Below are 57,671 nucleotides of genomic sequence, written 5' to 3'. Positions count from 1 at the left end.
TTGGGCATTTGCAGCAAGGCTTCTTGGGGATCATTGAATACCGCCGTGACGACCAAAAGCTCCTGGAATTGTTGCAGCTTATGTTGCAATAATCCGGAACCACGAATTTCATCATCCAAAATAATTGCCTTGATCATATTTCTGGTGATTGGTTATTAATGAGTCAGCTTCTATAAAGTTATTTGAAATTTTTGAATTAATTAGGATGAATGAGCAAAGAAGGGATTTTAGCTATTGAAAGAGGATAGATAATGAGAAAATAAAAAAACTCCCCGATTTGGGGAGTTTCTAAGTCTTTAGTCTGAATTTCCGAGTTGAACAATTCGATCGAACTCTTCGGCTTTGAGGGGCATCACGGATAGCCTTCCTTGTCTGACCAAGGCTATATCTTGTAACAGTGGGTCTGCCTTGATGGTTTCTAAGGTAACTGGATGTTTGAAAGTTTCCACTGGAGCCAAATCCACCACTACCCAACGTTCATCTTCAGTGGTCGGGTCTTGATAGAACTCCTTCACGACTTTAGCCAATCCTACAACCTCTTTACCTTCATTGCTATGGTAATAAAGGACCAAATCGCCTTTTTTCATAGCTTTCAGGTTGTTACGAGCTTGGTAGTTTCGCACGCCATCCCAAAAAGTCTCCCCATCTTTATTAAATTGTTCCCAACTATATTTAAATGGTTCTGATTTCACCAAAAAGTAATTCATATCTGCATATAGATTAAGCCAACATCACTGCCGGCAGATTCCCAAATCAATTAATTCTGTTGCTCCAAGATTTCCATTTTATCAGCGTAGTGGGCACAGTAGTCCCGTAAATCGCCAATAATTTTTTCAGCCATTGGATCGCCTCCAGAAGACCTCAAGAAAGAGTCGCCTAGTGTTTGCAAAGTTTCGTAGAAGAAACGTTTCATTTCATCATAAGGCATATCTTTTGTCCAAAGGTCAATTCGCAATGAATTTTTATATTGGGCATCCCATAAAGCTAAAAACATAGCTTTCGCCGGTAATTCTTCTGTATTCTGTCCATCGGTCGAACTCCATTGGATGGAATTTGGAACATTTGAATCATCTAACTCGATTTGGAGTTTGATTTCTGCTTTCTTCATATCTAAAACTGTAATTTTATTAACATTGAAACAATACCCACCACTAAGATAAAACCGATCTGCATGATCCATAGGCGTTGGGTATTCTTGGTCCATAAGCGGAACAAGATATCCACAACGATGAGCACAATAGAAAGGATGAGGAGCCAAGCCCATGAAAACAACGGTTTATCTCCTGATCCCATTTCAGAAATTGCCCATACCAGGATACAAGCCAAGGTAATATTCAAAGGGGTTAGCTTCATCTCTTCTTGCTGGGTTTGCTATTTCCTTTTTTTACTGGCTTACCTTTTCCGCGAGCCGTTCTTTTTGAGTTATTCGCCTTGATGGCATACTTTTTCTCGTGGAATGCACCTTTGAAATCAGGGTTATCTTTTTTCTTCTGATTATCAATTTCTCTAGCGATATCCTGTTTTTCGTCGAAAGGTGTCTTTTCTATAACCACATCAGCAGGTAATTCCTTCAAAGGAATGGTCTGCCTGATTAGCTTTTCGATTTTTGCCACATAATATTCTTCTGCAGGATTACAGAAGGTGATCGCATCACCTGTCTGAAAGGCACGTCCGGTCCTCCCGATACGGTGCACATAATCCTCAATGACAATAGGCACATCGAAATTGATCACATGGCTCACTTGAGAAACATCTAATCCGCGGGCAGCCACATCGGTAGCTACCAAGATCCGTACTTCACCTTCTTTGAAGGCATTTATGGAGTTGATGCGGGTATTCTGTCCTTTGTTCGCATGGATAACACGGACCTCTTCTGGACCATATTTGCGTTCAAGGAAAGCATATATACGATCGGCAACCACTTTGGTCTTGGTAAAAACGATGATCCTACTGAATGTTTCATCGTCTTTGAAGAAGTGTTGCAATAAATTGATCTTTGTCTTTAAGTTGGGAACATGGTAAAGCTCCTGGGTCACGGTTTGTGCTGGAGTGGCCTGTTCGGTTACTTCAATTACGGTTGGGAATGCCAAGAAATCACCTGCAATCTTGCGCACGAGTTCACTCATGGTTGCAGAGAAGAGTAGGTTCTGTCTTTTTCTAGGGACAATTTCCAAGACACGGTGGATCTTTCCAATAAAGCCCATGTCCATCATCTTATCGGCTTCATCAAGCACCAAGAACTTAAGGCTCTTGACATTGATATCACCTTCTAAATAGAGGTCTAAGAAACGGCCTGGGGTAGCGACAATGATATCGCAACCTTTAGCAAGGAGTTCCTTTTGGGTTTTAGGTCCCAAACCACCATATAATAAAACGGTTCTTAAGTCTAGGTAAGTGGAGAATTGCTTGATATGCTCTTCGATCTGCATAGCAAGTTCTCTGGTCGGGCTTAAGATCAATGCTCTTGGGTCATTCCCTTGGGCATATTTCAGCTTCATGAGCATGGGCAGCACAAATGCTGCAGTCTTTCCGGTACCAGTCTGCGCAATTCCCATCACGTCCTGCCCTGCAAGAATCGGCGTAATCGCCTTTTCTTGGATTTCAGTCGTGGTTGTATAGCCCGCTTCGGCTATTGCATTTAGGATCTGCTTATTAAATTTAAAGTCTTCAAATGACGTCATCTTGGCAAAGATAGTTAAATCCAAGGACATGCAGTGGCCTGATTTCCTTACAAATCATTTTGATTTGCGCCTAAATTCCAGCAAATTTGTCCTACCACAAAAAAGGTTGATATGAAAAAACTAGTATTACTATGTGTGCTGACGCTCGTTGGCACTTTCTCATTTGCAGATGAGGGCATGTGGTTCTTGATGCACCTAAAGCGTCTGAACGAAGCTGACATGCAAAAAAAAGGCTTAAAACTCACAGCCGAAGAAATTTACAGCATCAATAACTCTAGCTTAAAAGATGCAATCGTGCAATTTAACGGTGGTTGTACCGCAGAGATTGTTTCGGGAAGCGGATTGGTATTCACGAACCACCACTGTGGTTATGGAGCAATCGCGGAATTATCTACTCCAGAACATGATTATTTAACCAATGGATTTTGGGCTAAAAACCACGCCGAAGAGCTGAAGCCTAAATCATTGTACGTTCGTTTCTTTGTCCGCATGGATGATGTTTCAAAACGTATCCTAGGATTGGTAAACGATAAGATGTCGGAAAAAGAACGCGAAAAGGTTATCAATCAAGAAATTGCTAAAATTCAACAAGAAAATAGTGAAAACGGAAAGTATGTAGTTTCTGTTCGTCCATTCTACAATGGAAATGAATATTACTACTTCGTTTACCAAGACTTTACGGATGTGCGTTTGGTAGGAACTCCGCCAAGCAGTATCGGTAAATTCGGCGGTGATACCGATAACTGGGAATGGCCACGCCACACCGGTGACTTCTCTATCTTCCGCGTTTATGCTGATAAAGACGGCAATCCTGCTGAATATTCAAAAGATAACGTTCCTTTGAAGCCTAAAAAGTTCTTACCGGTAAGTATCAAAGGATTCCAAGATGGCGATTTCTCGATGATCTTAGGATACCCAGGCCGTACAAACCGTTGGATGAATGCAGCAGGAATTGACCAAAACGTTAATTATGCATATCCTGCATGGGTTGAAGCTTCTAAAGTAGGTATGGATGCCATGAAAAAATACATGGACAAAGACCAAGCGGTAAAATTAAACTATGCTTCTAAATATTCTGGAGTAGCTAACTACTGGAAAAACAGACAAGGGATGATCGATGCCTTGAAAAAGCATAAGACCGCAGCTGCAAAACGCAAGCAAGAGAAGAAATTCAACAAATGGGCTAACCGTCCTGAAAACAAGGAAGAATACGGAAATGTGATCGCTGTAATCAATGATTTCTATGCAAAGACAAACGATAAGGCGAGACAAGACAATTACCTGATCGGTATGTTACGTTCTTCGACTTTCGCAGCTATCCCTACTTCTTTAGGTAATGGATTGAAACAATATGCGCAGGAAAACGAGGCTAAACGCAAAGAAATGGCTCCTCGTTTGGAAGCATTTATTGCAGACAACTATGAGAAAGCATACATGCCTTTGGAAATCGATGTATTGGCGGATGAATTGAACCTATATGCTGCTAAGGCTGGTGATATCGCTCCTTATGTTCGCGAAATGGCCAACAAAAACAACGGAAACTTCCAAGCTGATATCAAATCTGCATTTGACAACAGTATTTTTGGATCCCAAGCGAAATTGGCTGAATACCTAAAAAACCCTAAAGCTGAGCTGATTGATTCAGATCCTCTTTACAAACTATCTTCATCTTTGATGGATAAATATCGCGAGACCTCTCCTGAGGCTGAAAAGATGAATGATGAGTTCTTGGCTGCCTCTAGAAAGTTCATCGCTGGGGTATTGAAAATGGATCCTAACGGTAAGTATTACCCAGATGCAAACTCAACTTTGCGTTTAACTTACGGAACGATCAGAGCATTGCCTAAGGACAAAAGGAATGATGCCAAAGAAAATTATTACACCACATTGAAAGGTACTATTGCGAAATACCAACCGGGAGATGAGGAGTTCGATTTACCTAAAAAGTTAATGGAACTATATGAAAACAAGGATTTTGGACGTTATGCTGATAAAGCTGGCTATCTACCTGTTAACTTTTTAAGTGATCAAGATATCACTGGAGGTAACTCAGGATCACCAGTTTTAAACGGAAATGGCGAATTAATTGGCTTGGCTTTTGATGGAAACATTGAAGCAATGGCTGGAGACGTGATTTTCGACCCGAAATTGCAACGTACGATTTCGGTTGATATCCGATACGTTCTTTTCATAATTGACAAGTTTGCGGGTGCTCAAAACATCATCGACGAATTGAAAATAGTAGAGTAGATGCCACAAAAAAGGCGTTTATAACACAAAAAAACATTTTAAAATTCGCATTGTTTGCATTCCTTTTGTATATTTATGATATATTAGAGAATTAATTAAGAAAAACTAAAATTATATTAATTAAAAAATGGAAAACTACACTAAATTAAAAGAGCTAGTAGCTTCAATCGAAGCTGACGCAGAAAAATTCTTCAATAACGGAAACTCTGCTGCAGGAACACGCGTTCGTAAAGGGTTACAAGAGATCAAAACTTTAGCTCAAGAAATTCGTAACGAAGTTACTTCTAAGAAAAACGAGAAGAAATAATTCGTTGAATTAAAGCATAAAAATCCCGGTCAGTACTGACCGGGATTTTTTTTTGCAGTTGAACCAGGATTGGGGAGACTTTTGAACCAGGATTAAAGGGATGAGAGGATAGACCAAGATAAAACGATCAACTCTTTCGAGCACAGACTTAGGTCTAAATACTATATACTAAATACTATATACTAATTACTCTCTCAAAGCGAAGAGCCGGATAAATCCGGCTCTTTGCATCATCATTAATTTTGAATTGCTTAATAAATTAAGATCTTATTATGACCCTATAAGAATATGGCAGCCATGATCAGGTTAAACTGTTTGTCGGTCATCCAACGGCCAAAGATCTCTTTCATACGATCTTTGGTTTGTTGTCTGGTCATGGTATCCGCTTTTTTCTTAAAGATATTGGAGTTCACTGTGGTTGCTTGCATTTCCACCTTTGTTGCATAGATATTGAAATGTTGTTCTGGAACCACCAATCCCAAGATCATTCCAGGTAAGCCATGAAGGGTACTCGGTGACCCTGCAGTTGGGATCTGGTCGGTATAGAAGGCAACTACATACACAGAGTCCAATGTGACGCCGTTAGCTCTTCTACAATCGTATCCCGCAATGTTTCTGTACTCATTTGTTATCTTCCACTTAACGTTCGTCAGGGAGTCTTTAATGTTGATCTGTGAGCCTCCCATTTCCATGGTCTGTAAGGATTCATCCTTTGCCAAGTTTTGGTATACTTTAGCTCCGTAATCCAGAAGTCCCATACGCAATAGATTAGCCACCATTTGCGGCTGATCCTTTTCAACAGGCTCAACGGAGAACTCGGAACCGCTAAATGACAGTTTCTTGGTCAATACCGCAGTTTCTGGAGCCTTGGTCATCATTTCCTCAAAATACTTCTTGGAGAAATCTCCGTCTTTTAAGGTTTGGATATGCCTACGCATCAGATTCTTGACGTGAACAGTTTTGTCATAGGTAATGGTTCCTTGTTCAGGGAAGAACGCATATTGTGCATTGGCGAATCCCATGCTCAGGATGGCCAAAAGTATAGTCGATAATATATATTTCATTTTCATAATTACTCAGCTCCTTTCATTGATGTGAATTCCCAAGATAGTTTCAGCATGTAATATCTTGCGATATTGTTAAAGCGTTGTTGGGTGATCGCTTGACCAGATTGGCTTCTGCTAAATCCAACGTTTTGGTTGAATACGTCATTCACATAGAACGATGCAATCAGGCTTTCATTTTTCAGGAATTTCTTAGAGACACCAGGACTGAACTTCAACCTACTGAAATCGGTAGGTAATGATTTAGTCGCTGCCTCATATTCGTAGTTCAACTCACCAGTCAACTGAATTTTCGCAGGTAGGTAGTAAGTAAATCTACCGTAAGAGTCGAATGTGAAACCTTCAGAATTCAACTCAGGGTTCAATGTCGTCTTCAAGACTCTATAGCCTGGATTGAAATTCAGATAAAAATCAAATCCTTTGGTTGTATTTTTTTGGAAACCGATATCCGTTCCGAAGCTGTAGCTGATGTTTTTATTTTCTTCAAAACCCTTTGGATTATTGACATCAGAAAGGTCTTTGATCTTGTTGTAATAGTTATTTAGGTTTGCATTCAATCCTAAGTTCATCTTGATCTGCTGTTTCTTGATTAGATCAAAAAAGTAACCACCATATACATAACCATTGATCATGGCCTTATCGGTATTGACATAATAAAGATCTCTTTTCAGGGAAGGATGGATAACCACGTCGGTCTGGATCGCATTTAATGTCTGCGTCATACCAATTCCAGTGTACATATTCTTTCCTTTTAGCATATCATACCAATAATAGTTCAGGTTGTAGTTGTTTGAAACGGATGGTTTCAACCCTTCATTACCGAAATATTGGTTCATCTGGTCTTCGTTTTGTTTCAAGGGTTGGATTTGGAACAAGGAAGGCAATGAGTTGGACCTATTATACGATAAGTTCAATGATTTCGCCTTGGTAAAGTTATACCTGAAACGAGCTCTAGGATTATAAGTTAGGTAATCTCTGCTCATCTCATTCCCTGCCAAGTTGTTCTTCTGGAACATATCATCATGTCTGATATTATTGGTCAAGTTAAACTCAATTTTATCAGCTTTATAGTTGAATGAAATATTAGCAGCGTTTCTAACCGTATTGAAATTGAAGTCATTACTGAATTCCTCATCGAAATCGGTATAATTTCCAGAAGCATCTTTGTTGTAGGCACTATTGATGGAATGTGCTTTAGAATTGGTGTATTCATACCCAAAGGCCATATTGATCTTCTTAGAGATTGGCTCTGTATATGTTGCAGCAGCCATGATCGAATTCGAGTTGTTGGAATTGTCTTTAAACTGATCCACTACTGTTTCTGTTCCTTCTACTACGTTCTTCAAAGAAGAGTTCAACATCATATCGGATTCTGTCTTACCCAAGTTTCCAGTGAACTTTAAGTTGATGGAACGGCCTTCTTTTGCAAATTTCCTAGTGAAGTTAGCATCGTAGTTGAAGTTGTCATTTGAAGAATTGATATCTTGAGAACGCTCATCTTCCGATTGAAGTTCACCATTTTTAAAGCTCTTACCACTACGCTGTGTATTATTTTCGCTGTTCATTTTTGAAGCAGCCACACGTAATGTCAGGGAAGTCAAGGAGTCGATATTGACATCATATTTTGTGTTCAGACGATGTCCGGTACTTTTTGAGATATCATCGTTATCAGTTTCAGAATTTGAGATACCTTCCGTCAATGGTGTTTGGCTAATGGTGTTGGTATTGACTTCATTTTCCGCCATACCATACTTATAATTAAGGTTCAGCTTATGTTTCTTTTCTTTCCAAGCATCCATAAATGAAACCCCAGCGGTCAAGGCTTTAGGTTGTCCCCTATTGGTATTGTTCAGGAATCCGCCACCACCAGTGATCATAATTCCGCCATCATCCAGGACAGTCATATTTCCATTATCGACACCAAATTTCTCAGCTTCACGCCAGTCTAAATCTGTTGTACCATCATTAGAAGTAATACCGTATGCAGAGATCTTCTGAGAACCTTTGAATTTATTGATGGCTGCTTTTCCAAGGTAATAACCGGAGTTATCATCTAGACCTCCGCCTCCTTCAAGCTTACCGAACATACCGTTCTTGGCATCTTCTTTTAATTTTACGTTGATGGTTTGCACACGCGTTCCGTCATCAACTCCTGTCCGTTCAGCCTCTTCAGATTTTTTCTCAAAGACCTGCACCTTGTCCACCATATCCGAACGGATATTACGGGTTACGAGCTTAGGGTCATCTCCGAAAAACTCTTCACCATCAACAAGGACCTTTTCAACGGTCTTCCCTTGAGCAGTAATCTTACCAGAAGCATCGACAGAGATACCAGGAAGGACCTTTAACAGGTCTTCTACCTTCGCATTTTTCTCGGTGACAAAACTGGATGCATCGTATTCTACGGTATCTCCCTTGATGACTACGGGAATCTTACCGGTAATTAACACTTCTTCAATCAAGTTGGCAGCACTTTGCATAGTGACTTCACCGAGGCTCTTGTTTCCGGTGCCTTTGCTGATCGTTTCAAAGAAGTCACCAAATTTAGGATAACTGATGATGACTATATAATCCGTGGTATCGGGATTATTAAGAGAGAATTTGCCCTCTTGATTTGCTCGCGTGAAATCAACGAGAATGGAATCTTTCGCCTGCAATAGCATGACTGTGGCATTTGTTAGCTTTGTCTTGTCGGTTTCATCAACGACAGTACCCGTGATCTTAGTTTGGGCAAAACTTGCAAGTGAAAATAAACCGAGAAATAGGCTTAAGATTACTTTGGTTAGTGGTTTCATAAAAAAGTTAAAGTTTCAAATCAAATAAAGGCAGCACTAAATTATCACTATTGTGAGAAATAACAGAAAACTAAAAGCTCTTTAACAATCATTTAACACAATGGTTTAAAAAACGAGATTTCATTTATTGAAATTCTTTGTAATCATATGTCGTTGGGAGAAAGAAAAAGTTACAGCTCTTGTAAAATTTATTTCATTACCTTTGTAAAAACACTTTTGAAATGCAAAAAATCAAAGACTATGTAGAAGCAAACAAAGATCGCTTCTTAGAAGAATTATTTGAATTATTGCGCTTTCCATCAGTTAGTGCTGACCCACAGTTCAAGGAAGGTGTAATCAATACCGCACAATTTGTAGCTCAAAAACTTAAGGATGCAGGTGCCGACAATGTTGAGATTTGTCCAACTGCAGGCTATCCTATCGTATATGGGGAGAAGATCATCGACCCAAGTTTACCTACAGTTTTGGTTTATGGACATTATGACGTTCAACCGGCAGATCCCATTGAATTATGGGAAACTCCTCCATTTGAGCCAACTGTTCGCGACGGTAAAATCTATGCTCGTGGTGCTGCTGACGACAAAGGTCAGTTCTACATGCACGTAAAGGCTTTTGAATATATGATGAAAGAAAATGAATTGGCATGTAATGTTAAATTCATGATCGAAGGAGAGGAAGAAGTAGGTTCAGCTAACTTGGGTATCTTTGTCAATGCGAACAAAGAGCGTCTTAAAGCTGATGTAATCGTTATTTCAGATACTTCCATGATCAGCCTAGAAAATCCTTCTTTAGAAACAGGATTGCGTGGTCTTTCTTATGTTGAAGTTGAAGTTACTGGTCCTAACCGTGACCTTCACTCAGGTGTGTATGGTGGTGCAGTAGCCAACCCTGCTACCATCCTTTCAAAAATGATTGCTTCTTTACATGATGAGAATAATCATATCGCGATCCCAGGATTCTACGATGATGTTCTGGAATTGACCGAAGCAGAAAGAAAAGCTTTGAACGAAGCTCCTTTTGATGTTGAAGAATACGAACAAGATCTAGGTGTGAAGGAATTATGGGGTGAAAAAGGATTCACTACGATTGAACGCACTGGAATCCGTCCTACTTTGGAGGTAAACGGTATCTGGGGTGGTTATATTGGAGAAGGTGCAAAAACTGTATTGCCTTCAAAAGCATTCGCAAAGATTTCAATGCGTTTGGTTCCTAATCAAAATTCTGAGCGTATCACTAAATTGTTCAAGGAACATTTTGAAAAGATCGCTCCTAAATCAGTTAAGGTAGAAGTTAAACCTCATCATGGTGGTGAACCAGTAGTTACCCCTACGGACAGCATCGCATATAAGGCTGCTGAAAAAGCATTGGAAGAAACATTTAATAAAAAACCAATCCCTACAAGAGGTGGTGGTTCTATTCCAATCGTTGCTCTATTTGAAAAAGAATTAGGTATCAAAACTGTATTGCTAGGTTTTGGTTTGGATTCAGACAATCTGCACTCTCCAAATGAAAAGTATGGTATTGAAAACTATTTAAAGGGAATCGAAACTATTCCTTTGTTCCATAAATATTATGCTGAACTAAGTAAATAAAATAAAAAGCTTCACGATTGTGAAGCTTTTTATATTTTTATACCATCAGAAAAGATGTTTAAGGAAGATATGTTAATATTTTTAAAGAAAATACATAGGTTATTATATTTCGTATCCGTCCTTTTTTTCTTTTCATTATGTTTTCCAATTTTATATTTCCTTTCTAAAAACCCCGTTAAGCATTACTCTTCTATAGTTTGGTTCAGGAAATGGATTTCCATCCTCAGTGTACATCTAGTCGGTATCAGGTTCAAAATAGACTATGAGGTACCGATTGATTGGAGCAAACCCTATATCATCTGTCCAAACCACACTTCCATATTAGACATTACCGCACTCACTTATCTCTGTCCCCAAGAATTTTCTTTTATTGGTAAAGTAGAATTAATGAAGAATCCCGTTACGCGAATATTCTTTAAATCAATTGACATCCCAGTAAACAGACAAAGTAAGATATCAGCCTTTAAGGCATTTAAAAGAGCAACTGAGCTCTTAAAAGAAGGTAAATCTGTCGTGATTTTTCCGGAGGGAAAGATAGATGAGGAGTTTCCACCGGTACTTCACAAGTTCAAGGCAGGAGCCTTTAAAATGGCGATTGAAAACAACACTCCCATCCTACCGGTAGTGATCCATAATGCTTGGGAAATCTTATGGGATGATGGCGGAAGATTTGGTTCAAAACCAGGGGTAATAAAAATATCGGTACTCAAACCGATTACTTATGACAGTGGTTCAAGTCTAAAATATGACTCAATTGAAATGGAAGTTTATGAAAAAATGAAAAAACTCTGGAATCAGAGCAGCTGATTTTAAGAAATGTTTCATTTTAACACGTTGATTTTCTGCAAAATATACCCGTTAACAAAGAATTAAAGATAATTTCCTTGCATTAGTTAAATTAAATATTATTTTTGCGAAAACGTGAAACTTAATTAAAGAGATATGTATTGGACACTTGAATTAGCTTCTCATTTAGAAGACGCTCCATGGCCAGCGACAAAAGACGAATTAATTGATTATGCGATTCGCTCTGGAGCACCAGTTGAAGTAATTGAGAATCTTCAGGCGTTGGAAGATGATGGTGAACCTTATGAAAACATTGAGGAAATCTGGCCAGATTATCCAACAAAAGATGATTTCTTTTTCAACGAAGACGAATATTAAAATCGGTATAGAAAGCGCCTTGAAGAAAGGCGCTTTTTTAATATCATGGGGTTAATGTGTCGCGGAACATTCGTGAAATTCTAAACAAATTAATCCTTTCTGCATTTTTTATGTCAATAGAACGACAATAAAAACTACTGAATGAAACATTACTTACTTTATTTCTTGCTTTTGCTAAGTCCTTTGTTCACTTCTGCCCAAATTGAGCATGATGATCAAACGGAAGAATATACTTTCAATAGCAGGGATATAGCTACAGATTTTATCTATGACCTGAATGACAATGAAATTGCACTGGATGTAATCCTGAGCAAATGGGTCATTGTGAATGAGCCTTCTGATGAACTTTACGATTATTTAGAGGTAAGCCTGGAGGAAATCAGACTAAACTTAAACAGCAAGAACATCGATCAGATCGAAATCAGGAATTATTCAGAGCTACCACGCAAAGAAGTTCGTGATATCGACCCTGAAGATCTAGATGTAGACAATATGTACTTCGTTTATTATAAGAATAGACTGGTGACAAGCATTTATGTTGAAGGTGATAAAATCGGGTCTTTCACTTTGGTTTCTAAAGGAAACGAAATGGCACATTTTGTTACATATTAACAAAAAATCATTTTTTAAAAGGATTTCTTGCAATTCTCAAAAACATCTTGGATATTTGTTGAACTAACGATGATAACAATACAATTCAATACAGCTTGGTGGTGGCACAACAAATAATGTTGTGGCAGACACCTATTGGTTGAATTAAAGAACTAAATAATAGTGGGCTTGCCTTTTCGGCAAGCCCTTTTTTATTGAAAAAATATGAAAGAAATTTTAGCGCATCTATTTGAATACAAGTCCTTCAGCAGAAAAGAGGCTTATGATATCCTGACAAACATTGCAACAGGAAAATACGACACCCACCAAATTGCAGCCTTTATGACCATCTATGGAATGCGCAGCATCCGCGTGGAGGAGCTGGGCGGTTTCCGTGATGCGATGTACGACCTTTGCAATAAGGTAGACTTCGATGGTTTCGATTTAATCGACATGTGCGGAACTGGTGGCGATGGGAAAAACACCTTCAACATTTCTACTCTCGCTTCTTTCGTGGTAGCTGGAGCAGGTTACCATGTGGCAAAACATGGCAATGTCGGAGTCTCTTCAAGCTGTGGTTCTTCCAATGTAATGGAATACTTGGGCTATACTTTCACCGCTGATAAAGATGTTCTAAAGAAACAATTAGAAACAGCGAACATCTGCTTCCTGCATGCGCCTCTGTTTCATCCAGCCATGAAGACAGTAGCGCCAATCCGCAAAGCTCTAGCGGTGAAGACCTTTTTCAATATGTTGGGACCATTGACCAACCCTGCAAATCCGAAGTTCCAATCGGTTGGAGTATTTAGTCTTGAATTGGCTAGGCTTTATGCTTATCTCTACCAGAATACCGACAAACAATACAGTATTATGCACGCTATGGATGGCTATGATGAAATATCTTTAACGGGCGATTTTAAGGTCATCAATAATCAAGGCGAGAACTATTATACCGTTGATGAACTTGGTTTTACGGCGATTGCTCCAGAAGACCTTGCGGGTGGTGAATCCATCGAAGAGGCTGCCAAGATCTTCAGGCAGATCATCGAAGGAGAAGGCACAGATATCCAAAACAATGTAGTATTGACCAATGCTGCTTTTGGAATAAAGACTTTCCACCCAGAGAAAAGCTTTGCTGATTGTTATTATGAGGCCGAAGAATCACTTTTAGGACATAAAGCTTTGAGGAGCTTTAAAACATTGATAAATGGCTAAGGAATTATTAGTAAAGGTCTGCGGGATGAAGGAAGAGCAAAATATCTTGCAGATCTTGGAGCTCCCTATCCAATATATCGGTCATATTTTCTATCGGAAATCTGCAAGGTACGTTGGCGACCTAGTGAATATTACTATAGCAAATGGCATCAAAAAAGCAGGTGTATTTGTAAATTCGGATTTTGACGAGATCATCAAGGCCGCTGAAAGGTTCAACCTGAACAGCATACAATTACATGGCCATGAACCCCTTGAACTTGCCACAGCATTAAAGGCCAAAGATTTCGAAGTTATCAAAGCTTTCGGAATTGACGAAGATTTTGATTGGAAGCAATTGGAACCCTATATTGGGCATGTGGATTACTTCCTGTTTGACAGCAAGAGCCCCGCATATGGAGGCACTGGTGTCACCTTCAATTGGCAAAAACTAAAAGAATATCCCTTTGAAACACCCTATTTCTTAAGCGGTGGACTTTCATTGGAAAATCTAAAAGAAGCTGTCAACTTTGAAGACAACAAATTGATCGGTCTGGATCTAAATTCTAAATTTGAAATCGAACCTGGACTGAAAGACATAGAAAAATTAAAATTAGCATTGAAAACCATTAGAAATGAGCAAATATCAAGTAAATAATAAAGGATACTATGGACCGTTTGGAGGGGCATATATTCCTGAAATGCTTTATCCAAATGTTGAAGAATTGCAAAATCAGTACTTGCAAATCATGGAAGACCCTTCGTTCAAGGAGGAATTTGAATACTTATTACGTGATTACGTGGGCAGACCTTCTCCCCTATATCATGCTCAGCGTCTTTCGGAAAAATACAATGCCAAGATATTCTTAAAACGCGAAGACCTCAACCATACCGGAGCGCACAAGATCAACAATACCATCGGACAGATCTTACTAGCAGAAAGACTAGGCAAGAAACGCATCATTGCAGAAACAGGCGCTGGGCAGCATGGTGTGGCTACTGCTACGGTCTGTGCATTAAAGGGATTAGAATGTGTGGTTTATATGGGTGAGATCGATATCCAAAGGCAAGCACCAAATGTTGCCCGTATGAAAATGATGGGCGCCAAGGTGGTAGCTGCGACTTCGGGGAGCAAAACCTTGAAAGATGCAACCAATGAAGCGTTAAGAGATTGGATAAACAATCCTGTGGATACACATTATATCATCGGCTCCGTTGTCGGTCCACATCCATATCCGGATATGGTAGCTAGATTCCAATCCATCATCTCTGAGGAAACCAAAAAACAATTGTTGGAAAAAACAGGTAAGGAAACAGCCGATATCGTCATGGCTTGTGTAGGGGGTGGATCCAATGCAGCAGGTATGTTTTATCATTTCTTGGACGATGAAGATGTACAATTGATCGCCGTTGAAGCCGCTGGCCATGGTGTGGACAGTGGAGAATCTGCTGCGACTACAGTATTAGGAAATGAGGGTGTATTACATGGTAGCCGATCCATCCTGATGCAAACCGAAGATGGTCAGGTCATCGAACCATACTCCATCTCAGCGGGCTTGGATTATCCAGGCATTGGACCGCAGCATGCTTGGCTGTTCAAATCGGGTCGTGGTTCCTATGTGAGTGCGACAGATGACGAAGCCATGCAGGCAGGGCTCCTATTAACAAAACTAGAGGGGATAATTCCGGCAATTGAAAGTTCGCATGCCTTAGCACATCTAGAAAAAATGAACTTCAAAGGAGATGAAACAGTTGTCATCTGTCTTTCTGGACGAGGCGACAAGGATTTGGACAATTACATGAAATATTTCGGTTTTTAACATGATACAGATTAATAAACAGGCAAACGGATTGCTATCTATATATTTTACCGCTGGCTACCCATCGATAGACAGCACCCTTGATATCGCAGAAGCACTGGAAAAAGCAGGCGCTGACTTTCTAGAAATTGGCTTCCCCTACTCTGATCCTGTTGCTGATGGTCCTACCATCCAACATAGTTCAGAGGTAGCATTGAAGAATGGCATGACCCTAAAGGTGCTATTCGAACAATTGAAAGATTTACGCAAAAGAGTGAATATCCCAGTTTTTCTCATGGGTTATGTGAATCCAGTCCTTCAATATGGCGTAGAAAACTTCTGCAAGGCTTGCAAGGAGGTCGGAGTTAATGGTACGATCATCCCAGACTTGCCGATGTACGAATATGAAGAATTATACCAAGGAGTATTTGAAGAGAACCAAGTGAGCAATGTCTTTTTGGTAACTCCTCAAACCTCTGAAGACAGGATTAGAAAAATTGATTCCCTATCGACCAGTTTTATCTACCTCCTTTCCTCAAATGCGACAACAGGAACAAAATTGAATGTTCAGGAGCAATCAGAAAGCTATTTTCAACGGATCAAGGATATGGATCTCAAGAACCCAGTAGTGATAGGCTTTGGTATCCATAATAAAGACACCTTCCAAAAGGCCACAAAATATGCTAATGGGGCCATTGTAGGAACTGCTTTTGTGAAATTATTAGCAGAAGAAAACTATTTGGAGAAAATACCGGAATTTATTGCCTCCATCAAAGGATAGAAAAAACCCTGATTCAAATGAGTCAGGGTTTTTTATTTAATTAACTCTTCTCAGAATTTTGTTGAATAGGAAAATTACCAAGATTCCTGCTGATACTAGGCTTACCAAGCCCAAATACAACAGATTTGGATGTGCAGCTAAAGTTTCCATAAGCAAAGGTTTATAAAGTACTAAGTCAATTCGAATATAATTAGTGTGAATTCTTTTGACAAGAAAAAATTACAATTAATTATCCACATATTCAGTGTTAGTTTCCTATATTTGAAACCGACATGAGAAAAATTGTAGCCATATGCTTACTATTGATTTATTCTGTATGTAGTACAGGGGCTACCATCCATATGCACCATTGTGGAAAAAGTACCATGTTTTCCGTTCTTGAAGAAGCAAAAGTATCACATGACAGTTGCCCGATGTGCACTGATCTGCACAAGGATCATGAGCACCCTGATGATTTAGAATCCAACAGTCAATGTGAAGACGACCACACTTGCCAAGACTCAAAAGTAAACCTGGAATTGACCACAGAAAGTGACCAATTGCGCTCAAAAATGCTTTTTGGCACTGCATTCGACTTTTCTCCGGCAATCGTATTGATCCCTTGGATCATCAATAATTGGGTACAAATCATCGAGGAAAAACCTGAGGTACCCACTCCTTTCAAACCCGCTTTATTTGCGGAATCTCATTCTGTATACCTTCTCAATTGCACATTCATCATTTGATTAAATAAAACTTCAAAATCAATCTAGACTTTTTGAGTTTTTTTTTAATCACAATGAACTATGCACTTATTTAGATATTTAATCGTATTTATTTTTATCGCTGTGGGCACAAGTCTGTTTGCCCAAAATAATATTAACACTGAAAAATTTGAAGTTTCTGGCAACTGTGCTATGTGTAAGAAACGCATTGAAACCGCTGGAAAAGATGCTGGTGCTACCTCCATCGAATGGGATAGCAGTACAGGTATGGCCACGGTAACCTTTGATTCCAGCAAAAACTCCTTGGAAAAAATCAAACAAGGAATAGCAGCTGCAGGCCATGATACTAAAGAGTTCCGTGCACCTGATGCAGTATATGAAGAATTACACGAATGCTGTCTGTATCCAAGAATGGATGCAGAAGATGAGCACGATCATGACCATGAACATGCAGAAGAAGGCCATCAACATGAAGAAGGCCAAGAACATGACCATGATGATGATGGTGGTCACAACCATGATCATGACCATGAAGTAACCGGAGTCGTAGTGAACGAAAGTGAAAAGGGGGATTTGACCCCAATTACGGAGGTTACCATTTTCTGGTTGGATAACCCAAGCAAAAAGGTAAAGACCAATGAAAATGGAGTTTTCAAAATCATGCACCAAAAACCTTACAGGAAGTTGGTTATCTCCCATGCCAGTATGCAGGGTGATACCATCGAAGTAAAGAACCTGCATGAGGTCCTTGTTGTTCAAGCCAAGAACAACACCTTACAGGAGATTGTCGTAACGAGAAGACAGAAATCGAATTACATTTCTAAATTGACCCCAAACCGTGTAGAGACCATTACTGCAAAAGAGCTATTCAAGGCTGCATGTTGTGATTTAAGTGAGAGCTTTGAGACCAATGCATCCGTAGATGTAGTGAGCAGTGATGCAGTAACCGGAAGTAAGCAAATTCAGATGCTTGGTCTTGCAGGTATCTACACCCAACTTACCGTAGAAGGATTACCAGGACCTAGGGGCTTTGCCTCACCATTAGGGCTGAATAGTATTGCCGGAACTTGGATCGAAGCCATCAATATCAGTAAAGGGATCGGTTCTGTAGCCAATGGCTTTGAAAACATGGCCGGTCAAATCAACGTTGAACTGAAGAAGCCACATAATAGCGAGAAGCTATTTTTCAATGCTTACGCCAATAATATGGGACGTACGGATATCAATTTAAACCTTTCCCAGCATATCAATGAAAAATGGTCAGTTGGACTATTGCTGCATGACAACTTCATGTACAATAAGAAAATGAACTTCAGTGACAATGGCTTCCGCGATATTCCAGTAGGAAACCTGTTTTCCGGAGTCAACCGTTGGCACTTCGAAAATGGAAAGGGAATCATCGCTCAGTTCGGGGTAAAATTCCTACATGACGATAGGATCGGTGGTCAAATTGAATTCAATGAGAACACTGATAAATTGACGACCAACAAATATGGTCTAGGTTTTAAAAACCAAAGAATTGAAGGTTTTGGTAAGTTGGGTTATGTATTCCCAACCAACAAGCACCGTAGTATCGGGCTTCAATTATCTGCAAGCCAATATAAACAAGAAAGTTTCTTTGGTTTGAATACTTATGACAATGAACAAAACTTCTATTATGCGAACCTTTTGTTCCAGGATATCATCGGCGATGTATCCCACAAATATAAAGTGGGAGCTTCTGTGCAATATGACGAGTATGATGAAGATCTAAAACGAGTGAATTCCAATAACGATTACGCATACAACTTTGGCCGTAAGGAAGCAGTGGCAGGTGCTTTTGCAGAATACACTTACAGTCCTAGCGAAAAGTTTGATGCGGTTTTGGGGATCCGTCAGGATTACAACAATCTATACGGTTGGTTCACTACCCCACGTGCAGTTTTACGTTATGAGCCGATCTTGGGTACCACCTTGCGTTTAAGCTCAGGTCGTGGACAACGTACGGCGAATATCTTTGCTGAAAATCTGGGCATCTTTGCCTCTAGCAGGGCTATCAACGGCCTAGCAAACTTAGCAAATGGTGAAAACGCTTATGGTCTAAAACCCGAAGTATCATGGAATACCGGATTTACCATCGACCAAAGTTTCCAACTGTTCGGAAGAGAATCAGGCTTATCGGTTGAGCTATTCCACAACAACTTCCAAAACCAAGTGGTAGTGGATTTTGAGAACCCTCGTGAAGTATCGTTCTATAACCTGGATGGAAAATCATACTCCAACAGTTTACAGGCTGAATTCAGGTTTATGCCTGCCCCTCACTTTGAGGCTAGAATGGCATACCGTATGCTGGATGTAGAAACAGAATTTAAATCAGGAAAGCTACAAAAACCACTGACAGCTAAACACCGTGGTTTTATGAACTTGGCATACAATACCCATTCAGGTTGGCATTTTGACTACACACTGAATGTAGTGGGCAAGAAAAGGCTACCAAATACAAGCAGTAATCCAGTAGAATACCAGTTGGCAAGTCATTCGGATGCCTATGTAACGATGAATGCGCAGGTTAGCAAAACATTGGGCAAGAACAAAAACTTTGATATTTATATCGGAGGAGAAAACCTAAGCAATTTCTATCAAAAAGATCCAATTCTGGCATTTGACCAACCTTTTGGACAACATTTCGATACCAATATGCTTTGGGGACCGATGACAGGTAGAATGTTCTACACTGGAATCAGATACCATATTAAGTAAAGTAAAATGTAAAAAATAAGGGCGGGAAACATTGTTTTCCGCCCTTTATTTTTATTTGCTAGGATACCTTTAAACAGCAAACATTTCTTTAAGTTCTTTTTGCAATCTCGCAGTAGGCAAGCCAATCACATTTTCATAAGAACCTTCGATTCTCTCGATTCCTATCCTACCTATCCATTCTTGGATACCATAAGATCCGGCCTTGTCCATGGGCTGATATTGTTCAACATAGTAATTGATTTCATCTGTATCCAAGTCATTGAACCAAACCTTGGTTTCCTCAACGAAAGATCTTTTTTGACCTTGATAGGATATTGCAACCGCTGTAAAAACCTGATGCTCCTTTCCACTTAAACCTGCTATCACCAGTTCAGCCTCCTTGGAATCTTTCGGCTTACCGATTACCTCAGCCAAATGGTCCACTACGATGGTATCTGCACAAATAATTAATTTATCTTGGTAGCCAGCTTCATTAAAAGCAGCCAATTTTGCTTCAGCAATATGCCTTACAACTTCAATAGCGCTTAAGTTTTTATCAAAGGACTCATCTGTTTCTCGGACTTCAACCGTAAAATCTAAATCCATAGATTTCAGGAGTTCTTTTCTTCGCGGCGATTTGGATCCCAATATGATGGTGATTGATTTTAATTTTTGTTGGACTATCATTAAACACTCTTTATTTCTGTCTGAACGCCCCAACGACCTTGGAGCTTCAATATTTTTTCCAATACGTCACGAACCACACCTTCTCCACCTCTCTTTGGCGACATATAATGCGAGATAGTCTTGATATCATCCACAGCATCGCTAGGACACACCGCTAAACCAACCACTTGCATCACATCATAATCAGGCATATCATCACCAACATACATCAAATCCTCCAAACGCAATTGATGTTTCTCCATCAATTGGTTCATCACCTCCATTTTGTTCTTCACCCCTAAATGAATTTCCTTGATACCCAAGCCCTCCAATCTCAAGCGGACTCCATTGGAATTACCTCCTGAAATCACCCAAATATCCAAACCCATTTTTACTGCCAATTGCATGGCATATCCATCTTTCACAAAAAATGAACGCAACTGCTCACCTGCCTCTGTCACCAAAAGGCGGCCATCCGTCAGGACCCCATCAACATCCAATACGACTGCTTTGATCGCAGCAAATTTCTTTAACACCATAATGAATAGATATCTTCAAAAGTAAATATTTTTTATAGACCAAAATCTTTAATTGTTAATCCATTTACGCCAAAGTTTTATTTGTTGCAACAGATAAATCATTGAATTGTCAGAAAATGGTTGCAAGGGAAACTTTTTATCGACATTTCTTTGTAAATGTTAATTCTCACCGTACCTTTGTTTCATAATTCGAAGGATAAGTAGAATTAATATTAAAATTGTCTTTTCATAATTTAGGTTTATAATTGGTTAGTATCAAACCCTGGCGCCCATCGTCAGGGTTTTTTCGTATATAATCCTAAATAATTGCACATAAAAAAGCCATGAATCAAGAAGCTGCTAAACTTTCTCTATCATGGCTTTTCTTGTTGAATTAGATAAATTATTTTTTATCTGGTCCCTGCGGCTTAGATATGGAAGTTCTCATATCTGTATCCGCTTGAATATTTTGCATCTTATAATAGTCCATTATACCGAGGTTACCGTTTCTGAAAGCTTCGGCCATAGCCATAGGAACTTGAGATTCCGCTTCGATTACCTTAGCTTTAGCTTCCTGTGCCTTAGCACGCATTTCCTGTTCGGTCGCAACCGCCATGGCTCTACGTTCCTCTGCTCTAGCGTTCGCTACTTTTAGGTCAGCCTCTGCTTGATCCGTCTGAAGTTTCGCTCCAACGTTTTCACCAATATCAATGTCTGCAATATCAATCGATAGGATCTCAAAGGCCGTTCCTGAATCCAATCCTTTAGAAAGAACAGTTTTTGAAATACGATCTGGGTTTTCCAATACTTCCTTATGGTTGGCAGAAGAACCAATAGTTGTTACAATACCTTCACCTACACGTGCAAGAATGGTTTCTTCACCAGCACCACCGACCAATTGATTGATGTTTGCACGAACGGTTACCCTTGCCTTTGCTATCAACTGAATACCATCCTTTGCGACAGCTGCAACGGGTGGCGTATTGATAACCTGCGGGTTTACCGAAAGCTGAACCGCATCAAAGACATCACGTCCAGCAAGGTCAATAGCAGTAGCCAACTTAAAATCCAAGGGAATATTCGCTTTATCCGCAGAAATCAAAGCCTTAATAACTTTATTGACATTACCCCCCGCTAGATAGTGGGTTTCTATCTCATTGGAAGTAATCTTTAAACCTGCCTTGGTCGAAGTAATCATGGCATTGGTCACCAAAGATGGTGGTACCTTACGCAACCTCATCAGCACTAAATTTAACAGGCTGATCTTTACATTCGACAATTGCGCGGTAAACCAAAGATTTACGGGCAACAAATACAGGAGGAAAAAAATAGCGATTACTGAACCAGTAATAATTAGCACTAATTGAATCGGTGAATCCATTAATATGTAGATTAATATTGTTTCTGACTTCTTAAAGATAAAAAAATAATCCGAACATGCTATCCTTACCCTTATTTCGATAAATTTTTAGTCAAAAAACGTTTTAAAAAATTAATAAACAATAAAAAACTATTTTTAAATTTATATGTTACACCAAGCAACGTTGGAGAAAAGGAATGTTATCAACATTTTTTAATGTAAAATTCATTCTTAAAACGCTAATTATTAATTTTTTATACCGATAAATTTAAAATTTAAATCATAAATTTAGATTTTAGTATTTCGACAATTTTTAAAATTGGACCGAGTAAATTATGGAAAAACAATTGATACTAAGTATAAATGGAATATATAGTGCTAATGATTCTTATTTAGTTCATTACCTTTGTCTAAATTTTCTAAATCCTGAATCGATTTAATCACATGGCGCAATTGGGGGTTTCAAGATTTAATTAGAAAAACATTATTTACTTCTCTAAGCTGGATAATGGAATTTATACTTATGAAATTTAAAGTTAATATACTATTCAAACATGAATAAGTTTAGTCAATTAAAGTGGCAATTTATAGTCAGCATTATTGTCGCTAACCTAATCATTATATTCTCCTATTGGTATTTCCTGAACAAACAACGTGAATATTCAGAAACCATCAACCGATATATAGAATTAGCCCAAAAACAGTTCTACAACATTCAAGAATGGGAACTTGATATCCAGAAACTTTCCAAGTACAAGAACCTGGAAAAAAGCGTAGACCCATTGGTTGAGGAACAACTCGAAGATAAGATCCAAAGCCTGATCTTACAGATGGAGCGCCCAAATGAATTGTACCAAACGCCTCCTAAGTCTGTAGAACACATCAAAACTTTAACAGCGACCATCAGTGCAAACGAGCACGATTTCAACACGGAAACAACCGATCAAATCTTTAAGTCGCTCGCAGATGAACAAACCATCATCAACGAGGCTAGGAATACGTTTACCAATGATATTATTGATGCCAGAAAACAACTGACAGATAAAAAATCCAAAGAACTGAACAGCACTAGGGTTTACACTGCCGTTTTCGGAATCCTATCTTTATTGGGGATTTTCTTTGCATTCATTCAAACCCTAAGGATTCTCGAATACCTGCGCAGAAATACCAAAAAAGAAAAGGAACTCAACCACAATTTAACCCTGACTTCCGAAGAACTGGAAAGTGTCAACTGGGTTCTTACCAACTCCTCCAAACTCCATAACACCATCTCTGGTGTATCTACAGAATCTGAAATTGCGAGCACTTCCTTGAATGTCATTTCAGAGGTGACCCATTCATACGCTGGAGCATTTTACGTACGGAAGATCGATTCTTACGAATTCAGGATGCAAAACTGCAAAGGTCTCGACCCAAAGGATAAAATTGAAATGTTCCGTCACGGTGAAGGCATCTTAGGTTCGGTTGTGGAATCTAAAAAACCGCAGGTACTCTCCTCTGTTGATGTCAGCAATAGCAAGATCAAAACTGGCATGATAAAATCTATCGAAGCCGATGTGATTCTATTTCCAGTGGTTTATGAGGATTATTGTATTGCCTTGATTGAAATCATTGGATCCTTCCATGATAATAAAAAAGAAAACATTCTAAGTTATCTGACGAGGACTAGCCGTTCCATAGGATCAGCACTCCATAGTCGTCAGAGCCATGCTTTGGTAGAAGGCCTGCTAGAGGAAACCCAAAGACAAACCGAAGAATTAGAAGCACAACAGGAAGAGTTGAGAATTACCAATGAGGAATTGGTTTACAAGACCAATCTCTTGGAAGCGTCTGAAGAAGAGCTCCGGGTACAACAAGAAGAACTTTCTCAAGCAAACAAGGAATTGAATGAAAAAGCAGCAGAACTTGAGAAACGTAATAATGATCTAAACCATGCCCATACGATCGTTGAACAAAAGATTACGGAAGTAGAACAGGCAAGTAAATATAAATCAGAGTTTATGGCCAATATGAGCCATGAACTGAGGACCCCGCTAAACAGTATCTTGATCCTTGCCAAACTTTTGCAGGACAACAAACATAGCAACTTAAGTGAAGAACAGGTCAAGTATGCCTCTGTAATCCACAATGCGGGTTCAGATCTGTTGCAATTGATCAATGAATTGTTAGACCTGGCTAAGATTGAATCTGGCAAGGTGGAAATCCATAAGGACAATATCAATAGCAAATATTTTGCGGCTAATCTGGAATCCCTATTCAAGGAGGTAGCAAAAGAAAAATCTATCCGATTCAATATCGATATCAAAAAAGCTCCAGAACAATTTATTTCAGATGAATACCGTTTGGAGCAGGTATTGAAAAACTTCCTATCCAATGCTTTCAAGTTCACCGATCAAAATGGCGAGATCAACCTTCAGATCATCAAACAATCTGGAAACTTGCATTTTGCAGTCTCAGATACTGGAAAAGGAATATCGGAAGACAAGCAAGCTTTGATTTTTGAAGCTTTCCGTCAGGAAGACGGCTCAACCAGTCGCAAATACGGAGGAACAGGCTTGGGACTATCCATCTCTAAGGAAATCTCTTCCTTATTGGGTGGAAGGATCACCTTGGAAAGTGAATCTGGTAAAGGAAGTAAGTTTACCTTGATTATTCCATACACTGAATATAAAGAGCCTGCTGCCAACGAGACAGCTGTAAAATTAACCCCTCCAGTCATTAAGGAAACCGCTGCTCCAGCACCAGTTCCTGCGGTCGAATCCGCACCTGCCACTGAAGTCGTAAGAGATAAGAAATCGATCCTAGTAATTGAAGACGATGTGAATTTTGCAGATATCCTCAAAGAATTTGCGCAAGAATTTGGCTTCAATGTATTAAATGCCTATGATGGAGTTGCCGGTATACAATTGGCGAAGGAAAACATCCCAGATGCCATTATCCTGGACGTGATGCTGCCATTGGCCGATGGTTGGGAAGTATTGAAAACCTTAAAGGCAGATGATACCACTAAGCATATCCCAATCCACATGATGTCCGCAGCCAACTTCAACAAAAAAGACTTTTTGGAAAGTGGCGCGATTGGCTTTATGGCAAAACCTGTTACTGAAGAGAGCATTGGGATTGCCTTTGAAAACATTAAACTCAATATCAATAAGGACCTGAAAAAGATCCTATTGATCGAAGACCAGGAATTCCAAAGTGACCTGATCAAAAAAGCATTTGCAGAACAGAACATCAATGTTATCCAAGCTTTCACTGTAGAATCCGGATTGAAAAAATTGGAACAAGAGAAGAACCTGGACTGTATAATATTGGATGTAAAATTGCCTGATGGTAGTGGTCTTGAAATGCTAGATGTCATCAAATCGAATCCAAAATTCGAGAAACTTCCGGTTATCATCAATACGGCATATGATTTGAGCACCGAGCAGACGGAAAGAATCATGCGTCACACACAATCTATGGTTTTGAAATCAAGCAAATCCAACAATAGATTGATCGACGAGGTAAATCTTTTCTTGAACAAGCTTTCTGCTCCGGCATATAACCCGATCAAGCATCCTGAGAAAATTGGTCCTAAAGAAAATTATGGAACAAGTACCCTAGATCATAAAACAGTCTTGATAGCGGATGACGATATGCGAAATGTATTTGCATTGACATCCTCGCTGCAGCAATATAATATGCAGATTGAAATTGCCAATAACGGTTTAGAAGCTCTTAATATCATCAATGATGAGAGCAAGGACGTCGATATTGTGCTAATGGATATTATGATGCCTGAGATGGATGGCTATGAGGCGATCCAAGAAATCAGGAAGAACAAGAAGTTTAAAGAATTACCAATCATTGCTGTAACAGCAAAGGCGATGAAGGGCGATAGGGAAAAATCCATTGAATTGGGGGCGAACGATTATGTTAGTAAGCCAATCGATCTGGATAAATTAGTATCATTAATGCAAGTATGGCTGAGTTAAAAGGTTCCAATGAATTAAGTTTTCAAGAAGTAGAGGAGATTGTCTTTCTATTGAAGAATGTGTCAGATTTTGATCTGTCTGGATATACACGTTCTTCATTGAAACGCAGGATCCAACGTATCATGAACCTTGAGGACATGGACATGGTGGACTTAAAGAATGCTCTGATCAACGTAGAAGGTTTCCAACAATATTTTATCCAGGAAGTTACGGTAAATGTGACCGAAATGTTCCGGGACCCTGGATTCTTCAACAAACTCAACAAGGATATAATCCCCAATTTACAGACTTTCCCAAGGATTAAGATCTGGAGCGCAGGTTGTTCTACCGGTGAGGAGGTTTATTCCCTTGCCATCTTATTAAAGGAAAACAATTTAAGCGACCGTGCCTTTATTTACGGGACCGACATCAACAGCAAAGTTCTTGAAGTAGCTAAAAAGGGAATCTACCCCATCAAGAAATTCAAGGAATATTCCGACAATTTCAATGCATACAATTCTACTGAAAGTCTTTCTAATTATTATACCGCAAGGTATGATGCTGCTATCATCAACCATGATCTGAGGCAAAATATCCTGTTCTCTACCCATAACCTGGCAACAGATCAAGTGTTCAATGAATTCCATTTGATCACCTGCAGAAATGTACTGATCTACTTTGACCTGAAGCTACAGGAACATGTCATCAACTTGTTTTACCAATCTTTGGCGCTCTTTGGCTTTTTATGCCTTGGAACGAAAGAAACCTTGATGAGACATGAGATCATGGATAATTTTAAAGTAATCGACAAGGAGTACAATATCTATCAAAAAATAAAATAGAAATGGAAAACTTGGCAAAACATATCATAGTAATTGGGGGCTCAGCAGGCGCTTATGAACTGATCGTGGAGATCCTCGATCATTTGCCGAGCAAATTCTCCGATGCTATCGTCATTGTATTGCATAGAAATTCGAAATACGAAACTAAAATCGAAACCAGTTTATCAAAAAGATTGAACAGGAATGTTATTTCGGTTCGTGATAAGCTACCTATTTTGCAAAACCATATTTATTTCGCTCCCCCAGGTTACCATACTTTGGTAGAACCTGACCAAATATTTTCCTTGGACATCTCAGACCCCGTACAGTTTTCAAGACCATCGATCGATGTGTTTTTTGATTCAGTAGCGGCTGTTTACCACAAGGATGCGACTGCTTTTCTTCTTTCTGGTGCCAACAACGATGGCTCAACCGGCCTAAAAGCCCTAGTTGACCAAGGTGCAACATGTTTTGTCCAAGACCCCAAAGAAGCTATTATTGACACCATGCCTTTAGCTGGCACACAAGTCTCTAAAAAAGTGCAAGTCATTTCAAATCAACATATCATAGATTATTTCAGTCAATTAAAGTAATGTCACCTATGAAAACGATCAATATTCTGATATTGGATGATAAGGAAGAAAACATCATCAGTCTGCATGCTTTGCTTCAGGAGGTTGACCATATCAACATCGTAAGCTCAACAGACCCGAATGAAGCCTTGAAAATCTGTTGGAAGGATGATATATCAATCGCCCTGGTCGATGTACAAATGCCAGAAATAAATGGATTCGAATTCGTATCCCTTTTAAAATCTAACCCTAAGACTAGCCATATCATGGCTATCATGGTTACTGCAATCTCCAAAGAAGACAAATACTTATTAAAAGGTCTGGAAAGTGGTGCAGTAGATTATTTATATAAGCCACTGAATCCAGAAATTACCATAGCAAAAGTGAGGTCATTTGTTCAACAGATCTTGATCCAACAAGAACTTATTCAAAAGAACAAGGAGTTGGAAGAATCTAAGATTGAACTGCTGAAAACTCGTGAAGAAGCCATCCAAGCAAGGAAATCCAAAGAAATTTTCTTGGCCAATATGAGCCATGAAATCCGAACGCCTATCAATGGGATCATGGGAATCATGCACATGTTCAAGAGCTCCGAACTGACGGTTGAACAAAAAGATTGGTTAAAAAGACTGGACAACGCTTCCCACTCCCTGCTGCTTATCATCAATGACATCCTGGACCTATCCAAAATCGACTCCGGAATGTTGAAGATAGAATTCGAAGATTTCAGCCTGACTAAGATGATCGAAGATATCAATCGGATTTTCAAGATCAAGGCTACCCATAAGAACCTAAAATTCCATATTGAGTTAGATGAAGATGTACCTCAGTATATCCATTACGATTCCTTGAGGCTGCAACAGATCATCAGCAATTTTGTGTCAAATAGCTTAAAATTCACTGAAAAAGGTTCCATCCAGCTGAACGTGAAGGTTGTCGATAAAGATTATGAACGCTTTAGGTTAAGGTTTTCCGTTAAAGACAGTGGGATTGGTATCCGTGAGGATTCCGTGGACAAGATCTTTATGGCTTTTGAACAGGCGGATGACGGCATTACCAAAAAATTCGGTGGTACCGGACTAGGTTTAGCCATTGTAAAACGATTAGCAAAACTATTGAATGGAGATGTTGGCGCTTCAAGTGTTTATGGAGAAGGATCTGAATTCTATTTTGAAGGATGGTTTGAAGAGTCTGCACAGAGTGAAGTCGAAAAGGAAAAAGAAGTTCCGACCTACAACAGTTTCCCTAAGTTTGAGGAGATGAAAGTTTTGGTAGCTGAGGACAATGAACTGAACTCTTTTATGCTCGCCCATATGTTACGTAGTTGGAACTGCGCAGTGGACATTGTCAAGAACGGAAGGCTTGCACTCGAAAGAGTAGAAAACGAACAATATGATTTAATTTTAATGGATACGCACATGCCAATCATGAGCGGATTTGAAGCCATTAAGGAAATCAAGAACCATATTATACCTGAAAAACACGGCATTCCGATCATTACCATTTCCGCTTCGGTATTGGAACATGAACAAGCCGCTGCATTCCAAGCAGGAGCCGACGGGGTTATCGGAAAACCATTCGATCCAATCGAATTATATCAGAAAATAATCCAGGTTACAAACAAAAATAAAAACCCAAAATTGACTTCGTAATGATTTAATCCTCGTTTAAATCAATAATTTATGTTAAATTCGTATAAAATTTATTAAAAATAGCTATGAAGAAATTATTTATTATTCCAGCGCTAGTTTTAGCAATTGGAATTACTTCTTGTGGCAATAACGCTGAGAAGAAAGAAGAAGGCGCTTCAACCGAAACCACTACAACTGAACCTGAAGCTACTGAAACTGCATCTACTGCAACTGTAGAAGGTATTGAGAATGTAACATTGTCAAACCAATGGACAGTTGAAGCTAATGATCAAATGCAATTCAATACTACATTAATTCGTGTTAAAGCTGGTGAACCAGTAGAATTGACTTTGAAAAATGTAGGTTCTATGCCAGTTGAATCAATGGGTCACAACTTGGTTGTTTTGAAACCAGGTGTAGATGTGGCTACTTTCGGTGGTGAAGCTACTGCTGCAGCGGATAACGAGTATATCCCTAAATCAGCTCTTTCTTCAATCGTTGCACACACGAAATTGTTAGGTCCAGGTCAAGAAGACAAAATTACGTTTACATTGGAAAAAGGAGTTTATCCTTACCTATGTAGCTTCCCTGGTCACTTTGGAATTATGCATGGTCAAATCGTTGCTGAATAATCAAAGTAAAAGAATATAAGTAAAAGGCCCCTTATGGGGCCTTTTATGTTTTTAGAAAGTGGAAATGAATAAGTCATCGAATGAATTCTAGGTGTCAAATAACAATTCCAACATCTAATTATTCCAACAACTAATTATCTCAATATCGAATTTTCTTTGTCCAAATTATACTGGTATCTGATAACTTTCTCAGCACCTCACTACCCCATTCCGTAGGGGCTTATTGCATAAGCCCGCCCCATATTTTTCAACAGAAAACCCCTGGAAGGGGTGAAATATTTATAGAAAATTGAATCGTTAAACGCATAACCCCCAGCAGGGGTGAAATATTTTTCTATTATTTTTTTTGTGTCACTCTGAAGTTTTCCCGAAGAGTCTCGGAACTATCCCTCTTCATTTGAAAATTGTTTGTTCATCTTACGATTCAAAATGACACCCATCTCTAAAAAAAAAGAAATAGATTCTTCGCTGCGCTCTGAATCCCTCTCTAGCGCATTTCTAATTCTGAGCGAATAGCGAAGAATCTGTACGCTTTTTCCCCACTTTGATCCTGTCATCCTCCATCTTCGATGGAGGACCTGTACGCCAATACACACACAATTTGTATAATTCCGAGAACCTTCCTGCGTCAGGTTGACACTAAAAATTAACAAAGAAAATTGCTGTCATCTCGACGGTTATCGAGCGAAGCCGAGATGCCGCTCGATGATCCTTTCGGTTCAGGAAAGCATTAATACAATCAATTTTTGTATAGTTTCGAGAACCTTCCTGCGTCAGGTTGACACTAAAAAGTAACAAAGAAAATTGTTGTCATCTCGACGGGTATCGAGCGAAGCCGAGATGTCGCTCAACCATCAGATATGATCTTGGCCCATCCTCCCATCCCCGTCGGCTGAGCTGTTCCCTGAGCGGAGCCGATGGGAGTCGAACCCAATCCTGGTTCCCCTCCTCATCCCCCCTTCTCCCCACACCTCTTTTTCCCCTTTTGTAATCCCTCCGTCTAATTAGAAAATACTCCCTATTTTATCCTATTAATCTTCGCTTAATATGCATTTAAATAGTAAATTTGCCTCGTAAACAAAGAAAAATCTCTATGCAATACGACGTAATCGTAATCGGAAGTGGTCCAGGTGGTTATGTTGCCGCTATCCGTTGTGCTCAATTAGGCTTAAAAACTGCCGTAATTGAAAAATACAGCACATTTGGAGGAACCTGTCTTAATGTTGGATGTATCCCATCCAAAGCATTGTTGGATTCATCAGAACATTACCACAATGCTGCTCACAATTTTGAACAACACGGCATTAGCTTAAGTAACCTGAAAGTCGACATGAAGAAAATGATCGACAGAAAAAACAGTGTTATTGACCAAAATACTGCTGGTATTACCTTCTTATTCAAGAAAAACAAAATTGACAGCTTCCAAGGCGTAGGTTCATTCGTTGACAAAAACACCATTAAAGTGACTGCTGCAGATGGTAAAGTGGAAGAGTTAAGCGCGAAAAACGTGATTATCGCTTCGGGTTCTAAACCTTCAGCATTACCTTTCCTTCCTGTTGACAAAAAACGTATCATTACTTCTACTGAAGCTTTAAACCTTACAGAAGTCCCTAAACACCTGATCGTTATCGGTGGTGGTGTGATCGGATTGGAGTTAGGTTCTGTATATGCCAGATTAGGCGCTAAAGTATCGGTTGTTGAATATGCTAAATCTATCATCCCAACTATGGATGCTGGATTAGGTAAAGAATTACAACGTGTGCTGAAGAAAAACCTAGGCATGGAATTCTTCATGAGCCATAAAGTTACCGGCGCTACTGTAAAAGGTAAAAACGTAACGGTTACAGCTGAAGATTCTAAAGGTCAAGCCGTAGAATTAGAAGGCGATTACTGCATCGTAGCTGTTGGTAGAACAGCTTATACAGAAGGTTTAGGTCTTGAAAACATCGGTATCAAAACTGAGGAAAGAGGAAATAAAGTACCTGTAAACGAGCATTTGGAAACTTCAGTTGCTGGTGTATACGCCATCGGTGATGTGATCAAAGGTGCTATGTTGGCTCACAAGGCTGAAGATGAAGGTATCTATGTTGCTGAGCGTATTGCTGGTCAAAAACCACATATCGACTACAACTTAATCCCTGGCGTTGTTTATACATGGCCTGAGGTTGCGTCTGTAGGTAAAACCGAAGAACAACTTAAGGAAGAAGGCAAGAAATATAAAGCTGGAAGTTTCTCATTCAAAGCTTCTGGACGTGCTAAAGCATCTGGCGACACAGATGGATTTATTAAAGTATTGGCAGATGCTGAAACTGATGAGATCCTAGGTGTCCACATGATCGGACCACGTGCAGCTGATATGATTGCAGAGGCTGTCGTAGCAATGGAATACCGTGCATCTGCAGAGGATATCGGTAGAATTTGCCACGCGCACCCTACCTTCACTGAAGCATTTAAAGAAGCTGCCCTTGCAGCGACTGCAAATAGAGCGATCCACGCTTAACATTAAAGATCTTAGATCGAGAGGCTATCTTTTCAGGTAGCCTCTTTTTTTGTTTTTATTCTACGTGTACTTATTGGTTTTATTCGAGACACATTCCGAATTTTCCGAATATGTCTCGAATGAGACTCGAATAAGTCCCCATTAAACTAGCTCAAAAAAAGAGCATCAAAAGCCAATTTTTGGAGCTCATTTTTTGGCGGATAGCCATGATGACCTAGGCTACATTTTTTTTAAAAATAGGCCGATTTACTGGCCTAGAATCTTTCTAAGAAATACAGAAAACGAATAAAGTATTTTTTCGGATATTTGTAGTATGAACTTTTATACTCGTAAATGGGTCAAACCCGAGGACCTAAACCCTAATGGATCCTTATTCGGAGGAACTCTATTGCGCTGGATCGATGAAGAAGCTGTAATCTACGCCATCGTCCAACTCGGGAATCCACATGTAGTCACTAAATACATTTCTGAAATCAACTTTGTGAGTTCGGCAAAACAAGGCGATATCATTGAACTCGGTATCGAGGCCATCAATTTTGGAAGGACATCACTAACCATGAGGTGCGTAGTCCGTAATAAAATAACAAGGATGGTGATCCTTTCCATTGACAAATTGGTGTTTGTCAATTTGGATCCGGAAGGAACTCCAACCCCACATGGCAAAACGGAAATTACCTATGCCTATATGGGGATAGAGTCTGATATCAAGAAAAGGGATTAAGCAGCTTTTTGAGCTGTAATCTCTCTTTTAAGGTCTTTTTCTACCCAAAAAGAAACAATTGGGATCAAGCTCAGGAAGAAGTATTTGACCACGCGGCCAATCTTCCAGTTATAGGTTTGCCAGCAGGCAATCAATAGGACGACAAAAAGTACGACTAGGAAACCATGAATGGAACCGGCAACACGTACGGCTTCTGGAATTCCTCCAAAATACTTCAATGGCATAGCAACAAAAAACAACAAAACGGTAGAGATTGCCTCCCAAAGGGCAACTTGCTGAAATATTCTTAACATATAAAATACTATTAGTCAGCGCAAAGAAAAGGAAAACCTTTAGGGAAAAGAAATCAAGGAAAAGGATTGACCTCGATATGACATATAGGGCGTAAAAAACAGCTCCAAGCGGAAAAGATATGTCCTGACTAAATAAAAAATGTGTATTTTTGATGAATTGTATTTGCAAACATAACGACAATTAATATTTATGAATTACGACATTATTGTTATCGGTAGTGGTCCAGGTGGATACGTAGCCGCCATCAGAGCAGCTCAATTGGGATTCAAAACTGCCATTATCGAACGTGACGCATTAGGTGGAATTTGCCTTAACTGGGGCTGTATTCCTACCAAAGCACTATTGAAAAGTGCACAAGTATTCGAATATTTAAATCATGCTGCTGATTATGGTATCAAAGTAAATGGCGGTGAAGCCGACTTTGAAGCCATCGTAAAAAGAAGTCGTGGTGTAGCAGATGGCATGAGCAAAGGGATCCAGTTCTTGATGAAAAAGAACAAGATCGACGTGATCATGGGAACTGCAAAAATTAAAAAAGGTGGTAAAATCGAGGTGAAAGCCGCTGATGGTTCGACCAAAGAATATACAGCTAAACACACGATCCTTGCAACTGGTGCTCGCTCCAGAGAATTACCTAACCTACCTCAAGACGGAAAGAAAATTATCGGTTACCGCCAAGCGATGAACTTGCCAAAACAACCTAAATCAATGGTTGTCGTAGGTTCTGGTGCTATCGGTGTCGAATTCGCATACTTCTACAATGCTATCGGTACGAAAGTAACGATCGTTGAATTTATGGACCGTATCGTTCCTGTTGAAGACGAAGAAATCTCTAAACAATTAGAGAAATCATTGAAGAAAGCTGGAATCAATATCCTTACGAAATCTGAAGTTCAATCTGTAGACACTAAAGGTGACCTTTGTAAAGTTTCCATCAAAACTGAAAAAGGTACGGAAACCCTAGAAGCTGAAGTTGTTCTTTCTGCTGTAGGTATTACGCCTAACATCGAGAACCTAGGTCTTGAAGAAGTTGGTGTTAAAACCGACAAAGGACGTGTATTGGTAGATGACTTCTACAAAACTAATATCGATGGCGTTTATGCAATCGGTGATATCGTTAAAGGTCAAGCCCTAGCTCACGTGGCATCTGCTGAGGCTATCACTTGTATTGAGAAGATCAAAGGTTTACACGTTGATCCAATCGATTACAACAATATCCCTGGATGTACTTACTGTTCTCCGGAGGTTGCTTCTGTAGGTTTCACAGAAAAAGCGGCTAAGGATGCTGGCTATGAAATCAAAGTGGGTAAATTCCCATTCTCTGCTTCCGGTAAGGCTTCTGCCGCTGGTGCAAAAGACGGTTTCGTAAAAGTAATCTTCGATGCTAAATATGGTGAATTCTTAGGTGCACACTTAATCGGTGCAAACGTAACGGAAATGATCGCTGAGGTGGTAGTAGCTCGTAAATTAGAGTCAACTGGCCATGAGATCATCAAATCGGTACACCCTCACCCTACCATGAGTGAGGCCATTATGGAAGCTGTAGCGGATGCTTATGGCGAAGTAATCCACTTATAAGATAAAAATATACCAACTCCATTAGGAGTAATAAGAGGCCGGAACAAAATTCTGGCCTCTTTTTTTATTCAAAGCTTATTTAAGACCAATTTGTCCTTTTTTAACTTTTTTCGTAAATTACCTTAATATCCAACAATTGGATCGGGTCATAATTTTTTATTATAATTAGAATGTAAAACTAGCTAAGTTAATATTTTAAATTCCAAGAAATAATTATTAAACCTTACTTTATTTATATCCTTTTTTATAGTTTTGGATAATTAATTCATTTGTTCATGAAAACAATAATAATGGTGTTGGGCGCGCCTAATGACGAGTACGGACACCTATCGGCTGTAGCGCTCGATAGACTATATAGAGCATATGATTTAGCCATCAATAATGAATCTGCTTTAATCTTGTGCACGGGTGGCCAAGGCGACCACTTCAATATCACAGATAAACCACATACGTATTATGCTCAAAATTTCTTGAGCTTGAAAGGCATTAATCCGAACCGTTTCTTGCCAGGAATTCCTTCAAAAAATACAATTGAAGATTTTTCCCTATCAAAAGAGACCTTAGAGGAAATTAATCCAGATTTACTGATCATTATCACCTCAGAATTTCACATGGAAAGAGTGCAGCTCATCTCCGAAACCATCATTCCATCCATCAATAAGTTCTTTGTTTCTGTTTCTTCTTCTCTCTTAGACTCGGAGTTGAGGCCTTTGATGGAGCATGAGAAAATTGCAGTTCAGTTCTTAAAGGAAAATGGGGTAGACTATTAATACCTCATTCCTTTTTCTTCCAGATACTTTCGGCCCAACGGCCCACAAACCAAAAGGAAACCGCCAATAACAAAAAGAAAATCGTTCTATTGATATTATCCCACAAATACTCCACAAATCGGGTATATAGGTTCAGGATAAAGAAGACAAAACCTATATCGCGTGATACATGGTCCTTGGTTTTCATTCCATAAATAGCCAAGCCCAACGAAATGGCTATCCCCAATAAACCCCAGTAGAATATTTCGTATTGACGGATACTGGACCATTTATCGAAATCACTGTAGTTTCCAAAGATGGAAAGCAACCAAAGTGCGATCATTGTATAGAGCAGTCCAACCACAAAAGAGGTGGACTTAAAGACGGCCAAAGGCTTTATTTTAGGTTGAAGCAATACAGCAAAGGCAGTCAGGATAATCCCAAAGATTGTAAAACGTAATGGGTAGTTCATTCCCCAGAACTTAAATCCCCAATTGCTATGGTATGCGGTTTCTGTGGCAAACCAAATCCCAAGAGCCACTAAGGTGAAAACCCAGAGCAACTTGGAGGTTAGCTTTACGGATAGGATTCCGTAAATAATGATGGACATCAGGAATAATAGGGTGAAATGGTTTTCATTACGGTCCAGGACCTGTCCGAGAAATCCTATGCTGGCTGCTGTAGAAAAAGCCCCAGCGAGCATTAAGGTCTCATTTGAAAAGTTCTTTTCAGGATTCCTCGACTTATTCCGAAAACCAAGGATATAGAACAATACCGCGAGACCGGCGAAACCTAGGCAGAAAATGACATTGGGCGTTTCATAAAATTTCTCCACCAAGTCGGAAAGATAACCATCGGAAAACAGGGATACCACCGAAAATATCAATGATGCCAAGGCAATCCAGAAGGCATACCTAGCCAGCATCCCCCATTCAAAGCCTTTATCATCTAAGTTTGCTTTCAACTCCTCAGACTTTTCTTGCGAGATCAATTGCTCCTTCTCCCAATGTCCCAATGCCTGTTCTATGATCTCTCGCTCTGATTTATTTACGTCTAGTTTTTTCAAAATGATAAGCTTTGTAGTTTAAAGGTAATACTTTTCAATAATCCTGCCTAATAGAAGATTAGAGATGGGAGACTTAAAATCCTTAGCTAAAAATCAGTAACTTTGCATTTTGCTAAAAGGAGATATTAATGGCCGTAAAAAAAGCAGTAGACCTTGGGGATCAAAGCGAATTAGAAGTATTTGGTGCCCGCGTACACAACCTTAAAAATATAGACGTATCATTTCCAAGAAACCAACTTGTCGTTATCACGGGATTAAGTGGCAGCGGTAAGTCTTCATTGGCTTTTGACACGATCTATGCCGAAGGTCAGAGACGATATATGGAGACTTTCTCAGCATACAGCCGCCAATTTTTGGGAGGGATGGAAAGACCCGATGTGGACAAAATATCAGGATTGAGCCCAGTAATTTCCATTGAGCAAAAAACCACTTCCAAAAACCCGAGATCAACCGTAGGGACCATAACAGAAATATATGACTTCCTGAGGTTGTTGTATGCAAGGATCGGTGAAGCATACTCTTATGTTACCGGCAAAAAAATGGAACGTATGTCTGATGATGAAATCACGGACCGTATCCTCAATGAATTCAACGGAGAAGGAATCTATGTCCTAGCTCCAGTGGTAAAGGGCCGTAAAGGTCATTATCGTGAACTTTTTGAACAGATCAGAAAACAGGGTTATACCAAAGTTCGCGTGGATGGAGAAATATTGGATATTGCTCCTAAAATGCAGGTAGACCGTTATAAAATCCACGATATTGAAATCGTGGTAGACCGCATCATCGTGGAGAAGGATTCACGAAAAAGGCTCTTCACCTCCATCGGTCAGGCTTTAAAAACGGCAAAGGGGATCATCAAGATTGCCAATAAGGAGAATAAGGAACAATTCTTCAGTCGATATTTAATGGATGCGGAGTCAGGGATTTCCTATGATGAGCCGCAGCCGAATACCTTCTCGTTTAACTCGCCTTATGGCGCTTGTCCAAAATGTGATGGTTTGGGATATATCTATGAAATCGATAAAAAGATCGTCATCCCTGACAGAAGCCAGAGCATCCAAAAAGGTGGGATTATCCCTTTGGGACCGGTTAAGGATTCATGGAATTTTGCGGTGCTGAAAGCAGTGGCCAAGAAATATGATTTCGCATTGACCACGCCAATCGATAAGCTGCCGGAAGAACTGATCGACAACCTTCTTTTTGGTGAAGAGGAACCGATCAACTTAACGGTTTCTTATGGTTCTTATGGAGCAAGGGAATATAAAGTTCAATTCGCCGGCATCTTCAAGATGTTGGAAGAGATGAGCGCAAAATACAGTGATGATACACAAGGTTTGGATGAATTCCGTACTCAGGTAGTTTGTCCAGAGTGCCATGGGGCGCGATTGAAAAAAGAATCCCTCCATATCAGAGTGGCAGATAAGAATATTTCAGAATTAGCAGAAATGGATATTGTCGCCTTGAATGAATGGTTCGATGGCGTTGAAAACAAGCTTTCAGATAGACAGAACATTATTGCCGTCGAGATCATTAAAGAAATCAAGACCCGTATCGGATTCCTTTTGGATGTAGGCTTGAATTACCTGACCTTGAACCGTAGCTCTAAGAGCTTATCCGGTGGAGAGGCACAGCGTATCCGTTTGGCGACCCAAATTGGTTCACAATTGGTGAATGTACTTTATATCTTGGATGAGCCGAGTATTGGGCTGCACCAACGTGACAATGAGCGTTTGATCAATGCCCTAAAAAACCTTCGTGATATCGGGAACTCCATTTTGGTGGTAGAACATGATAAGGACATGATCCTTCATTCGGATTATGTGATCGACATGGGACCAGCAGCCGGTGTTCATGGTGGTAAAGTTGTCGCCCAAGGTACGCCTAAACAATTGATGAAGGAAAACACCTTGACGACCGATTACCTCAATGGAACCCGGGAGATCAAAGTCCCAGAGGAAAGAAGAAAAGGAAATGGCCACACACTAACTTTAAAGGGCGCTACAGGCCATAATTTAAAGAACGTGAGCATTGATATCCCTTTGGGAGAATTGGTGCTTGTAACGGGCGTATCGGGCTCTGGCAAGTCGAGCTTGATTACCAATACCCTTTACCCTATCTTGAACCATCATTTCTTTAGGGCTAAGGCGAAACCGCTGCCTTACGCTAAAATCGAAGGTTTGGAAAATATCGATAAGGTCATTGAAATCGATCAATCTCCTATCGGTAGAACGCCAAGGTCAAACCCTTCTACCTATACTGGTGTATTCTCGGATATCCGTGCTTTATATGTACAATTACCGGAAGCCAAGATCAGGGGTTACAAGCCTGGGCGTTTTTCTTTTAATGTGAAAGGTGGTAGATGTGAGACTTGTCAGGGTGCTGGAATGAAGATCATTGAGATGAACTTTTTGCCCGATGTACAGGTTCCCTGTGAAACCTGTAACGGAAAGCGCTATAACCGAGAGACTTTAGAGGTAAGATACCGTGGAAAGTCTATTTCGGATGTATTGGACATGAGCATCGATGAGGCGGTAACTTTCTTTGAGAATATCCCATCTATCTATAGAAAAATCAAGACCCTACAGGATGTAGGTTTGGGTTATATTACCTTAGGCCAATCGTCAACCACCCTTTCTGGTGGTGAAGCCCAAAGGGTCAAATTAGCAACAGAGCTTTCTAAAAAAGATACTGGAAAGACTTTCTATATCTTGGATGAACCGACAACTGGTCTGCATTTCGAGGATGTCAATGTATTATTGGGGGTAATCAATCGTTTGGTTGACCGCGGAAATACCGTTTTGATTATCGAGCATAACCTCGATGTTATCAAAGCAGCCGATTGGGTTATCGACATGGGTCCTGAAGGTGGTAAAAACGGCGGAAAAGTCCTTTTCCAAGGAACACCGGAAGATTTGATCAAACAGAAAAACTCGGAAACAGGAAGGTTCCTGAAAATTGAAATGAACTACAATAAATAATAAAAGGGAGCTTTCGCTCCCTTTCTTTTTATCGGTATAGTTGATTAAATAACATTTTGAATGTCCCATGGCTCTGAGCCCTGTTGGTAATTTCAGGTCCGATTGCCACTAATTTCCCTTTCCCAATTTTAGATACTAATCCAATATTAACATCCTTTAGATATTGCTGTCCATGTGCCCATCCACTTAATAGGGAATGGTCAGAATTAATGGTTCCTAAGGCATATAGATTTTCTGAATTTTGGAATTTAAAGACAGGGCTATTATTGAACACAATGTTCAGATCTTTATCCAAACCGTAGTTCTCCGGCTTGCTGATATCAGCTTCAGCCTTTAGAATACTCGTCGGAACATAAAACTTCACACTGGACAACTTCACTTTCTTGCCATCTTTACCTATTTCCATCAATGGATTTTCAACCGGAAGATTGAAATGGTAAACTAGCTCAGAGGCTGCACCAATTGTGACGATCTGCCCGCCATTTTCCACGAAGCTTTTCAGAACTGGAATAGACTTGGCAGCTGTTACAGATCCTAACATGTGCTTATATTGATCAGGCACAATGCTTTCATCAACAGAACGTCCTGAAGCATTCGATCCAAAAGCAGGAATACCTTGACCTACAAACAATAACACATCATAATCTTTGATGCTATTATTGTCAATATCTTTTGGATAGAACAATTTGTAATCATATCCATATTGTTCCAACATCCATCTCACCCAACCGGAAGGCATGCTACCGCCATAATGATCAAATAAGCCGATCTTGATGGCTTCAACAGGTTTCAATTGTTTTGGTTTGCTAGCCAACGCTTTACTTTGCAATCCTAAAGTAGTACCAAATTCCTTAACCTTAGCTGCAGCTTTAGCATCTACATAAAAGTCTTTGGAATCAAGGTCACGGTATACTTTCACACCAGCCTTCAACAATTGATTGATTGCCAAATAAGCATCGTTTGCTTTTCCATTGATCAAATATCCTCCTTTAGATGAGGCAATCTCTCTAGCCAATGGATTCAACAGAACTCCAGTTTCTTTTTTCTGAAGTGGTGCATTGAAGTCATCATAAACCTTATCATATTCTACACCCATTTGCATAGCCAATGTCCAACCAGCAGCATCATACGGACGAACCGGCGGCCCACCTTCGTATTCTACATCATGTGGGTGATCTTGAGGCTGGAACATATCCAATACCTGGGGTCTAAAAGCCTGATTGGTTTTGACTACGATAGATCCTTTTGGATAATTCTTTCCGTTGACACTGAAATCAGCATTTGCTTGGTATACATATACTCCTGATTTGATCAAGGTGTTCACAAATTTAACGACTGTTCCAAAATCATCTTGGTCTGCCGACAAGATGAAAGCTCTAGGGTCACGTTTGGATTTATCTGAGAAGATGGCATCATAATAGTTCTTAGGGATGGTTTTTGAACGATAGAAAGTATTGCTTTCTTCTTTCTTCACCTTACCTGCCGCTACATCTGCATCATAGGTTTTCTCAATGGATTCGGCATATTTCGGGTATTTGGTCCAATAATCCTCGTTTCCACGGTCAATGGAGTTTTTACCCATCTTGTACATATTGTACAATAATTTGTCACCATTACGGGCTGCATAATCCAAGATCGCAAAGTTCATCGATACAGAATAGTCAATTGACTTCTTGAAATTCCATTTCTGTGGAGCAACTGGGAATGGCAAGCCATTTCTAGGAACCTGTCTTTCTGCTACCAAAGGGATATCAGATGGTGTAGGATGTCCTGTAATTTCGGTCAAGATACCGATCATGTTATGGAAATAGGGCGCTGTACGCAATCCACCATTCCACCAAGTAGAGAATCCTGATTGATCCATGCGGACATAACCTGGTTTATCTTCTTCATTCAGGCGGTTGATCATGGCAAACCCAACGCCATCGATACCTGTCACCAATAATGGATCGAACACATGGTTAAATGGATCACGATAAGGAGGACCCGCCACAATGGTTCCATCTGGAGAGGTCTGATGGTGGTTATAGACAATCTGTGGTAACCAATCTACATATACGACCTTTGCCAGGTTGCTTGCTTCCTTCATGTTGAACATAAAGAAATCACGGTTATTATCATGCCCTACATATTTTTGGTAAAGTGTAGGGATAGACATATTACGCTTGGCCTTGTCCTCATATTGCATATACCAATCAGCCAATAGATCTTGTCCATCAGGATTGACATGCCACATTAATACCACCACCTTATCCAAGTAATTGTTGATTTCGGCATCATTACGATTGGTCAATTGATAGAAGGTTTCGATCAATTGATGTGAACCGACCATCTCGTTGGAATGCATTCCCCCATCGATCCATACCACCGGCTTACCAGCTAAGGAAAGCTCCTTAGCTTCTTCTACGGTAATTCCTTCGGCACGCCCTAAGGTTTGTGATATCTTGCGGTATTTTTCAATATCTTTTAGGTTTTCTGGAGAGGAGATGATGATCAGGTGCTGTTTTCTGCCCTCTTCTGTTAGTCCCCCATCTTTAATAAGTACTCGGTTGGATTCTTTGGCAACTTTTAGAAAATAGCTCTCCATCTGTTTGTAGTTGGCCAGCATATAGTCATCACCAATATTGAACCCAAAATGTGTTTTCGGATTGGTAACCTGTTGTGCAGTTCCATAGTTGAACTGTCCAATCAATAAGGCTACCAGAATCGATTTTATGGTATTCTTAATCATTTTTTGTTGTTTTTTACATATTTCTCCAACCATTGATGTTGTTCCCAAAAGGTATGGAGCACTCCTTCCCTGCTTCTGTATCCGTGGAATTCTTTAGGCAACATCACCAAACGCACGATTCCTCCGTGCCCTTTGATAGCGGCGTAAAGACGCTCACTCTGGATCGGGAAAGTTCCTGAGTTCTCATCGTCCATGCCATGGGTCATCAATAACGGTCTCTTGATCTGTGGTGCATAAGTAAATGGTGACATCGCATCATAAGTATCCTTTGCTTGCCAATAGGTCCTTGCTTCGCCTTGGAAACCAAATGGAGTCAAGGTTCTATTGTAGGCACCACTTCTTGCAATACCTGCAGCGAATAGATCGGTATGTGCTAAGAGATTGGCCGTCATAAAGGCACCATAAGAGTGCCCACCAACGCCAATCCTGTTTCTATCTGCTACGCCCAAGCCAACAATATGGTCAATCAATGCGCTAGCATTATCCTTGATTTGCTCTACGAACGTATCATTTGGTTCAGAAGTACCTTCTCCAACGATAGGCATATCAGCCTGGTCCACCACTGCGTATCCTTGGGTCACCCAGTAAACCGGAGAACGGAAGGCTAAGCGTGGGAAGCGATTTGGAGAACCTTTAACCTGTCCGGCTGCCTCTTTTGTTTTAAATTCTCGAGGATAGGCCCATACCAACACTGGTAATGGAGCATCGCCTTTTTTGAAATCTGCAGGCACATATAGTGTTCCTGATAGATTCAAGCCATCTTTTCTTGGATAGGACAACAATGTTTTCTGAACATTGGCGATACTTGGGTATGGATCCGAGAAGTTGGTAATCTTGGATTCTTTCTTGTTTTTGATATTTACCGAATACACATTGGGTGCATCCTTTGCTGATTCCCGGGAAACATACAGCACTCCGGTATTGTTAAAGAAGATTGGTTCTTCATAATAACCGCGCTTGGATTTGTACAAGGTGTCCTGTTTGCCATTCTGTACATTCCATTTCATCAAAAATGGTCGGTCACCTTCTGGCGAAGCGCCTAGCCCCTGTGTGAATACAGAGCCTTTTCCATCGGTCAGCAATTGACCTTTTTCATTTTTCACAAAACTTCCTGGATCGGTATAGGTATCCTCTGATTTACGGGTAGAGAGCACTTTGACCACCTGATTGGTCTTTGGGTTGATCAAGGTCATTTTGGTAGAACGGTCTTTGCGCCAGTTTTCTGAAACGATGGCCAAACCATCTCCCCATTGAATATCGCGAACCCGATAGGTACCGGAGAAGATCTTATTTGATGAAGAAAGATCATAAGGAGCTCCTAATTCAAATACTTCATCACGCACCTCGGTTTTCACATTTGGATCACCTTTATCAAATGCCTGCACATAAACCAAGGATGCATCCTTGTCTTTACGCCATTCAAAATTTCGAGGTCCTTCTAATACCGCATCGAAAGAGATCGGCATTTTATCCGCCAATGGAATCGTGTAGATGTCCTTTACCTTAGATCCAGTGGAAGAATAAACTGCTACTTCTGCCGGAAAAAGATAGATCGGCACCAAGTAAGAATACGGCTTAACCACTTTCTCGGTCAGGATATACTTACCATCGGGAGAATAAGAAACTGATTTAAAGATTCCTTTAATGCCGATAGGTTTTGCATTCCCTTGAAGATCGACCTGGATCAGGTCTGAGGTCAGGTAATATTCCATTAAGGTCTCATCGTATCCGTTAGCAAGTAGGTTTTGATAGGTTCTTGAAGGGGTAATTCCGCCAAGGTTTTCTTGAACCACCGGCCCTGTAGGAACTGGATTCTGAACTGGCACATTGCCTCTTGAAGAGTTTACTTGCTGGGCAAGTAAAGCTGTTCCATCGCCATTCCACTGAAAGGTGCTACCGTAAGTGTCATTGACCTTGCTCAATAATTTCTTTGCTGTTTTATTGTTCAGGTCGGCAAGCCATAGTTCAGTATCTTCTAAAGATTTATTCAAAAAGGCAAATACGCCAGGTTTGGAAGACCACTTAACGTCGGAAATCTGCAAATCCTGAGGTAAGCCTTGGATGCTGAATTCAGAGCCATTGCTCAGATCGCGGATCTTAAGACCCTTGAAAGTACCGAGATTCTCCGCAACCGTGGTATTGCTAATGGGATTAATCCGCAGGCCAGCAACCCCTAAGACAGGTTGTGAGGCTTGAATAATGGTCTGAAAGCCTGGAACTTCCAATACCAACATATACCGCCCATCTGGACTGAACTCCTCCATTGGGATCTGTGGTGCATCCACAAGATTCACGATAGATTGAGGTGGTAATTGATACTTGATTGCCTCTTGCGCATAGGTCATCGGAGAACCCGCCAAGAAGGCAATGAAAAGTCCTGCTTTCAAATAATTTCGGTTAGTTTTTCTTGTAAAATTCATCTGCATCTTTATTTAACTGTACCATGCAATCCTTCGGCATGTACACCATGTGCCCTGCCTCGTAATAAGTAAATGATACTTTTGATTTCTGTTCTGGTCTTAAATTCATATGCTTCACAACATATTCAGCAGCATGATAAGGTGTTGCCAAATCATAATAACCACCAATTACCCAAACCTTTAGGTCTGGATTTTTGGACATAGCCTGCCTCAATAGCTCTGACGCATTTAAATATTTATTCTGAACATTATTGTAGTTCCATGGGGATACCCCACCTGAAAAATCATAAGGTAGTTCATTCTTGAATTTAAGCTCGGTCCTAATATAATGATTCATTGCGGAAGAAAAGGTACCTGCAGTGTTTCCTGCTGGATCAAATTCAAAACGATCACCTGAATCATCATAGTCGCGACCTATCGCACGGCTATCAAGTCTACCAACCGTTAAGCCTTCATCCCGTCTCAATTCTTTACAGAACTTATGGATATTGATCCTCAAGTTGGTTTCTTTGATATAGGCTTTGCTCAAGCCGGTATACCTAGCCAATTTGCTGGCTATCTGATCATATTCTTGCTCCGTCAAGTCTGTTCCTTTGTTCAGAGCTAAGAGATATTCGTTGTTTGCAAATTTCTCAACTTCATCCAATGTCGCTCGAAGATTGCCCTGTAAACCAGACTCCAATTGTTTATGGTAAAAGGCAGTTGCCGTATAGGTCGGCAAAAACAGATGATATGGCAGGTCATTGCCTATGTCAAACCTTGCTGTCTGCATATTCAATATAGAACTCAACATAATGACGCCATCAAAATACATGCTGTAACGGTTCTGTAGATACTGAACCAAACCTGCTGCTCTTGGCGTCCCATAACTTTCACCCATGAGATACTTCTTGGAATCCCAGCGTTCATTCTTGGTTACATATAACCTGATAAAATCGGCTACCGACTGTACATCCTCTACAAAACCATGGAATTGCTTAGGGTCTTCTCCCTTTACCGCCCGGCTGTAACCTGTAGAGATCGGATCAATAAATACCAAATCCGTCTTGTCTAGCCAGGTTTCCGGGTTATCTCCGTAGCTATATGGGTAGACTGCATCACCAGCTTCGGTCAAATTTGGTCGTTTTGGCCCCATAAAACCCATATTTACCCATACAGAGGCCGAACCTGGACCTCCATTGAAAGCAAAAGTAACCGGACGGTCTTTCCGGTTAGTTGCCACATAGGCGATAAAGAAGACATTCCCTTTCGGGTTTCCATCTTCATCTTTCAACTGTATATAGCCTGATTGGGCTTTATACTCGATACTGCCAGACCTCAGTTTGGCTACATGTTTGGTTTCTACCACTTCAGGAATGATGGCTGAATTGTTAGATACTACTGACGTATCAGGTTTCAATGTTTCAATGGCCTTGTTTTTACTGTACTGCGGCCCCCTTGGGATAACGGGCGCTAAACTCTGCGCCCATAGATCTCCAAAGATGAACATGAAAGCTATGAAACTAATCGTCTTAATTTTATAATCATTCATACATTATTTATTTTAGTTATTCTCCATTAAATTATTCAATATCAATTCATTACTTGGAATTGGCAGAATATAAGCTGGATCATCGGTCGGTACAGCAGCAATGGCATGCTGTGATTTCGCTGGAATGGTTAATCCAAGGCGCATAAGGTCACCATTACGGATACCTTCGCCCAAGAATTCAATCCTGCGCTCCTCGATGATTCGATTTAAGTAGGCAGTTACATTGGCAAATGAAGCGGCCGTTAAGGACGCTCCTTGATTTGATCTGCCATAAACTGCATTCAGTAAGGCTAAGGAACGTGCATCCACGCTATTTGATGTTCTTGCTAAAGCCTCAGAAAGGTTCAACAATACTTCAGAATAACGGATCACTGGAACATAATCGATATATGGCGAGGCTTGGTTAAACTTGGTTAACCATGCTTTTCCGGTCTTTGTCCCTATTTTGGTCAGTTTTCTCCTGGCATCGGTTTCTAACCATAAAGCTGAGGAGTAGATACCTTCAACTTTATTCAATGAATACTCACCTGCACCATTACTGGTTGATGTTCCGCCATCACCTGTACCTGGTAAATAATACCTAGACAAGGCGCTTCCTGGCGCATCATTATTGGTGAATGGCATAGAGAAAATAGATTCATTGGAGGTGTATGGCGATTTAAAGAGATCTTCGAAATTACCTTCCAATTTATTTCCTACCCCTGTTGTTGCGCTGAAAGGTGCTGCTGCGGGAACAAGTTTATTGGCTTCAGTGATTACCTTTGCATAATCTCTCATGCTGAGGTAAACTCTAGTCTTTAATGCAATGGCAGTGTTTTTATGGGCTCTTGTGGTATTCAAGAAAGCCGAGGAATAATTCCCTGGTAGGTTTTGTTCCGCAAAATCCAAATCAGCCAATACCTGTTTGTAAGTTTCAGCTACAGTGCTCCGCTCTAAATCGTAGTTTCCGGGACCTGTATTGCCTTTCAAACGTAACGGCAAGCCTGGTTTGCTTCCATTACCATCCCAATAGGGCCTTGCATAAAACTGCAATAGATAATAATAGGTCATCCCACGGATCAATCGTGCTTCAGCACGGTAGCTATTGGCTGTAGCTGCATCTAAGACGGCATCACCCCCATTATCTAAGCCATCCAAGAATACGTTCAACTTGTTTATCGAAGCATAGGTCGCCACCCATATATCGTTGACATCTGAGGTGGTGGTCTGTGGCAGCATGGAATACATGGTAGCTCCTGTAGCAGCGTTCATATTGCTACAGTGAAATTCCCCGGTTCTGACATCTGAAATCAGCGTGTACCAACTTCCTAAATAATTAGATGCCTTCATGCTGGCATATAAGCCATTGACTTGGCTCAGGATACGTTCTGGGGTACTAAATGCGGTCACATCGGTGATCAATGTTTTGGGTTGTGGATTCAACCATTCTTCCTTTCTACAACTGCTAAATAATAAGGTCAGTCCAGTTGCACATAATATGATAGATTTACTTGATTTCATTGTAATAAGTTTTTAATTGTCCTTAAAATCCAACGTTTAATCCAAATGTGAAGGTCCTTGCATTTGGTGCTTGGTTCTTATCAATACCTTGTCTGATAGCATTGTTACCATTGGTCGTAACGTCTGGATCATATCCAGTGTACTTGGTCCACAAGGCTAGGTTTTGGCCACTGACATACACACGAATGTTATTCAGCTTCATTTTGCTCACCAAAGTGTTTGGTATCGTGTAGGAAAGCATCACATTCTTTAAGCGCAAGTAATCTGTCGAAGAAATATTATGTATTAAAGGCAATGTATTACCATTGGAAACATTATCGTTATTGACTACCCTAGGGATATCAGTTTGGTCGCCTGGGTTCTGCCATCTGCGCATCAAATCAACTGAATTGTTCCAGAACCTTAAATCACGCATAGTTCCTTGGTTACCATTCATCATATAACCTCCCAGTTGGTAGGTCAATAATACGGTCAGGTCAAGGCCTTTGTAGTTAAAGCTGTTGGTCCAACCTCCAAATACTTTAGGAGCAGTTGGTTTATATGGCTTCGCATCATCAGAAGGTGTAATCGCTCTGGCTCTTGTGCCATCCTCATATTCCCACTGATATTTTACGGCATTGATACCAGACACATTCTGCTGGTAGAACACCTTCTTACCGTCTCCATCTATGAAGATCCTTCTTCCTGTTGCCGGATCAACGCCAGCCGTTTCAATGGCATAAAGCATACCTGCAGCTTGTCCAGGCAAGGTAATGGTCATACCATCCAATGAACCCGAAATAATGCTAGGGACACCGTTGGCTAAAGTCAATACTTCATTGTGATTGGTAGTTAAGTTAAATGAGCTATTCCATCTGAAATCTTCCTTACGAACTGGAGCTCCTCCAATTGTAAATTCAAAACCTCTATTGTACATCTCACCAACGTTCTGTAAGATACTGTTTGAAGTACCATTAGGGATACCAACCGAGGGAGGAAGTGGCACCGCAAAGATTAAACCGTCGATAGAGTTCTTATAATATCCGATCTCTCCAGTGATTGCTGAATTGAAAAGAGCAATATCTAACCCTATATCAAATTTCTTACTGGTCTCCCATTTTAGGTCTGGGTTACCCGTTACCGAATAAGTTAAACCAGGTTGTCCTCCATATAAGGTTGCTGAGTAAGTGTTGATTGCTCCAAAATCTCCAAGTCCTCCAACATTACCAACTTTACCATAACTGCTCCTCAATTTAAAGGCATTGATCTTTTGTCCTAATGAGCTACCTGACCAAAAAGCTTCTTTTGCAATGTCCCAACCGCCGGAAACTCCCCAGAAGGTACCTTTCTTATTGTTCAGCCCTAGAGCGGAATATTCATCCTGCCTTAAGTTTGCTGTAAAGAAGTATTTCTTTTGATAGTCATACTGCAAACGAGAAAATAGAGAGAACAAATAGTTGTTGATCTCTTGGTTGTCGGTTCTATAGTCAAAAACGTTCTGCCACCCACCCTGAATATTGGTATAGTATGGATCCGTCTGACCAGTCCGCTGCAAACCGAACATAGAACCAGTGGTTCTTTGCTGTTCTTGACCTAACAACAAATTGAAGCTATGCTTATCATAGTTGCGATCGAAAGTCAAGGTATTAGTCCATACCCAACGCTGGCGTTTCGAACTTACACTGCTTGCCGAACCATTACTTGCCAAGCCCTCACCGGAAAGTGGTGAATAGTAATTATTATAGTCTACATTTCTATAATCGATACCATATACTGATTTATAGGTAATCCATTTCAATGGCTTAATCTGTACATAAGCATTGGATTGCACATTATTTCCAGTATTGTTGGAATAATTGTTTAGCAATGAAATCACGGGGTTATAGAAACCTAGGCGAGATTGATTCAAATGTCCGGTATTGTCCATTAATCCCAAGAAACCATTTGATGTCACGTTAAAAGTACCATCATTGTTATAAGGACCGATAATCGGAGCTGATATCAAGGCTAGACGTGCCATCGCTCCTGAAGAAGACGATGATTGGAAACCTCCCTGACCACCTGCACCGGTAGACATCGCCGCTAAGTTGTTCTCATTGACATAGTTCAACTTGACCCCTAGCTTTAACCAATCGGTAGTCGTATTATCAATATTGAACATCGCTGATTTCCTGTTGAAACCATTTTTCTGGAAGATACCTTCTTGGTCGGTATAGGCCGCTGAACCAAAATAATTGGTCTTTTCGGTCGCTCCAGAAATATTGATATTATGTGAGTGGGAAGTTCCCGTTTGGTAGATGTAATCATACCAACGGGTATCAATGGTATTTCCATTGGCATCCTTACTCAAGCCATAAAAGTTTTTGGTTTCATTAAAAGTTCCATCGTTCCGTAAGGCTTCGTTCTTGATTTCCACATACTGTGCGGCATTTAACAACTCTGGCAAGCGGTTAGCTGTAGTATAACCTAACCAACCCTCATAGTTAACCTTGGCTGCGCCTCTTTTCCCTTTTTTAGTCGTGATAAACACTACCCCATTAGCTGCACGCGAACCGTAAATACTGGTTGCCGCAGCGTCTTTTGCGATATCAATACTCTCAATATCAGCGGGGTTGATAGCAGATAATGGATTGGAAGCCGCATAGCTAGGTCCCGAATCATCATTATCATTGAAGGCAGGAACACCATCAATCACAACCAGAGGATAGGTACTCAATGATAAAGAGTTTGTTCCCCTGATCTTAAATACGGGAGCTTGGTTTAGAACACCTGAACTGGTATTCACCTGAACCCCTGAAGACCTTCCTGCTAAGGAAGCATCAAAACTCTGAACTGGCAAGTTGCCTACATCATCCCCTTTTACTGATGTTAAACTTCCAGTAGTCTCTTTACGGCTTTGCGTTCCATAACCAATTACAACCACCTCATCCAATTCCTCATTGGATTCTGTCATCGTCAAATTGATTGGATTGGAATTCAAAACCAAGTGTTCAATGGGGCTGTAACCCATTGAAGTCAATACTAAAACACTGTTTCTTGGAACTCGGAAAGTGAAATTTCCATTGGCATCAGTAGAAGTACTGACACTCCTCCCCTTGATGGTAATGGAGACCCCTGCGATAGGAGTGCCATTTTTGTCAACAATTTTCCCCTTAATTTCAATTTCTTCTTGAAAAGAAATTATGTCCTTATTAATGCTCGCGAATGTTTGATTTGGATACGCTAATAACGACAGGCATGTAAAGCCCAGTAATGTCCATTTGCTGGTTAATGGCAATGGTTTTGTCCATGTTTTTGGACAATTGGATTGTTTCATAAGTGAAATAATTTAGGTGCTAATTTTCATGGTAGATTAATTCAGAAGAAGAATTAACCATCAAATAGGCGGTCTATTCATAATTAGTAATTTGTTAATTTGGTTTGCCAAATTTAATATTTATTAAAAAATTACCAATGAAATAAATAAATAAGTGTATAAATTAATGTAAAGATGCTTTTACAGTAATTTAACTATAACTACAATAATGTTAATACGGATTTGCTAATTAGTTTTAGCTAAGGTAGGTAGTCGTCTAAGATTGCTACGATCGGTTGCCTAATCCGAGTGCGGACCGGTTTATCATCCTTTATTGCAGCTTTCCATTTAGGTGATTTCTTGATAATGCGCATGGTTTCGCGCGCAAATGCAGGACTGATCTTCGATTTGTTGATTATATCGATATCACAGATCTCGCCATCCTCACAAACAGTAAATTCCAAGATGGCAGTCTGACGGAGACCATACTGCACATATTCAGTACTGTCCATTGCCATGAATACGCTGGAAAGGTTCAAGTTGTTTTCTAAAAAGCGTTGCCATCCTATGGCTCCGCCGACAAACTGAGGGATAATATCTACCTCGCGAACGATGCTGCTGTCCACAATTACTTCATTCTGGGCCTTTAAACTCCCAAAACCAGAAAGAAATAACATCAGGATCGTCAGCAATATCTTCATAAGTCTCTCTAAATCATCACTAAAAGATACGAAAAAATAAGGTCTTTCTAAAATTACTTAGCTAAGTCAATGTTAGCAAGAAACTCGCCTTGATCATCTGTAATGAAACTCATTGGTTTCTCTGGGTTTTTGATGATTTCAAACAAGGTATACCCCCAAGGTTTCCAAAAACTTTCCAATACCTGTCCATAAGTCTTTGCTGTCCATTGATCAAATATTGGCTTCAGGGTCCAATCATTCAAAGGCATTGGTTCCACAAAAACCTTATCAGGAACTTCCATATAGGTATATTCCGGCAACCTGTTAAACAGATAAGCAGAATAAAAATAACGGGCACAGATTTCTTCAAATTGGATAGGGTGAAGGACCTTTCCTTTAACTTTTGCCAAAACCTCATCATGATAGATTTCGTGAACTCCATTATCCTGCATGGTTGCTATAATGGCAAAATCTTTCATTCGGATAGAAAAGATTAAAGTATTGATCTCATCTCTATACATAAAAGTTTCTGGACTACTATCAACTGGCAACACTAAAATGGTGAATGGATTTTTATGCTCAAACTCCATCGGAGTGATCAGAGATTGCAACATAAAATGTAGGTTCTTGAACTTATGCACCAATGCTTGTGAAAAATTCAATTGCTCTCCAGAAAGGAAAGCCTGTCTAATTCCGACTTGGATTTCATTGAACACCACACCGTACAGAATCTTCCCTACCCATTGAAAAAGGGTCAATTGATCCAGCTCCTTCAAAGCTGTGTAACCAATGTTTACCGCATCTTCAACCTTTCTCTCAACCTCAGCAAAAACTGCCGCTACTTCCGCTGAACATGGCAATTGCAGTTGTTTATAAGTCACTAAACTCTCATCCAACAACTTAAATGGCTTATCTTCCAAATCAAAGATCCGCATCATCCAAACAGGGAATACCTGAATCTTTTCATCTTCCGATTCCAATGCTTTTCCTGACAAGAAGCAAGTTTTGTTATCAAATTTAAAATCCAAGAAGGGATTATAGAGTTTATTTGCCATAAGCTGCAAAGGTAATAGAAAACTCATAGATGGAAAACCATGCCGCTACAATTGACCGCAACATGACTTAGAGAAAGCCACCGTACTTTACAACAGAAAATTACGAATGGGATAATTCAGTTCTGCGGCTTTATTCCAAACCATAAAATGCCCGCCTCCTTTGATTCGGATGGTATAATCTACATTCTGTATTGGAATCAGTCGATCCTTATCACCGTGAATATGAAGACAATTTACCGGAACATGGCTATTCTCCCAATTAACGATCTTGTCGATTGCCCATTTTTGAAAGTCCGGATCTGAATCTGCTAACATGGTATCAAAAAGAAATTGCTCTTCATCTGATTTGAGGCCAAAAAGCCAATAAAGCACCTTAGAATTCGCAAAGCGTGGTTGGTTACCAGCAAATAATTTATGCAAAGAAAGAAATTTGGAAACCCCCAAGACCTTGGGCAGCTCATCCTTTGTCTTGGCGGAAGAGATTAAAATGGTTTTCTTAAAATCATAATACTTGGAGAGCTCGGCAATACACATTCCACCAAAGGACAATCCCAGTACATTGGCTCCTTGCTTGGGGATTTGATAATGCTCTGCTAGCCTAAACACATAACTTTCTAATGCTTCTGCCGGTCTTGGCTTTAACCAATCTACATATACAACCTGCATCCCTGAAAAATCAAGATTTTCAAAGACTCGACGATCAGCTCCTAAACCAGAGAAAACATAGATAGTGTCCATCTATCTAAGTTAAGGAAATCAACCAATATTTACTTTAAAGTTTTCGAAAAGCAATGGCGCAGAAACAACCTGACCATCTTGACCTTTAACCCCTTTCAAAACAGAGGTTTTCCCCTTCTCCAGCAGATTCTTCATCTCCTTTTCATCCAGGAAAACACCATTCAAGGTTCGCCAAATCTTAAAATCACATCCTCTGGCATAATGGTCACATTGAGCCACCTTATCATACAGTTGGATCTGTCCTGGTTTACATTTAGGGCATTTGATTTTCCCTTTTTGCAAAGGTTTTAATTCCTCGTGGGCTATAGCTATGCGCAATTGCAAAAGCTCTTTGGTAATCTTCTCCGTATAATCTTTGATATGTTTCATAAACACATCATAGCTTACTTTATTCGCTCGCATTTCCTCTAGCTTCTGTTCCCACTTACCCGTCAGCGTCACTTTAGCAATAGAACGATCCTTGATCAGAAAATATACCGACAAACCCTTCTCTGTAGGGATCAACTTTTTCTTATCCCTTTTGATGTAATCTCGTTGGAATAAAGTCTCTATGGTTGCCGCACGAGTTGCTGGTGTCCCCAAACCACAATCCTTCATAGCCTGGCGCATCTCATCATCCTCGATCTCCTTCCCAGAAGTCTCCATCGCCTTCAACAAGGAAGCTTCCGTATGTATAGGTCTTGCTTTGGTAAATCGCTCGGCCAATTCCAAGGTCAATACTTCAAGCAATTCCTCCACGCTCAATTTTGGTAACTGTGCGTTTTCATTGTCTTGGTCATCCGTATTTTTATCCTCATCGGGCAATTCAACCTGATCTGCAGATAATCGCCATCCATATTGCCTGATGACTGTTCCTTTCGCAATCAACTCCACCCCTGCGGCATCAATCGTTACAGTGGTGATATCTTTCAGACAGACCTCCGAAAAACTCTCCACCATACGTTTGGCGATCATGTTGTAGATATTCTGCTGATCCATAGGCATTGGCCCCGGTTTCTCATCAGTCACCAATAAAGCGTGGTGATCCGTAACCTTTTTATCATCAACAGAGCGTTTGTTCAGTTTGGCACCAATTAGGTTTTTACTGATGACTGCAATCTGTTCTTGAGCCGTATCAGCCAAATGTTGGAAGAGTTCTTCAATTTTCTCAAAGACATCTTCACCGATATATCTAGAACCCGTACGGGGATAAGTAATTACTTTCTTTTCGTACAAGGTCTGTGCAATACTCAATGTTTGGTCAGCCGAATAGCCGTACTTCTTATTGGCATCCTGCTGAAGTGAAGTCAAATCAAATAATAGCGGCGGTTGTTCCTTCGTTTCCTTGGCCTCTACATTCTTGACCGTGGCCTGCATCCCAACCTGTAGCTTTGCAACAGTTTCCTCAGCCACTTCTTTTTTATCGATCTTATTCGAAGTAGCCTTAAACTGTATGCCCTCTTTTTCAAAACCAGCCTGGATTTTATAGAAAGCCTGCGGTTTAAAGTCTTTGTTCTCCAAATAACGCGAGCAGATCATCGCCAGCGTCGGCGTCTGCACCCTTCCTAAGGACAGCAAACCTCTATTTCCTGCTGCTAAAGTCAATGCTTGGGTGGCATTGATCCCGATCAACCAGTCCGATTCAGACCTTGACCTTGCCGACATATATAAACTGTCGTATTCTACACCCTCCTTCAAATTGGCAAAACCTTCTTTAATAGCTTTATCTGTCTGCGAGGAAATCCATAGCCTTTTAAAAGGCACATTGGATTTTAAGTAATAATAGATATTCCTGAAAATCAATTCACCCTCACGTCCAGCATCCGTTGCTACGATTATTTCTTCTGCCTGTGCCAAAAGAGCCTTGATGGTATTCAGTTGCTTCAATGCACCCGTATCATCCATCTGCTTGCCATCCCTCTTGATTTTCTTCACCTCCAAAGCAAACTGCTCTGGAATGATCGGCAAATTAGAAATGGACCAATTGTGGAAGCCATAGGCCTGCGGAGTACACAATTGCACCAAATGGCCAAATGCATAAGTAAAGGCATAGCCATTCCCCGAAATATATCCATCCTTAACCTCTTTTGCGCCCATCACTCTGGCCAAATCTCTCGCTACAGAAGGTTTTTCAGCTATTACTACTTTCATTCAATACTTTATATTGGCCTTCTTTCAAAAGCCATATCACCTCTTAAATCTAATGAAAAATGAAATTATTATTCCAAGGAAGCTATCGATATCCCTTGGATCTTACGGTAAAGTTCTACCGCATATACATCCGTCATCCCCGAAACAAAATCAAGGACCGCACGGATCTTGGAATAGGTATCATCCCTATCGGTATGGAACTGCTCAGGAATCATCGCTACCAGTTTTTTGTCAAACATGGATTTGTTGGACTTCAAGTAAGCGGGCACAAATTCTTCCAATAAAGCATTCATCACCTTAAAACCTGCAATTTCAATCTGTACCACCGTTGGTGCATTATATATTCGAGCAACCGAAATCTTCGAGATGACTTTCATATGCTGCACGATATCAGGATCTAAAGCATCCATCAAAGGTTTCTCAAATGTACCATTCAAGAATTTATCTTGGTTATCCACAAAAACCTTTGCACAAGCCCAAATCAACGTATTGATCGCTTTCGCCCTCAATAAGGAAACCCTACTCGCCGTATCCCCCAATGAATCCAGTCTTTCTCGTAAATCCTCACCGGCACAAAGTGGCAACAGCAATTCCTCCACTTCTTTATAGGAAAGAATCTTCAAATGGTGGGCATCTTCAAGATCAATAATATTATAGCAGATATCATCGGCAGCCTCAACAAGATAAACCAATGGATGTCGCAAATATCCCTTAGGATTAGAAGGGTCCCTTTCCAAGCCCAATTCCATCGCGATCTTTTCAAAACTCGCTTCCTCGGAGTCAAAAAAACCATACTTCTTCCTATGATGAGATCCCTTAACGTGACCATCGATCGCTAAACAGGGATATTTAACGATGGAAGCCAAACTCGTATAGGTCAATGCAAATCCCTTGGGATCCTTTCCATTGAAGGCATGGGTCAATATCCTCAGGGCATTGGCATTTCCCTCAAAGTGGATCAAATCTTCCCACTGTTCTTTGCTGACCATTTCCTTATACTTCTGCCCTCTACCTTCGGTAAAGAAGGTGGAAATAGCAGCTTCTCCAGAATGTCCAAATGCGGGGTTTCCCAAATCATGCGATAGGCAGGCTGCCGACACAATATTCCCAACCTCCTGAAGATAAGGTGCCTCCTCATCAATATTAGGATTCTCCTGCTTCAACATATTGTAAAACAAGCGTCCTAAAGACCTACCTACTGATGCGACCTCCAAACTATGGGTCAATCGATTATGAACAAAAACAGCCCCCGGCAAAGGAAAGACCTGCGTCTTGTTCTGAAGTCTACGAAATGGTGATGAAAAGATCAAACGGTCATAGTCCCGCTGAAATTCAGAACGAGCATCAAATTGATCATTGTTCGCACGACTTTCATAGCCCCAGCGCTTTGCTGATATCAGTTGTTTCCAATTCATGTAAAATCTCAGATTTTGAATGGCAAATATACCATTTTAAAAATTTCAAGGACCCAAAGTAGAAGGAATAGTCCCGAATATTGTAGCGAATAATTTCTTTGTCCCAGCTTGGTCTTATCTAATCTTCTGCAGTCCTATTTCCTGTCATCATCCCAAACAACAGATTCAACACATAGACAAACTGCATGACCAACAGCATAATAAAAGATCCTACATAAAACTGTTGGATTTTATAAAACCGTTCTACCTCAGCTAGATTTGAAGCTTTCCCTGAAACTTGGGATTCAATATTGCCAAAATAAACCCTTTCAACAAAACCCCAAGTCCACACATTGATGATGAGACATAAAAAACTGATCAAATGCATGATGCTCCAGCTTTTGGAATAGAGCATCTGTTCTGTAAAATAATATAACCCCGCAAAAATTAGCCCCAGTAAACCTAAAAACTTAAAAAGGGAGATAGAAGAGAGAATAAAATAGGTGTCGTAAATATTGATGGTAACGGAGGAATCCTTT

Annotated in this window: 45 protein-coding genes (2 of these 45 only partly in view); 22 read left to right on the top strand and 23 right to left on the bottom strand. The window is 40.2% G+C overall.

Features of this window, described 5'->3' with window-relative positions:
- The 5 genes from CKW03_RS03235 to CKW03_RS03215 all read right to left on the bottom strand — a co-directional run.
- On the bottom strand, positions 1-137 hold the start of the coding sequence (locus CKW03_RS03235) for a LytR/AlgR family response regulator transcription factor (RefSeq protein WP_093100788.1). Its footprint begins 601 nt before the window's first position; 137 of the gene's 738 nt are visible here — the first part of the coding sequence; it begins with the start codon at positions 135-137; its stop codon lies beyond the left edge, outside the window.
- Positions 138-296: 159 nt separating this feature from the next.
- Positions 297-707 carry an EVE domain-containing protein gene (locus CKW03_RS03230; RefSeq protein ID WP_093100789.1) on the bottom strand — a complete coding sequence of 137 codons (411 nt, stop codon included), beginning with the start codon at positions 705-707 and terminating at the stop codon, positions 297-299.
- Between the two features lie 50 nt (positions 708-757).
- The gene (gldC, locus tag CKW03_RS03225) at positions 758-1,108 is read right to left on the bottom strand and encodes a gliding motility protein GldC (RefSeq protein WP_093100791.1); all 351 of its coding nucleotides are present in this window, start codon (positions 1,106-1,108) and stop codon (positions 758-760) included.
- Between the two features lie 2 nt (positions 1,109-1,110).
- Positions 1,111-1,353: a hypothetical protein gene (locus CKW03_RS03220; protein WP_093100792.1), complete on the bottom strand. Its 243-nt coding sequence runs from the start codon at positions 1,351-1,353 to the stop codon at positions 1,111-1,113.
- Positions 1,350-2,711: a DEAD/DEAH box helicase gene (locus CKW03_RS03215; protein ID WP_236736565.1), complete on the bottom strand. Its 1,362-nt coding sequence runs from the start codon at positions 2,709-2,711 to the stop codon at positions 1,350-1,352. The genes CKW03_RS03220 and CKW03_RS03215 overlap by 4 nt, the downstream gene beginning before the upstream one ends.
- An 81-nt stretch (positions 2,712-2,792) precedes the next feature.
- On the opposite strand from CKW03_RS03215, the gene CKW03_RS03210 reads away from it, so the two are divergent.
- Positions 2,793-4,931, top strand: coding sequence for a S46 family peptidase (locus tag CKW03_RS03210; RefSeq protein WP_093100794.1), 2,139 nt, complete (start codon positions 2,793-2,795; stop codon positions 4,929-4,931).
- A gap of 127 nt (positions 4,932-5,058) precedes the next feature.
- On the top strand, positions 5,059-5,238 hold the full coding sequence (locus CKW03_RS03205; RefSeq protein ID WP_093100795.1) for a BF3379 family histone-like protein: 180 nt from the start codon (positions 5,059-5,061) through the stop codon (positions 5,236-5,238).
- Between the two features lie 278 nt (positions 5,239-5,516).
- On the opposite strand, the gene CKW03_RS03200 is transcribed toward CKW03_RS03205, so the two are convergent.
- A complete protein-coding gene (locus CKW03_RS03200; protein ID WP_169918972.1) occupies positions 5,517-6,302 on the bottom strand; it encodes a GLPGLI family protein in 786 nt (261 codons plus the stop codon).
- An 8-nt stretch (positions 6,303-6,310) separates the two neighbouring features.
- The gene (locus CKW03_RS03195; RefSeq protein WP_093100798.1) at positions 6,311-9,097 is read right to left on the bottom strand and encodes an outer membrane beta-barrel protein; all 2,787 of its coding nucleotides are present in this window, start codon (positions 9,095-9,097) and stop codon (positions 6,311-6,313) included.
- Positions 9,098-9,318: 221 nt separating this feature from the next.
- Between CKW03_RS03195 and CKW03_RS03190 the strand changes: the two genes are divergently transcribed.
- From CKW03_RS03190 to CKW03_RS03145, 10 genes are all read left to right on the top strand, one after another.
- A complete protein-coding gene (locus tag CKW03_RS03190; protein ID WP_093100799.1) occupies positions 9,319-10,689 on the top strand; it encodes a dipeptidase in 1,371 nt (456 codons plus the stop codon).
- Positions 10,690-10,743: 54 nt separating this feature from the next.
- On the top strand, positions 10,744-11,496 hold the full coding sequence (locus CKW03_RS03185; RefSeq protein WP_236736566.1) for a lysophospholipid acyltransferase family protein: 753 nt from the start codon (positions 10,744-10,746) through the stop codon (positions 11,494-11,496).
- 135 nt (positions 11,497-11,631) lie between these two features.
- Positions 11,632-11,853 carry a DUF2795 domain-containing protein gene (locus CKW03_RS03180; protein WP_002996718.1) on the top strand — a complete coding sequence of 74 codons (222 nt, stop codon included), beginning with the start codon at positions 11,632-11,634 and terminating at the stop codon, positions 11,851-11,853.
- Positions 11,854-11,994: 141 nt separating this feature from the next.
- Complete coding sequence (locus CKW03_RS03175) at positions 11,995-12,465, top strand: hypothetical protein (RefSeq protein ID WP_093100801.1); 471 nt, start codon at positions 11,995-11,997, stop codon at positions 12,463-12,465.
- Positions 12,466-12,669: 204 nt separating this feature from the next.
- The gene (gene trpD / locus CKW03_RS03170; RefSeq protein ID WP_093100802.1) at positions 12,670-13,659 is read left to right on the top strand and encodes an anthranilate phosphoribosyltransferase; all 990 of its coding nucleotides are present in this window, start codon (positions 12,670-12,672) and stop codon (positions 13,657-13,659) included.
- Complete coding sequence (locus CKW03_RS03165) at positions 13,652-14,293, top strand: phosphoribosylanthranilate isomerase (protein ID WP_093100804.1); 642 nt, start codon at positions 13,652-13,654, stop codon at positions 14,291-14,293. The genes trpD and CKW03_RS03165 overlap by 8 nt, the downstream gene beginning before the upstream one ends.
- Positions 14,271-15,455 carry a tryptophan synthase subunit beta gene (gene trpB, locus CKW03_RS03160; protein ID WP_093100806.1) on the top strand — a complete coding sequence of 395 codons (1,185 nt, stop codon included), beginning with the start codon at positions 14,271-14,273 and terminating at the stop codon, positions 15,453-15,455. The genes CKW03_RS03165 and trpB overlap by 23 nt, the downstream gene beginning before the upstream one ends.
- Before the next feature lies 1 nt (position 15,456).
- The gene (gene trpA / locus CKW03_RS03155) at positions 15,457-16,215 is read left to right on the top strand and encodes a tryptophan synthase subunit alpha (protein ID WP_093100807.1); all 759 of its coding nucleotides are present in this window, start codon (positions 15,457-15,459) and stop codon (positions 16,213-16,215) included.
- Positions 16,216-16,487: 272 nt separating this feature from the next.
- Positions 16,488-16,940, top strand: a complete 453-nt coding sequence (locus CKW03_RS03150; RefSeq protein WP_139185524.1) for an HYC_CC_PP family protein — start codon at positions 16,488-16,490, stop codon at positions 16,938-16,940.
- Positions 16,941-17,000: 60 nt separating this feature from the next.
- Positions 17,001-19,658 carry a TonB-dependent receptor domain-containing protein gene (locus CKW03_RS03145; RefSeq protein WP_093100810.1) on the top strand — a complete coding sequence of 886 codons (2,658 nt, stop codon included), beginning with the start codon at positions 17,001-17,003 and terminating at the stop codon, positions 19,656-19,658.
- Between the two features lie 69 nt (positions 19,659-19,727).
- On the opposite strand, the gene CKW03_RS03140 is transcribed toward CKW03_RS03145, so the two are convergent.
- The 3 genes from CKW03_RS03140 to floA all read right to left on the bottom strand — a co-directional run bounded on the left by CKW03_RS03140 (position 19,728) and on the right by floA (position 22,202).
- On the bottom strand, positions 19,728-20,324 hold the full coding sequence (locus CKW03_RS03140) for a Maf family nucleotide pyrophosphatase (protein WP_093100812.1): 597 nt from the start codon (positions 20,322-20,324) through the stop codon (positions 19,728-19,730).
- Positions 20,324-20,842, bottom strand: coding sequence for a KdsC family phosphatase (locus CKW03_RS03135; protein WP_093100813.1), 519 nt, complete (start codon positions 20,840-20,842; stop codon positions 20,324-20,326). Before CKW03_RS03135 ends, CKW03_RS03140 begins: the two co-directional genes overlap by 1 nt.
- Before the next feature lie 382 nt (positions 20,843-21,224).
- Entirely contained in the window at positions 21,225-22,202 is a 978-nt protein-coding gene (gene floA, locus CKW03_RS03130; RefSeq protein ID WP_093100815.1) for a flotillin-like protein FloA, read from the bottom strand.
- Between the two features lie 533 nt (positions 22,203-22,735).
- Between floA and CKW03_RS03125 the strand changes: the two genes are divergently transcribed.
- The 7 genes from CKW03_RS03125 to CKW03_RS03095 all read left to right on the top strand — a co-directional run bounded on the left by CKW03_RS03125 (position 22,736) and on the right by CKW03_RS03095 (position 33,014).
- Positions 22,736-26,158 (top strand): hybrid sensor histidine kinase/response regulator, encoded by a 3,423-nt coding sequence (locus CKW03_RS03125; RefSeq protein ID WP_095067841.1) that lies wholly within the window; start codon positions 22,736-22,738, stop codon positions 26,156-26,158.
- Positions 26,146-26,979 (top strand): CheR family methyltransferase, encoded by an 834-nt coding sequence (locus CKW03_RS03120; RefSeq protein WP_093100819.1) that lies wholly within the window; start codon positions 26,146-26,148, stop codon positions 26,977-26,979. The genes CKW03_RS03125 and CKW03_RS03120 overlap by 13 nt, the downstream gene beginning before the upstream one ends.
- Positions 26,980-26,981: 2 nt before the next feature.
- Positions 26,982-27,551 (top strand): chemotaxis protein CheB, encoded by a 570-nt coding sequence (locus CKW03_RS03115; RefSeq protein ID WP_093100821.1) that lies wholly within the window; start codon positions 26,982-26,984, stop codon positions 27,549-27,551.
- A gap of 8 nt (positions 27,552-27,559) precedes the next feature.
- Positions 27,560-29,182: a hybrid sensor histidine kinase/response regulator gene (locus CKW03_RS03110; protein WP_093100873.1), complete on the top strand. Its 1,623-nt coding sequence runs from the start codon at positions 27,560-27,562 to the stop codon at positions 29,180-29,182.
- Positions 29,183-29,247: 65 nt separating this feature from the next.
- Positions 29,248-29,793: a plastocyanin/azurin family copper-binding protein gene (locus tag CKW03_RS03105; protein WP_093100823.1), complete on the top strand. Its 546-nt coding sequence runs from the start codon at positions 29,248-29,250 to the stop codon at positions 29,791-29,793.
- A 1,093-nt stretch (positions 29,794-30,886) separates the two neighbouring features.
- Positions 30,887-32,293 (top strand): dihydrolipoyl dehydrogenase, encoded by a 1,407-nt coding sequence (lpdA, locus tag CKW03_RS03100; RefSeq protein WP_093100825.1) that lies wholly within the window; start codon positions 30,887-30,889, stop codon positions 32,291-32,293.
- 313 nt (positions 32,294-32,606) lie between these two features.
- Positions 32,607-33,014, top strand: coding sequence for an acyl-CoA thioesterase (locus CKW03_RS03095; protein WP_093100827.1), 408 nt, complete (start codon positions 32,607-32,609; stop codon positions 33,012-33,014).
- Here the strand turns inward: CKW03_RS03095 and CKW03_RS03090 are convergent.
- On the bottom strand, positions 33,011-33,307 hold the full coding sequence (locus CKW03_RS03090) for a DUF3817 domain-containing protein (protein WP_093100829.1): 297 nt from the start codon (positions 33,305-33,307) through the stop codon (positions 33,011-33,013). The two genes, CKW03_RS03095 and CKW03_RS03090, sit on opposite strands and share 4 nt — an antisense overlap.
- 190 nt (positions 33,308-33,497) lie before the next feature.
- On the opposite strand from CKW03_RS03090, the gene lpdA (CKW03_RS03085) reads away from it, so the two are divergent.
- Together lpdA (CKW03_RS03085) and CKW03_RS03080 are read left to right on the top strand one after the other, a co-directional pair.
- Entirely contained in the window at positions 33,498-34,886 is a 1,389-nt protein-coding gene (lpdA, locus tag CKW03_RS03085) for a dihydrolipoyl dehydrogenase (RefSeq protein WP_093100831.1), read from the top strand.
- Positions 34,887-35,161: 275 nt separating this feature from the next.
- Positions 35,162-35,656 carry a YdcF family protein gene (locus CKW03_RS03080; RefSeq protein ID WP_093100833.1) on the top strand — a complete coding sequence of 165 codons (495 nt, stop codon included), beginning with the start codon at positions 35,162-35,164 and terminating at the stop codon, positions 35,654-35,656.
- 4 nt (positions 35,657-35,660) lie between these two features.
- Here CKW03_RS03080 and CKW03_RS03075 read toward each other — a convergent pair whose 3' ends face one another.
- Entirely contained in the window at positions 35,661-36,701 is a 1,041-nt protein-coding gene (locus CKW03_RS03075) for a DUF2157 domain-containing protein (RefSeq protein WP_093100835.1), read from the bottom strand.
- A 128-nt stretch (positions 36,702-36,829) separates the two neighbouring features.
- Between CKW03_RS03075 and uvrA the strand changes: the two genes are divergently transcribed.
- Positions 36,830-39,679, top strand: coding sequence for an excinuclease ABC subunit UvrA (gene uvrA, locus CKW03_RS03070; protein ID WP_093100837.1), 2,850 nt, complete (start codon positions 36,830-36,832; stop codon positions 39,677-39,679).
- Between the two features lie 28 nt (positions 39,680-39,707).
- Here the strand turns inward: uvrA and CKW03_RS03065 are convergent, their stop codons facing one another.
- The 11 genes from CKW03_RS03065 to CKW03_RS03015 form a co-directional block, all read right to left on the bottom strand.
- Entirely contained in the window at positions 39,708-42,410 is a 2,703-nt protein-coding gene (locus tag CKW03_RS03065; RefSeq protein WP_093100874.1) for a M14 family metallopeptidase, read from the bottom strand.
- A complete protein-coding gene (locus CKW03_RS03060) occupies positions 42,407-44,830 on the bottom strand; it encodes an alpha/beta hydrolase family protein (RefSeq protein ID WP_236736567.1) in 2,424 nt (807 codons plus the stop codon). The genes CKW03_RS03065 and CKW03_RS03060 overlap by 4 nt, the downstream gene beginning before the upstream one ends.
- Positions 44,808-46,361 carry a S10 family peptidase gene (locus CKW03_RS03055; RefSeq protein WP_197700970.1) on the bottom strand — a complete coding sequence of 518 codons (1,554 nt, stop codon included), beginning with the start codon at positions 46,359-46,361 and terminating at the stop codon, positions 44,808-44,810. The genes CKW03_RS03060 and CKW03_RS03055 overlap by 23 nt, the downstream gene beginning before the upstream one ends.
- Before the next feature lie 12 nt (positions 46,362-46,373).
- Positions 46,374-47,861, bottom strand: a complete 1,488-nt coding sequence (locus CKW03_RS03050; RefSeq protein ID WP_093100839.1) for a RagB/SusD family nutrient uptake outer membrane protein — start codon at positions 47,859-47,861, stop codon at positions 46,374-46,376.
- A 22-nt stretch (positions 47,862-47,883) separates the two neighbouring features.
- A complete protein-coding gene (locus tag CKW03_RS03045; protein ID WP_093100841.1) occupies positions 47,884-51,156 on the bottom strand; it encodes a SusC/RagA family TonB-linked outer membrane protein in 3,273 nt (1,090 codons plus the stop codon).
- Positions 51,157-51,395: 239 nt separating this feature from the next.
- Positions 51,396-51,836 carry an energy transducer TonB gene (locus CKW03_RS03040; RefSeq protein ID WP_093100843.1) on the bottom strand — a complete coding sequence of 147 codons (441 nt, stop codon included), beginning with the start codon at positions 51,834-51,836 and terminating at the stop codon, positions 51,396-51,398.
- 53 nt (positions 51,837-51,889) lie between these two features.
- Positions 51,890-52,870 carry a hypothetical protein gene (locus CKW03_RS03035; protein ID WP_093100845.1) on the bottom strand — a complete coding sequence of 327 codons (981 nt, stop codon included), beginning with the start codon at positions 52,868-52,870 and terminating at the stop codon, positions 51,890-51,892.
- An 87-nt stretch (positions 52,871-52,957) separates the two neighbouring features.
- A complete protein-coding gene (locus tag CKW03_RS03030; RefSeq protein WP_093100847.1) occupies positions 52,958-53,608 on the bottom strand; it encodes an alpha/beta fold hydrolase in 651 nt (216 codons plus the stop codon).
- Between the two features lie 18 nt (positions 53,609-53,626).
- Positions 53,627-55,738: a type IA DNA topoisomerase gene (locus tag CKW03_RS03025; protein ID WP_093100849.1), complete on the bottom strand. Its 2,112-nt coding sequence runs from the start codon at positions 55,736-55,738 to the stop codon at positions 53,627-53,629.
- Between the two features lie 68 nt (positions 55,739-55,806).
- Entirely contained in the window at positions 55,807-57,153 is a 1,347-nt protein-coding gene (locus tag CKW03_RS03020) for a deoxyguanosinetriphosphate triphosphohydrolase (RefSeq protein WP_093100851.1), read from the bottom strand.
- 118 nt (positions 57,154-57,271) lie between these two features.
- Positions 57,272-57,671, bottom strand: partial view of a hypothetical protein gene (locus CKW03_RS03015; RefSeq protein WP_093100853.1) — the 3' portion only. It continues 71 nt past the right edge of the window; the window shows 400 of its 471 coding nt (coding positions 72-471); the start codon falls outside the window, past its right edge; it ends in the stop codon at positions 57,272-57,274.

The sequence above is a fragment of the Sphingobacterium mizutaii genome, assembly GCF_900187125.1.
Taxonomy (GTDB): Bacteria; Bacteroidota; Bacteroidia; order Sphingobacteriales; family Sphingobacteriaceae; genus Sphingobacterium; species Sphingobacterium mizutaii.
Note: the sequence above shows the minus strand (reverse complement) of the source record. Positions and strands in the feature narration are given on the sequence as shown.

Coding starts and splice junctions, on each gene's coding strand:
- CKW03_RS03230 (WP_093100789.1), bottom strand. CDS start 707: ATGAATTACTTTTTGGTGAAATCAGAACCATTTAAATATAGTTGGGAA.
- gldC (WP_093100791.1), bottom strand. CDS start 1,108: ATGAAGAAAGCAGAAATCAAACTCCAAATCGAGTTAGATGATTCAAAT.
- CKW03_RS03220 (WP_093100792.1), bottom strand. CDS start 1,353: ATGAAGCTAACCCCTTTGAATATTACCTTGGCTTGTATCCTGGTATGG.
- CKW03_RS03215 (WP_236736565.1), bottom strand. CDS start 2,711: ATGTCCTTGGATTTAACTATCTTTGCCAAGATGACGTCATTTGAAGAC.
- CKW03_RS03210 (WP_093100794.1), top strand. CDS start 2,793: ATGAAAAAACTAGTATTACTATGTGTGCTGACGCTCGTTGGCACTTTC.
- CKW03_RS03205 (WP_093100795.1), top strand. CDS start 5,059: ATGGAAAACTACACTAAATTAAAAGAGCTAGTAGCTTCAATCGAAGCT.
- CKW03_RS03200 (WP_169918972.1), bottom strand. CDS start 6,302: ATGAAATATATATTATCGACTATACTTTTGGCCATCCTGAGCATGGGA.
- CKW03_RS03195 (WP_093100798.1), bottom strand. CDS start 9,097: ATGAAACCACTAACCAAAGTAATCTTAAGCCTATTTCTCGGTTTATTT.
- CKW03_RS03190 (WP_093100799.1), top strand. CDS start 9,319: ATGCAAAAAATCAAAGACTATGTAGAAGCAAACAAAGATCGCTTCTTA.
- CKW03_RS03185 (WP_236736566.1), top strand. CDS start 10,744: ATGTTTAAGGAAGATATGTTAATATTTTTAAAGAAAATACATAGGTTA.
- CKW03_RS03180 (WP_002996718.1), top strand. CDS start 11,632: ATGTATTGGACACTTGAATTAGCTTCTCATTTAGAAGACGCTCCATGG.
- CKW03_RS03175 (WP_093100801.1), top strand. CDS start 11,995: ATGAAACATTACTTACTTTATTTCTTGCTTTTGCTAAGTCCTTTGTTC.
- trpD (WP_093100802.1), top strand. CDS start 12,670: ATGAAAGAAATTTTAGCGCATCTATTTGAATACAAGTCCTTCAGCAGA.
- CKW03_RS03165 (WP_093100804.1), top strand. CDS start 13,652: ATGGCTAAGGAATTATTAGTAAAGGTCTGCGGGATGAAGGAAGAGCAA.
- trpB (WP_093100806.1), top strand. CDS start 14,271: ATGAGCAAATATCAAGTAAATAATAAAGGATACTATGGACCGTTTGGA.
- trpA (WP_093100807.1), top strand. CDS start 15,457: ATGATACAGATTAATAAACAGGCAAACGGATTGCTATCTATATATTTT.
- CKW03_RS03150 (WP_139185524.1), top strand. CDS start 16,488: ATGAGAAAAATTGTAGCCATATGCTTACTATTGATTTATTCTGTATGT.
- CKW03_RS03145 (WP_093100810.1), top strand. CDS start 17,001: ATGCACTTATTTAGATATTTAATCGTATTTATTTTTATCGCTGTGGGC.
- CKW03_RS03140 (WP_093100812.1), bottom strand. CDS start 20,324: ATGATAGTCCAACAAAAATTAAAATCAATCACCATCATATTGGGATCC.
- CKW03_RS03135 (WP_093100813.1), bottom strand. CDS start 20,842: ATGGTGTTAAAGAAATTTGCTGCGATCAAAGCAGTCGTATTGGATGTT.
- floA (WP_093100815.1), bottom strand. CDS start 22,202: ATGGATTCACCGATTCAATTAGTGCTAATTATTACTGGTTCAGTAATC.
- CKW03_RS03125 (WP_095067841.1), top strand. CDS start 22,736: ATGAATAAGTTTAGTCAATTAAAGTGGCAATTTATAGTCAGCATTATT.
- CKW03_RS03120 (WP_093100819.1), top strand. CDS start 26,146: ATGGCTGAGTTAAAAGGTTCCAATGAATTAAGTTTTCAAGAAGTAGAG.
- CKW03_RS03115 (WP_093100821.1), top strand. CDS start 26,982: ATGGAAAACTTGGCAAAACATATCATAGTAATTGGGGGCTCAGCAGGC.
- CKW03_RS03110 (WP_093100873.1), top strand. CDS start 27,560: ATGAAAACGATCAATATTCTGATATTGGATGATAAGGAAGAAAACATC.
- CKW03_RS03105 (WP_093100823.1), top strand. CDS start 29,248: ATGAAGAAATTATTTATTATTCCAGCGCTAGTTTTAGCAATTGGAATT.
- lpdA (WP_093100825.1), top strand. CDS start 30,887: ATGCAATACGACGTAATCGTAATCGGAAGTGGTCCAGGTGGTTATGTT.
- CKW03_RS03095 (WP_093100827.1), top strand. CDS start 32,607: ATGAACTTTTATACTCGTAAATGGGTCAAACCCGAGGACCTAAACCCT.
- CKW03_RS03090 (WP_093100829.1), bottom strand. CDS start 33,307: ATGTTAAGAATATTTCAGCAAGTTGCCCTTTGGGAGGCAATCTCTACC.
- lpdA (WP_093100831.1), top strand. CDS start 33,498: ATGAATTACGACATTATTGTTATCGGTAGTGGTCCAGGTGGATACGTA.
- CKW03_RS03080 (WP_093100833.1), top strand. CDS start 35,162: ATGAAAACAATAATAATGGTGTTGGGCGCGCCTAATGACGAGTACGGA.
- uvrA (WP_093100837.1), top strand. CDS start 36,830: ATGGCCGTAAAAAAAGCAGTAGACCTTGGGGATCAAAGCGAATTAGAA.
- CKW03_RS03065 (WP_093100874.1), bottom strand. CDS start 42,410: ATGATTAAGAATACCATAAAATCGATTCTGGTAGCCTTATTGATTGGA.
- CKW03_RS03060 (WP_236736567.1), bottom strand. CDS start 44,830: ATGAATTTTACAAGAAAAACTAACCGAAATTATTTGAAAGCAGGACTT.
- CKW03_RS03055 (WP_197700970.1), bottom strand. CDS start 46,361: ATGAATGATTATAAAATTAAGACGATTAGTTTCATAGCTTTCATGTTC.
- CKW03_RS03050 (WP_093100839.1), bottom strand. CDS start 47,861: ATGAAATCAAGTAAATCTATCATATTATGTGCAACTGGACTGACCTTA.
- CKW03_RS03045 (WP_093100841.1), bottom strand. CDS start 51,156: ATGAAACAATCCAATTGTCCAAAAACATGGACAAAACCATTGCCATTA.
- CKW03_RS03040 (WP_093100843.1), bottom strand. CDS start 51,836: ATGAAGATATTGCTGACGATCCTGATGTTATTTCTTTCTGGTTTTGGG.
- CKW03_RS03035 (WP_093100845.1), bottom strand. CDS start 52,870: ATGGCAAATAAACTCTATAATCCCTTCTTGGATTTTAAATTTGATAAC.
- CKW03_RS03030 (WP_093100847.1), bottom strand. CDS start 53,608: ATGGACACTATCTATGTTTTCTCTGGTTTAGGAGCTGATCGTCGAGTC.
- CKW03_RS03025 (WP_093100849.1), bottom strand. CDS start 55,738: ATGAAAGTAGTAATAGCTGAAAAACCTTCTGTAGCGAGAGATTTGGCC.
- CKW03_RS03020 (WP_093100851.1), bottom strand. CDS start 57,153: ATGAATTGGAAACAACTGATATCAGCAAAGCGCTGGGGCTATGAAAGT.